General features: G+C 72.7%; 52 protein-coding genes (2 of these 52 running past the window's edge). 33 read left to right on the forward strand and 19 right to left on the reverse strand.

The features are described 5' to 3' along the window. Window positions 1–107 carry the start of a Uma2 family endonuclease gene (locus ACZ7LV_RS21060; protein ID WP_471941217.1) on the reverse strand. 481 nt of this gene lie to the left of the window's left edge, so only the first 107 of its 588 coding nucleotides appear in the window; it begins with the start codon at window positions 105–107; its stop codon lies beyond the left edge, outside the window. A 112-nt stretch (window positions 108–219) separates the two neighbouring features. Between ACZ7LV_RS21060 and thpR the strand changes: the two genes are divergently transcribed. After that, window positions 220–792, forward strand: coding sequence for an RNA 2',3'-cyclic phosphodiesterase (gene thpR, locus ACZ7LV_RS21065; RefSeq protein ID WP_471941218.1), 573 nt, complete (start codon window positions 220–222; stop codon window positions 790–792). 209 nt (window positions 793–1,001) lie between these two features. On the opposite strand, the gene ACZ7LV_RS21070 is transcribed toward thpR, so the two are convergent. Beyond that, window positions 1,002–1,997 (reverse strand): aldo/keto reductase, encoded by a 996-nt coding sequence (locus ACZ7LV_RS21070; protein ID WP_471941219.1) that lies wholly within the window; start codon window positions 1,995–1,997, stop codon window positions 1,002–1,004. Window positions 1,998–2,042: 45 nt separating this feature from the next. Next, entirely contained in the window at window positions 2,043–2,360 is a 318-nt protein-coding gene (locus ACZ7LV_RS21075) for a hypothetical protein (RefSeq protein WP_471941220.1), read from the reverse strand. A gap of 59 nt (window positions 2,361–2,419) precedes the next feature. Here ACZ7LV_RS21075 and ACZ7LV_RS21080 point away from each other — a divergent pair, with 59 nt between their 5' ends. Further along, window positions 2,420–3,175: an aminoglycoside adenylyltransferase family protein gene (locus tag ACZ7LV_RS21080; protein WP_471941221.1), complete on the forward strand. Its 756-nt coding sequence runs from the start codon at window positions 2,420–2,422 to the stop codon at window positions 3,173–3,175. Here ACZ7LV_RS21080 and ACZ7LV_RS21085 read toward each other — a convergent pair. Further along, window positions 3,163–3,837, reverse strand: a complete 675-nt coding sequence (locus tag ACZ7LV_RS21085) for an SGNH/GDSL hydrolase family protein (RefSeq protein WP_471941222.1) — start codon at window positions 3,835–3,837, stop codon at window positions 3,163–3,165. The genes ACZ7LV_RS21080 and ACZ7LV_RS21085 overlap by 13 nt on opposite strands. An 88-nt stretch (window positions 3,838–3,925) precedes the next feature. Here ACZ7LV_RS21085 and ACZ7LV_RS21090 point away from each other — a divergent pair, with 88 nt between their 5' ends. After that, window positions 3,926–4,909, forward strand: coding sequence for a WD40 repeat domain-containing protein (locus tag ACZ7LV_RS21090; protein ID WP_471941223.1), 984 nt, complete (start codon window positions 3,926–3,928; stop codon window positions 4,907–4,909). A 629-nt stretch (window positions 4,910–5,538) separates the two neighbouring features. Here ACZ7LV_RS21090 and ACZ7LV_RS21095 read toward each other — a convergent pair. After that, window positions 5,539–6,339 carry a TetR/AcrR family transcriptional regulator gene (locus ACZ7LV_RS21095; RefSeq protein WP_471941224.1) on the reverse strand — a complete coding sequence of 267 codons (801 nt, stop codon included), beginning with the start codon at window positions 6,337–6,339 and terminating at the stop codon, window positions 5,539–5,541. Window positions 6,340–6,429: 90 nt separating this feature from the next. On the opposite strand from ACZ7LV_RS21095, the gene ACZ7LV_RS21100 reads away from it, so the two are divergent. After that, window positions 6,430–7,395, forward strand: coding sequence for an ATP-binding cassette domain-containing protein (locus ACZ7LV_RS21100; RefSeq protein WP_471941225.1), 966 nt, complete (start codon window positions 6,430–6,432; stop codon window positions 7,393–7,395). Beyond that, window positions 7,392–8,213 carry an ABC transporter permease gene (locus ACZ7LV_RS21105; protein WP_471941226.1) on the forward strand — a complete coding sequence of 274 codons (822 nt, stop codon included), beginning with the start codon at window positions 7,392–7,394 and terminating at the stop codon, window positions 8,211–8,213. The genes ACZ7LV_RS21100 and ACZ7LV_RS21105 overlap by 4 nt, the downstream gene beginning before the upstream one ends. 73 nt (window positions 8,214–8,286) lie before the next feature. On the opposite strand, the gene serC is transcribed toward ACZ7LV_RS21105, so the two are convergent. Next, complete coding sequence (gene serC, locus ACZ7LV_RS21110; RefSeq protein WP_471941228.1) at window positions 8,287–9,405, reverse strand: phosphoserine transaminase; 1,119 nt, start codon at window positions 9,403–9,405, stop codon at window positions 8,287–8,289. A 202-nt stretch (window positions 9,406–9,607) separates the two neighbouring features. Here serC and ACZ7LV_RS21115 point away from each other — a divergent pair, with 202 nt between their 5' ends. Together ACZ7LV_RS21115 and ACZ7LV_RS21120 are read left to right on the forward strand one after the other, a co-directional pair. Continuing rightward, on the forward strand, window positions 9,608–10,579 hold the full coding sequence (locus tag ACZ7LV_RS21115; protein WP_471941229.1) for an EamA family transporter: 972 nt from the start codon (window positions 9,608–9,610) through the stop codon (window positions 10,577–10,579). A gap of 25 nt (window positions 10,580–10,604) precedes the next feature. Beyond that, on the forward strand, window positions 10,605–10,922 hold the full coding sequence (locus ACZ7LV_RS21120) for a hypothetical protein (protein WP_471941231.1): 318 nt from the start codon (window positions 10,605–10,607) through the stop codon (window positions 10,920–10,922). Here ACZ7LV_RS21120 and ACZ7LV_RS21125 read toward each other — a convergent pair. Both ACZ7LV_RS21125 and ACZ7LV_RS21130 read right to left on the reverse strand, forming a co-directional pair. Beyond that, window positions 10,903–11,193, reverse strand: a complete 291-nt coding sequence (locus ACZ7LV_RS21125; protein WP_471941233.1) for a DUF397 domain-containing protein — start codon at window positions 11,191–11,193, stop codon at window positions 10,903–10,905. The genes ACZ7LV_RS21120 and ACZ7LV_RS21125 overlap by 20 nt on opposite strands. Continuing rightward, window positions 11,135–11,962: a helix-turn-helix domain-containing protein gene (locus tag ACZ7LV_RS21130; protein ID WP_471941234.1), complete on the reverse strand. Its 828-nt coding sequence runs from the start codon at window positions 11,960–11,962 to the stop codon at window positions 11,135–11,137. The genes ACZ7LV_RS21125 and ACZ7LV_RS21130 overlap by 59 nt, the downstream gene beginning before the upstream one ends. A 156-nt stretch (window positions 11,963–12,118) precedes the next feature. Here ACZ7LV_RS21130 and ACZ7LV_RS21135 point away from each other — a divergent pair, with 156 nt between their 5' ends. The 8 genes from ACZ7LV_RS21135 to ACZ7LV_RS21170 all read left to right on the forward strand — a co-directional run bounded on the left by ACZ7LV_RS21135 (window position 12,119) and on the right by ACZ7LV_RS21170 (window position 22,245). Then, complete coding sequence (locus ACZ7LV_RS21135; protein ID WP_471941236.1) at window positions 12,119–12,913, forward strand: TIGR03084 family metal-binding protein; 795 nt, start codon at window positions 12,119–12,121, stop codon at window positions 12,911–12,913. Beyond that, window positions 12,910–14,589 (forward strand): acyclic terpene utilization AtuA family protein, encoded by a 1,680-nt coding sequence (locus tag ACZ7LV_RS21140; RefSeq protein WP_471941237.1) that lies wholly within the window; start codon window positions 12,910–12,912, stop codon window positions 14,587–14,589. Before ACZ7LV_RS21135 ends, ACZ7LV_RS21140 begins: the two co-directional genes overlap by 4 nt. Continuing rightward, window positions 14,586–16,184 carry an acyl-CoA carboxylase subunit beta gene (locus ACZ7LV_RS21145; protein ID WP_471941239.1) on the forward strand — a complete coding sequence of 533 codons (1,599 nt, stop codon included), beginning with the start codon at window positions 14,586–14,588 and terminating at the stop codon, window positions 16,182–16,184. Before ACZ7LV_RS21140 ends, ACZ7LV_RS21145 begins: the two co-directional genes overlap by 4 nt. Window positions 16,185–16,190: 6 nt before the next feature. Beyond that, window positions 16,191–18,032: an acetyl/propionyl/methylcrotonyl-CoA carboxylase subunit alpha gene (locus ACZ7LV_RS21150; RefSeq protein ID WP_471941240.1), complete on the forward strand. Its 1,842-nt coding sequence runs from the start codon at window positions 16,191–16,193 to the stop codon at window positions 18,030–18,032. A gap of 81 nt (window positions 18,033–18,113) precedes the next feature. Continuing rightward, window positions 18,114–19,274: an acyl-CoA dehydrogenase family protein gene (locus ACZ7LV_RS21155; RefSeq protein ID WP_471941242.1), complete on the forward strand. Its 1,161-nt coding sequence runs from the start codon at window positions 18,114–18,116 to the stop codon at window positions 19,272–19,274. A 36-nt stretch (window positions 19,275–19,310) separates the two neighbouring features. Continuing rightward, on the forward strand, window positions 19,311–20,879 hold the full coding sequence (locus tag ACZ7LV_RS21160; RefSeq protein ID WP_471941244.1) for a 4-coumarate--CoA ligase family protein: 1,569 nt from the start codon (window positions 19,311–19,313) through the stop codon (window positions 20,877–20,879). After that, window positions 20,876–21,610, forward strand: coding sequence for an enoyl-CoA hydratase family protein (locus ACZ7LV_RS21165; RefSeq protein WP_471941245.1), 735 nt, complete (start codon window positions 20,876–20,878; stop codon window positions 21,608–21,610). The genes ACZ7LV_RS21160 and ACZ7LV_RS21165 overlap by 4 nt, the downstream gene beginning before the upstream one ends. Continuing rightward, window positions 21,598–22,245, forward strand: coding sequence for a TetR/AcrR family transcriptional regulator (locus ACZ7LV_RS21170; protein ID WP_471941246.1), 648 nt, complete (start codon window positions 21,598–21,600; stop codon window positions 22,243–22,245). The genes ACZ7LV_RS21165 and ACZ7LV_RS21170 overlap by 13 nt, the downstream gene beginning before the upstream one ends. A gap of 30 nt (window positions 22,246–22,275) precedes the next feature. On the opposite strand, the gene pdxH is transcribed toward ACZ7LV_RS21170, so the two are convergent. After that, the gene (pdxH, locus tag ACZ7LV_RS21175; protein WP_471941247.1) at window positions 22,276–22,950 is read right to left on the reverse strand and encodes a pyridoxamine 5'-phosphate oxidase; all 675 of its coding nucleotides are present in this window, start codon (window positions 22,948–22,950) and stop codon (window positions 22,276–22,278) included. A gap of 417 nt (window positions 22,951–23,367) precedes the next feature. On the opposite strand from pdxH, the gene ACZ7LV_RS21180 reads away from it, so the two are divergent. The 3 genes from ACZ7LV_RS21180 to ACZ7LV_RS21190 all read left to right on the forward strand — a co-directional run bounded on the left by ACZ7LV_RS21180 (window position 23,368) and on the right by ACZ7LV_RS21190 (window position 27,225). Further along, window positions 23,368–24,468: a citrate synthase 2 gene (locus tag ACZ7LV_RS21180; protein WP_401682164.1), complete on the forward strand. Its 1,101-nt coding sequence runs from the start codon at window positions 23,368–23,370 to the stop codon at window positions 24,466–24,468. A 313-nt stretch (window positions 24,469–24,781) separates the two neighbouring features. Continuing rightward, window positions 24,782–25,618 (forward strand): GNAT family N-acetyltransferase, encoded by an 837-nt coding sequence (locus ACZ7LV_RS21185; RefSeq protein ID WP_471941248.1) that lies wholly within the window; start codon window positions 24,782–24,784, stop codon window positions 25,616–25,618. Window positions 25,619–25,776: 158 nt separating this feature from the next. Next, entirely contained in the window at window positions 25,777–27,225 is a 1,449-nt protein-coding gene (locus ACZ7LV_RS21190; RefSeq protein ID WP_471941249.1) for a PAS domain-containing protein, read from the forward strand. Between the two features lie 529 nt (window positions 27,226–27,754). Here the strand turns inward: ACZ7LV_RS21190 and ACZ7LV_RS21195 are convergent. Next, complete coding sequence (locus tag ACZ7LV_RS21195) at window positions 27,755–28,510, reverse strand: SIS domain-containing protein (RefSeq protein WP_471941251.1); 756 nt, start codon at window positions 28,508–28,510, stop codon at window positions 27,755–27,757. A gap of 255 nt (window positions 28,511–28,765) precedes the next feature. On the opposite strand from ACZ7LV_RS21195, the gene ACZ7LV_RS21200 reads away from it, so the two are divergent. After that, complete coding sequence (locus ACZ7LV_RS21200; RefSeq protein WP_129796318.1) at window positions 28,766–29,458, forward strand: metal-dependent transcriptional regulator; 693 nt, start codon at window positions 28,766–28,768, stop codon at window positions 29,456–29,458. Window positions 29,459–29,996: 538 nt separating this feature from the next. After that, window positions 29,997–30,908 (forward strand): alpha/beta fold hydrolase, encoded by a 912-nt coding sequence (locus ACZ7LV_RS21205; protein ID WP_471941253.1) that lies wholly within the window; start codon window positions 29,997–29,999, stop codon window positions 30,906–30,908. Window positions 30,909–31,495: 587 nt separating this feature from the next. Here ACZ7LV_RS21205 and ACZ7LV_RS21210 read toward each other — a convergent pair. Genes ACZ7LV_RS21210 through ACZ7LV_RS21220 form a run of 3 tightly spaced genes read right to left on the reverse strand, consistent with a single transcriptional unit; the run spans window position 31,496 to window position 34,575 of the window. Beyond that, window positions 31,496–33,085: a transporter gene (locus tag ACZ7LV_RS21210; protein ID WP_471941254.1), complete on the reverse strand. Its 1,590-nt coding sequence runs from the start codon at window positions 33,083–33,085 to the stop codon at window positions 31,496–31,498. After that, complete coding sequence (locus ACZ7LV_RS21215) at window positions 33,082–33,873, reverse strand: ABC transporter ATP-binding protein (protein ID WP_471941256.1); 792 nt, start codon at window positions 33,871–33,873, stop codon at window positions 33,082–33,084. The genes ACZ7LV_RS21210 and ACZ7LV_RS21215 overlap by 4 nt, the downstream gene beginning before the upstream one ends. 39 nt (window positions 33,874–33,912) lie before the next feature. Next, window positions 33,913–34,575 carry a bifunctional DNA primase/polymerase gene (locus ACZ7LV_RS21220; protein ID WP_401682145.1) on the reverse strand — a complete coding sequence of 221 codons (663 nt, stop codon included), beginning with the start codon at window positions 34,573–34,575 and terminating at the stop codon, window positions 33,913–33,915. 310 nt (window positions 34,576–34,885) lie between these two features. Between ACZ7LV_RS21220 and ACZ7LV_RS21225 the strand changes: the two genes are divergently transcribed. Next, window positions 34,886–36,271, forward strand: a complete 1,386-nt coding sequence (locus ACZ7LV_RS21225; protein ID WP_471941258.1) for a transcriptional regulator — start codon at window positions 34,886–34,888, stop codon at window positions 36,269–36,271. A gap of 200 nt (window positions 36,272–36,471) precedes the next feature. Continuing rightward, window positions 36,472–38,181: a hypothetical protein gene (locus tag ACZ7LV_RS21230; RefSeq protein ID WP_471941260.1), complete on the forward strand. Its 1,710-nt coding sequence runs from the start codon at window positions 36,472–36,474 to the stop codon at window positions 38,179–38,181. 28 nt (window positions 38,182–38,209) lie between these two features. Here the strand turns inward: ACZ7LV_RS21230 and ACZ7LV_RS21235 are convergent, their stop codons facing one another. Next, window positions 38,210–39,520 (reverse strand): ABC transporter substrate-binding protein, encoded by a 1,311-nt coding sequence (locus ACZ7LV_RS21235; protein ID WP_471941261.1) that lies wholly within the window; start codon window positions 39,518–39,520, stop codon window positions 38,210–38,212. A 189-nt stretch (window positions 39,521–39,709) separates the two neighbouring features. Between ACZ7LV_RS21235 and ACZ7LV_RS21240 the strand changes: the two genes are divergently transcribed. Then, a complete protein-coding gene (locus tag ACZ7LV_RS21240) occupies window positions 39,710–40,156 on the forward strand; it encodes an SCO4402 family protein (protein ID WP_471941262.1) in 447 nt (148 codons plus the stop codon). Between the two features lie 95 nt (window positions 40,157–40,251). Then, the gene (purU, locus tag ACZ7LV_RS21245; RefSeq protein WP_471941264.1) at window positions 40,252–41,127 is read left to right on the forward strand and encodes a formyltetrahydrofolate deformylase; all 876 of its coding nucleotides are present in this window, start codon (window positions 40,252–40,254) and stop codon (window positions 41,125–41,127) included. 634 nt (window positions 41,128–41,761) lie between these two features. Here purU and ACZ7LV_RS21250 read toward each other — a convergent pair. Next, window positions 41,762–42,973: an MDMPI N domain containing protein gene (locus ACZ7LV_RS21250; RefSeq protein ID WP_471941486.1), complete on the reverse strand. Its 1,212-nt coding sequence runs from the start codon at window positions 42,971–42,973 to the stop codon at window positions 41,762–41,764. A gap of 71 nt (window positions 42,974–43,044) precedes the next feature. Then, window positions 43,045–43,617 (reverse strand): sigma-70 family RNA polymerase sigma factor, encoded by a 573-nt coding sequence (locus ACZ7LV_RS21255; RefSeq protein ID WP_471941266.1) that lies wholly within the window; start codon window positions 43,615–43,617, stop codon window positions 43,045–43,047. A gap of 345 nt (window positions 43,618–43,962) precedes the next feature. Between ACZ7LV_RS21255 and ACZ7LV_RS21260 the strand changes: the two genes are divergently transcribed. Both ACZ7LV_RS21260 and ACZ7LV_RS21265 read left to right on the forward strand, forming a co-directional pair. Continuing rightward, window positions 43,963–44,343 (forward strand): STAS domain-containing protein, encoded by a 381-nt coding sequence (locus tag ACZ7LV_RS21260; protein WP_471941267.1) that lies wholly within the window; start codon window positions 43,963–43,965, stop codon window positions 44,341–44,343. Between the two features lie 136 nt (window positions 44,344–44,479). Beyond that, the gene (locus ACZ7LV_RS21265; protein WP_471941269.1) at window positions 44,480–44,998 is read left to right on the forward strand and encodes an EF-hand domain-containing protein; all 519 of its coding nucleotides are present in this window, start codon (window positions 44,480–44,482) and stop codon (window positions 44,996–44,998) included. Here ACZ7LV_RS21265 and ACZ7LV_RS21270 read toward each other — a convergent pair. Next, on the reverse strand, window positions 44,982–46,493 hold the full coding sequence (locus tag ACZ7LV_RS21270; RefSeq protein WP_471941487.1) for a class I adenylate-forming enzyme family protein: 1,512 nt from the start codon (window positions 46,491–46,493) through the stop codon (window positions 44,982–44,984). The genes ACZ7LV_RS21265 and ACZ7LV_RS21270 overlap by 17 nt on opposite strands. 151 nt (window positions 46,494–46,644) lie before the next feature. Here ACZ7LV_RS21270 and ACZ7LV_RS21275 point away from each other — a divergent pair, with 151 nt between their 5' ends. From ACZ7LV_RS21275 to ACZ7LV_RS21290, 4 genes are all read left to right on the forward strand, one after another. After that, window positions 46,645–47,838 carry an amidohydrolase family protein gene (locus ACZ7LV_RS21275; RefSeq protein ID WP_471941271.1) on the forward strand — a complete coding sequence of 398 codons (1,194 nt, stop codon included), beginning with the start codon at window positions 46,645–46,647 and terminating at the stop codon, window positions 47,836–47,838. Then, window positions 47,838–48,971 carry an acyl-CoA dehydrogenase family protein gene (locus ACZ7LV_RS21280; RefSeq protein ID WP_471941272.1) on the forward strand — a complete coding sequence of 378 codons (1,134 nt, stop codon included), beginning with the start codon at window positions 47,838–47,840 and terminating at the stop codon, window positions 48,969–48,971. Before ACZ7LV_RS21275 ends, ACZ7LV_RS21280 begins: the two co-directional genes overlap by 1 nt. 2 nt (window positions 48,972–48,973) lie before the next feature. Continuing rightward, window positions 48,974–49,858 (forward strand): acyl-CoA dehydrogenase family protein, encoded by an 885-nt coding sequence (locus ACZ7LV_RS21285; protein ID WP_471941274.1) that lies wholly within the window; start codon window positions 48,974–48,976, stop codon window positions 49,856–49,858. Window positions 49,859–50,314: 456 nt separating this feature from the next. Beyond that, entirely contained in the window at window positions 50,315–50,794 is a 480-nt protein-coding gene (locus ACZ7LV_RS21290) for an ATP-binding protein (protein ID WP_471941488.1), read from the forward strand. A gap of 379 nt (window positions 50,795–51,173) precedes the next feature. Here the strand turns inward: ACZ7LV_RS21290 and ACZ7LV_RS21295 are convergent, their stop codons facing one another. Beyond that, on the reverse strand, window positions 51,174–52,100 hold the full coding sequence (locus ACZ7LV_RS21295; protein WP_471941275.1) for a cyclase family protein: 927 nt from the start codon (window positions 52,098–52,100) through the stop codon (window positions 51,174–51,176). 84 nt (window positions 52,101–52,184) lie between these two features. Here ACZ7LV_RS21295 and ACZ7LV_RS21300 point away from each other — a divergent pair, with 84 nt between their 5' ends. From ACZ7LV_RS21300 to ACZ7LV_RS21310, 3 genes are read left to right on the forward strand one after another with little or no spacing between them, the layout of a single operon-like run. Further along, entirely contained in the window at window positions 52,185–53,096 is a 912-nt protein-coding gene (locus ACZ7LV_RS21300) for an SDR family NAD(P)-dependent oxidoreductase (protein ID WP_471941277.1), read from the forward strand. Window positions 53,097–53,142: 46 nt separating this feature from the next. After that, the gene (locus ACZ7LV_RS21305; protein ID WP_471941278.1) at window positions 53,143–54,297 is read left to right on the forward strand and encodes an acyl-CoA dehydrogenase family protein; all 1,155 of its coding nucleotides are present in this window, start codon (window positions 53,143–53,145) and stop codon (window positions 54,295–54,297) included. Then, window positions 54,297–55,346 (forward strand): Zn-dependent alcohol dehydrogenase, encoded by a 1,050-nt coding sequence (locus tag ACZ7LV_RS21310; protein WP_471941280.1) that lies wholly within the window; start codon window positions 54,297–54,299, stop codon window positions 55,344–55,346. The genes ACZ7LV_RS21305 and ACZ7LV_RS21310 overlap by 1 nt, the downstream gene beginning before the upstream one ends. A 24-nt stretch (window positions 55,347–55,370) precedes the next feature. Here the strand turns inward: ACZ7LV_RS21310 and ACZ7LV_RS21315 are convergent, their stop codons facing one another. Beyond that, a protein-coding gene (locus ACZ7LV_RS21315) for a GlxA family transcriptional regulator (protein WP_471941282.1) crosses the window boundary here: on the reverse strand, window positions 55,371–55,783 show its final stretch. It continues 598 nt past the right edge of the window; 413 of the gene's 1,011 nt are visible here — the last part of the coding sequence; its start codon lies off the right edge, out of view; the stop codon is at window positions 55,371–55,373.

The following is a 55,783-nucleotide window of genomic DNA, read 5'->3' on the forward strand; positions in this document are numbered from 1 at the left end:
TTGTATCCCTCGGGGACGGGCATCCTCTCCAGCCACTCGAACATCATGTCGAGCGTGAGTTCGCCGCTGCTTCGGGCCATCTCGATCCTGTCTTCAAGGACGGTCATCGTGGCGCTCCTCCCCGGCTGCCGCTCACCCGAGCGCAGCCGCGCGGTACAACGATACGCACGGTGACCGGGTCACGTCCGGACGTGGGAGGCGTACCCGCACACTGGCCTCATGAGACTCTTCGCCGCTCTGCTGCCGCCCGAGGACGTCGCCGAGGAACTGGCCTCGGAGGTGAGAACTCTGAAGGGGCTGCCCGGTGCGGACGGGCTGCGCTGGACCGAGCGGGCCGGGTGGCACTTCACGCTCGCGTTCTACGGAGAGGTCCACGAGGACCTGGTGCCGGAACTGACGGAGCGGCTGGGGCGGGCCGCGCGGCGGACGGCGGCGTTTCCGCTGGCCGTGCGGGGTGGTGGGCAGTTCGGGCAGGGGCGGGCGCTGTGGGCCGGGGCGGAGGGGGACCTCGCGACGCTGCGGCTGCTGGCGGAGCGGGCGGAGGCGGCGGCGCGCAAGGCGGGGGTGGAGATGGGGGAGCACCGGCGGTACAGGGCCCATCTGACGCTGGCCCGTAGCCGCGACGCGCGGGACGTACGGCCGTACGTCGACGCGCTGGCCGGGTTCACCGGCCGTACCTGGACCGTGGACGAGCTCGCGCTGGTGCGGAGCGATCTGCCGACGTCCGGGGTTCCGGGGGAGCAGCCGCGCTACGAGGCGGTCGCCCGCCGGCGGCTCGGCGGGGCCGGTTAGTCTCGGTACGTGGACCCGAAAACCCGGAACCGGATCATGGCCGGTGCGCTTGTACTCATGTTCGTGGTGGTTGCCCTGGCCTCGGCGGTCAGGTAGCCGTCGACTGAGGGCGCCCGGGGGCGGGGGCTGCGGGTGGTTCGGCGGGTGTGAGGCCGTCGGTGGCTGGTCGCGCAGTTCCCCGCGCCCCTTGGGCGTTGGCCGGGCGGTGGTTACCAGGCGAAGGACTCCGGGGACGGGCCCGGGCCCGGGAAGATGTCGTCCAGGGCGGTCAGGAGTTCGTCGGACAGGTCCAGCTCGACGGCCCGCAGTGCGGATTCCAGCTGCTCGGCGGTGCGCGGGCCGACGATCGGGCCGGTCACGCCGGGACGGGTGAGCAGCCAGGCCAGGGCGGCCTCGCCGGGCTCCAGGCCGTGCTTGTCGAGGAGGTCCTCGTAGGCCTGGATCTGTGCGCGTCCCGCCGGGTCGGCCAGGGTGTCGGCGGCCCGCCCGGTGGCGCGGCGGCGGCCCTCGACCTCCTTCTTGAGCACACCGCCGAGCAGCCCGCCGTGCAGCGGCGACCACGGGATGACGCCGAGGCCGTAGTCCTGCGCGGCCGGGATGACCTCCATCTCGGCACGGCGCTCGGCGAGGTTGTAGAGGCACTGCTCGCTGACGAGGCCGATGGTGCCGCCGCGACGGGCGGCGGTCTCGTTGGCCTGGGCGATCTTGTAGCCGGGGAAGTTGCTGGACCCGGCGTACAGGATCTTGCCCTGCTGCACCAGGACGTCGATCGCCTGCCAGATCTCGTCGAACGGCGTGTCCCGGTCGATGTGGTGGAACTGGTAGAGGTCGATGTGGTCGGTCTGGAGCCGCTGGAGGCTGGCGTCCACCGCGCGGCGGATGTTCAGCGCGGAGAGCTTGTCGTGGTTGGGCCAGGCGGGGGAGCCGTCGCCCGCCATGTTGCCGTACACCTTGGTGGCGAGGACGACCTTGTCCCGCCGGTCGCCCCCCTTGGCGAACCAGTCGCCGATGATGCGTTCGGTACGGCCCTTGTTCTCGCCCCAGCCGTAGACGTTGGCGGTGTCGAAGAAGTTGATTCCCGCGTCCAGCGCCGCGTCCATGATCGCGTGACTGTCGGCCTCGTCCGTCTGCGGGCCGAAGTTCATCGTGCCGAGGACGAGGCGGCTGACCTTGAGTCCGGTGCGTCCGAGCTGCGTGTACTTCATGGTGTCCAAGCCAACGGCTTGAAGTGCGCTCCAGGCAAGCACCGTTCAGCGCGAGACGAGCACCGCGAGGCCGAGTACGACGGTCGGTGTGAGCACCAGCGTGGCGAGATGGGTGAGCAGGGTGCGCCACAGGGCGAGCGCGGCGAACAGCAGCATGCCGCCCGCAAGCCAGTAGACGAAGAGCTGGAGGGCGAGCCCTTCGGCCGCGTTCTCCTGCTCGCCGGTGGTCACCTCGGCCCCCAGGACGCCGCCGATCACCATCAGGAGGAGCCCGCAGCACACCAGCGGGTTCACCACCCCGACGGTGACCGCGAGCGGTCCGTCCGCCCGGCGGACGCCTCTCCACAGTCGTATCGCGCTCATGAGGAGGGAAGCGTACCCGGGACGACCGGCCGCGAGGCCGTGGACGGAGGGACACCGACATGCCGACCGGCCAGATCGACACCCTGGTACTCCTGCTGCGCCGCACCCTCGGCGACCGTGTCCTCGGCGTCTACCTGCACGGTTCGGCCGTCCTCGCGGGCCTTCGTCCGCACAGCGACCTCGATGTGCTCGCCGTCGTGGACGGGCCGACGAGCTATGCCCAACGCGCGGAACTGGTGCGGGAGTTGCTCAAGGTGTCCGGCGGGGCGGCGGGCCGTCCGGTGGAGTTGACCGTCGTACGCCACGACACGGTCAGCCCGTGGCGGTACCCGCCGGACTGCGAGTTCCTGTACGGCGAATGGCTGCGGGCCGAGTACGAGCGCGGCGTGGTGCCCGGGCCCGCACCGATGCCCGACCTGGCGCCGCTGATCACCATGGTGCGGGAGGGCGACACGCCCCTTCACGGGCCCCCGCCCGCCGCCCTGCTGGCTCCCGTCCCGCACGCGGACCTGCGGCGGGCGATCGTCGAGGGCGTCCCGGAGCTGCTGGCCGACCTGGGCCCGGACACCCGTAACGTCCTGCTGACCCTCGCCCGGATCTGGGTCACGCTCGCGACCGGGGCCATCCGCTCGAAGGACGCGGCCGCCGACTGGGCCCTGGAACGCCTCGCGCCCGGACACCGCCCCTCCCTGGCGTGGGCGCGGGCCGGCTATCTGGGCCAGGAGACGGGCGCGGCCCCGTCGGGCGCCGCCGCGCGGGCGTGCGCCGACGCGCTCGTGCGCGGGCTGCGCGCCGTCGCCGATCAGCCCGGGTAGGCGGCGCCCAGCCCCCAGCCCTGATGCAGCGCCTCCGCGAACGCCTGGGCGATCTTGTGCTCGCCGCTCGCGTTCGGGTGGGTGCCGTCATAGGTGTCGGTGTGGATGTCGTACGACGCCGGCGGTGTGGCCAGCAGCAGCGGCGAGCGGGGCTCGTCCAGGTCGGCGACCGCCTTCGCGAGGAGTTCGTTGAAGGCGGCCACCTGCTCGGCGAAGGGGGCGTCCGACGTGCAGCGCACGTTCGGGATCACCGGGAGCGCGACGATGCGGACGTGCGGGGTGGCCTCGCGCGCGGCGGCGACGAAGGCGCGCACGTTCTCGGCCGTCTGCTCGGCGTTCGTGTAGAAGCCCAGGTCGATCAGGCCCAGCGAGACCAGCAGCACGTCCGCGCGGCACTCGCGCACCGCCGGGCCGATCAGCGGGGCCATGTGCAGCCAGCCCTCGCCCCAGCCGGCCAGGTGGGCGCGGGGGAAGTCGGGCTCCGCGTAGGCGTAGGAGCCGGGCGCCTCGGCCGTCTTGTCGTACAGGGTCTCGCGCGGGCCGACGAGCGTGAAGGGTCCGTCGTACGTCTCGCACAGGTGCCGCCACATCCGGTAGCGCCAGGTGTGTTCGCCCGCGCTGCCGATGGTCATGGAGTCGCCTACCGGCATGAACCTGAGCATCCGCTCATGATGGTCGATCGGCGCCGCGGGCGGGGTGTGAGGCCCACCACCCCGGTGAAAAGCCTGACGGGATGGCAGTCTTGGGGGCATGCGCCGCTCCCTCGCACTCCTCGCCGCTGCCCTCCTCGCGGGCGCGCTCACCGTGCCGACCGCCTCCGCAGCCGACGGCGACGAGGGGTTCACGATCAAGGACCCGCGCATCACCGAGTCCAGCGGCCTCGCCGCCTCCCGGCAGCACCCCGGGATCTACTGGACCCACAACGACAGCGACGACGGCGCCTATCTGTACGCCGTGGACAGCGCGACCGGCGAGACCGTCGCCACCCTCACCCTGACCGGCGTCGGCCGCCCCCGTGACGTCGAGGCCGTCTCCATCGGGCCCGACGACCAGATCTACGTGGGCGACATCGGCGACAACCTCGGCGGCACCTGGGACCACGTCTGGATCTACCGGCTCCCCGAGCCCGAGGAGCTGAAGGACCAGACCCTGCGGGCCACGCAGTACGTCGTCAAGTACGCCGACGGGGCGCGGGACGCCGAGTCGCTCGTGGTCCACCCGAAGACGGGGCGGGTCTACATCATCGACAAGAACGAGGCCGGCGGGCACCTGTACGAGGGCCCGGCGCGGCTGTCCTCGTCCGGCACGAACGTCTTCGAGCCCGTCGCCGCCGTCCCCGATCTGGAGGCCACCGACGCGGCGCTCTCCCCGGACGGCGAACGGCTCGTCGTGCGCAGCTACTTCGGCTCGCTCGCCTACGACTGGAACGACGGGCGCATCAAGCGCACCGGGCGGCTCGGCGTGCCGTCGCTGGGGCAGGGCGAGTCGGTGACGTACACGGCCGACGGGACGAAGGTGATGTTCGGCAACGAGGGCGCCGGCAGTTCGGTGGAGCCACTGGACGCCCCCGGCGGCTCCTCGGCGGACGGATCCGGCAAGTCCCCGTCCCAGGGCGGCGGTTCGGCCGCCGGCGACAGCGAGGACGGCGGCATCTCGGTCGGCGGCGGGGCCGTCGCCGTGGCCGTCGCCGGCGCCCTGATCCTCGCCCTGAGCCGCCTACGCCGCCGCCGCTAGCCCCGCCGGGGGCAGCTGAGGCGGGGCTGTCGAGCCCCATGCACTCGCCGAGCCCGTCGCGCGGCCGGGGCCGCTGAGTCTGTGCGCGCCGAGCCGGTGGTCCCCCCCGGAGGCCACCCAGCCCCCCGGCGCGACTCAGCTCGTCGAGGCCGCTGAGTCCGTCGTGCCCGACGGTGATGCCCGCCGATGCGACCTGGCCCGCCGAGGACGCTCAGCGCGTTCCGCCCGCTGTGTCCTGTAGCCCGCCGGCGGCTGCTGCGGCGGGGCTGTCCCGCGTAAGCGCCGGGGCTGCTGCGTCCGTCGTGCCCAGCGGGCCGGTGATGCCCGGCGAGGGCGCTGCGCGTGTCGCGCCCGCTGTGTCCTTGGCGTTCACCGAGGCCGTCGCGGTCGCCGCGCGTTGAGGCCTTAGCCGCCGAGCCGCCGAGCCGCCGAGCCGCCGAGCCGCCGAGCTGCCGAGCCGTCGGGTTTGTAGGGCCCGGCCGAGCCCCTACGGCCGTCGAGGGCGACGCGATGGCCGTGTCCGCTGCGCCTGTCGTGGTCGCCGCGTTCCGCCGAGGCGGCTCAGCCTGCCGAGGCTCATGAGCCCGTCGCGACGCGCCCTGTCGTGGTCGCCCGTCCGGCGAGGCGGTTCAGCTCCCCGGCGTTGCTGAGCCCGGCGGGGCCGGGGTGGTCCGGCGTGCGGTTACCAGGGTTTCCAGGCCGTCCAGGATGCGTTGGAGGCCGAACTCGAAGTGGTCGAAGTCGGGGCCCCAGGTGTTCTCGTCCAGGGAGGCCATGACCGGGTAGCGGCCGCTGGCCATGACCTTCTCCAGGACAGGCACCTGCGCCTCCCAGAACTCGGTGTCGGTCAGGCCCGTCCGGTGCTCCGCCTCCTCGTGGTGCACCTGGGTGCGGGCGGCGCCGACGACGTAGGAGTCGACGAGGACGATCGCCGAGACCAGCTCGCGGTCGGCGAGGCCCATCGGGCGGATCCGGGTGAGGACCTTCTCCATGCCCTCGATGGCGGCGGGGCCGAGGATCGGGCGGGACTGGTTGACCTGGAGCAGCCAGGGGTGGCGGCGGTAGAGGTCGAGCGTGGCGCGGCCCAGCGCCTCCAGGGCGCCGCGCCAGCCGCCGTCGCCGAGACCGGCCGGGTCGTCGGACGGGCGCTGTACGCGGTCCAGCATCAGGTCGAGCAGCTCCCCCTTGCCGGGGACGTAGCGGTACAGCGACATCGCGCCGGTGCCCAGCTCGGCGGCGACACGCCGCATCGACACCGCGTCCAGCCCCTCCGCGTCCGCGACCCGGACGGCGGCTTCCACGATCCGGTCGAGCGTCAGGCCCGGCTTGGGTCCGCGACTGGGCCGCCGGCCGGTGTCCCACAGCAGTTCCAGGGTCCGCTGGATGTCGCCGCTGCCGCTGGTCTCGGTGCCGCCCTTGCCGCTCGTCATACGGCTCAGTCTAGGCGCCGGAGAGAAAACTGAGTACGACGTACGCGTAATCGGGTACGCTGTACCCAGTTAAGAGGAGAAGGGGGACCCATGACCGACGGATACGCCGTACGGGCCGAGGGCCTGGAGAAGCGCTACGGCGAGAAACGCGCCCTGGACGGCTTCGACCTGACCGTGCGTGAGGGCAGCGTGCACGGCCTGCTCGGCCCGAACGGCGCCGGCAAGACCACCGCCGTCCGCATCCTGTCCACGCTGCTGCGGCTGGACGGCGGACGGGCCACGGTGGCCGGCCTGGACGTGGCCCGCCAGGCGCGCGAGGTGCGGGCCCGGATCGGGCTCACCGGGCAGTACGCGGCGGTGGACGAGGTGCTCACCGGCCGGCAGAACCTGGAGATGTTCGGCCGGCTGTTCCATCTGGGCGGCAAGCGGGCGAAACTGCGCGCCGCCGAGCTGCTGGAGCAGTTCGACCTGACCGACGCCGGCGACAAGGGCGTGGGCGACTACAGCGGCGGCATGCGGCGCCGCCTCGACCTCGCCGCGTCGATGATCCTGGCCCCCGCGGTCCTCTTCCTCGACGAGCCGACGACGGGCCTCGACCCGCGCAGCCGCGGCGAGGTCTGGGAGTCGGTCCGGGAGCTGGTCGCGGGCGGCACGACCGTGCTGCTCACCACCCAGTACCTGGAGGAGGCCGACAAGCTGGCCTCCCGCGTCACCGTCATCGACCAAGGGCGCGCCATCGCCGACGACACCCCGGACGGCCTGAAGAACCTGATCGGCGGCGACCGGATCGAGGTCGTGGTCGCCGAGCGGTCGGACATCGCGCGGGCGGTGAAGGTGGTCGCCCGGGTCTCCGAAGGCGAACCGGAGACGGACGAGGCCGAGTTGCGGGTGCACGCCGCCGTCACCGACCGGGTGACCGCGCTGACGGAGGTCGCCCGCACCCTCCAGGACGAGGGCGTCCGGGTCGAGGACATCGGGCTGCGCAGGCCGAGCCTCGACGACGTGTTCCTGCGCCTGACCGGACACCGCACGGAAGCGAAGGAGCCCGCCGCATGAGCGCCGTCGAACTGGCCGGCCCGGCCGCCCGCGGACGGACGTACTGGCTGCTCGCCGACTGCTGGAACATCGTCCGCCGCGGCCTGACGCACTACCGGCGCCAGCCCGTCAACATCGCCTGGCAGCTGGGCTTCCCGATCCTGTCGGTCCTGCTGTACGGCTATGTCTTCGGCAGCGCCATGAAGGTGCCCGGCGGCGGGGACTACAAGGACTTCCTGATGCCGGGCATGTTCGTGATGACGATGGCGTTCGGCTTCATCAACACCGCCACGGTCGTGGTGTACGACTCCACCAAGGGCGTCATCGACCGGTTCCGCTCCATGCCGATGGCCTCCTCCGCGGTGGTCGCCGGGCGCGGGGTGACCGATCTGCTGGTGGCCTGCGCGGAATTGGCCATCATGATGCTGACCGCGTTCGCCATGGGCTGGCGGCCGGACGGCGGCCTGGGCTTCCTCGCCGCGTTCGGGCTGCTGCTGTGGCTGCGGTTCGCACTGATCTGGATCGGCGTGTGGCTCGGCCTGATCGTGCCCAACCCGGAGGCGGCGGGCGGGCTGTTCGCGGTGGCCTTCCCGCTGACGATGATCTCCAGCATCTTCGTCGCCCCGCAGCTGATGCCGGACTGGCTGGGCTGGGTGGCCGCGTGGAACCCCATCTCCTCCACGGCCGCGGCGACCCGTGAGCTGTTCGGGACGCCGGTCGGCGGGGGCGGCTCCTGGGTCGAGCAGCACGCGCTGCTGATGGCGGGGGTGTGGCCGGCGGTGCTGACCCTGATCTTCCTGCCGCTCGCGGTGCACCGCTTCCAGAAGCTCAGCCGGTAGGCCGTCGGGCACGGGAAGGGCCCGGAGCGACCGACGCTCCGGGCCCTTCCTCCGTCTTGTTCTGATCGAGGGGCTACAGCCGGTCGATCACGTGGTCGACGCACTTCGTCAGCGCCTCGACGTCCGCCGGGTCGATCGCCGGGAACATCGCGACCCGGAGCTGGTTGCGGCCGAGCTTGCGGTACGGCTCGGTGTCGACGATGCCGTTGGCGCGCAGCACCTTGGCGACGGCCGCGGCGTCCACCTCGTCGGTGAAGTCGATCGTGCCGATGACCTGCGAGCGCTTGGCCGGGTCGGCGACGAACGGGTTGGCGTACTTGATGTCCTCGGCCCAGCCGTACAGCGTGCGCGCGGACGTCGCCGTACGCCGCACCGCCCAGTCCAGACCGCCCTGGCCGTTCAGCCACTCCAGCTGCTCCTTCAGCAGGAACAGGGTGGCCAGTGCCGGCGTGTTGTACGTCTGGTTCTTGCGGGAGTTGTCGATCGCCGTCGGCAGGCTGAAGAACTCCGGCACGTGCCGCCCGGACGCGTGGACGCGCTCGGCGCGCTCGATCGCGGCGGGGGAGAAGACGCCGATCCACAGGCCGCCGTCGGAGGCGAAGGACTTCTGCGGGGCGAAGTAGTAGACGTCCGTCTCGGAGATGTCGACCGGCAGACCGCCGGCGCCGCTCGTCGCGTCCACGAGGACCAGCGCGCCCTCGTCGGCGCCGGCCACCCGCCTGATGGGCATGGCGACACCGGTCGAGGTCTCGTTGTGGGTGAACGCGTAGACGTCCACGCCCGCGGCGGCCTCGGGCTCGGGGTGCGTGCCCGGGTCGGCGGTGATGACGTCGGGCTCGGCGAGCCACGGGGCGAGCTTGGCGGCCTTGGCGAACTTCGAGCTGAACTCGCCGAAGGACAGGTGCTGCGACTTGCTCTCGATCAGGCCGTGCGTCGCGATGTCCCAGAACGCGGTCGAGCCGCCGTTGCCGAGGATCACCTCGTAGCCGTCGGGGAGCTGGAACAGCTCTCGGATGCCCTCGCGTACCGCGCCGACCAGGTTCTTGACCGGGGCCTGTCGGTGGGAGGTGCCCAGGAGGGACGTGCCGGTCGCGGCGAGGGCGTCCAGCGCCTCCGTCCGCACCTTGGAGGGACCCGCGCCGAAACGACCGTCCGCGGGCTTGATGTCAGAGGGAATCCGGATCTCAGCCACGAGGGGAGACTAGCCGCTGGGGGAAAGCTGGTCGAAGCGTCGTCCGTCGGATGAGACGGCGTTTCGCCCGGGCGGCCGGGGAGGGCACAGTGGTCAGTGGCAAACCGAGTTCACACGCCTGACCGAGTCCATTACCCTGGACTGGTCAGTACAGCGAGGTGAACGTTCCCCGTCTTCGTCCCGCGTCCTTTGGAAGGCCCTCGTGAGCACGCCCAGCGCCGCCCCCTCGTCCCCGGCGACGACCCCGTCCGCGCCGACCGTGACGGGCGCGCCCTCGCCGGTCCAGGGACGTCAGGGCGGCCGCTTCGGCGGCTCCCTCGGCCCGGTCGGGCTGGTGCTGGCGGGCGGCCTGTCGGTGCAGTTCGGCGGCGCCCTCGCGGTCAGTCTGATGCCGCGGGCCGGCGCGCTGGGCATCGTGAGCCTGCGACTGGCGGTGGCCGCGATCGTGCTGATGCTGGTGTGCCGGCCACGGCTGCGCGGGCACTCCCGCACCGACTGGGGAACCGTCCTCGTCTTCGGCATCACCATGGGCGCGATGAACGGCCTCTTCTACCAGGCCGTGGACCGCATCCCGCTGGGCCCGGCGGTCACCCTGGAGGTGCTCGGCCCGCTCGCCCTGTCCGTCATCGCCTCCCGGCGCGCCGTCAATTTCGTCTGGGCGGGCCTCGCCCTGGCCGGCGTCTTCCTGCTGGGCGGCGGCACCTTCGACAGCCTCGACCCGGTCGGCGCGGCCTTCGCGCTCGGGGCCGGCGCGATGTGGGCGGCGTACATCCTCTTCAGCGCGCGTACCGGCCGCCGCTTCCCGCAGGCCGACGGGCTGGCGCTGGCCATGGTGGTGGCGGCGGTGCTGTTCCTGCCGCTGGGCGTCGCGGAGTCGGGCACGAAGCTGCTGGACCCGGAGATCCTCGCGCTCGGCGCGGCCGTCGCGCTGCTGTCCTCCGTCCTGCCCTACACCCTCGAACTCCTCGCACTGCGCCGCCTGCCCGCCCCCACGTTCGCCATCCTCATGAGCCTGGAGCCCGCCATCGCCGCGACGGCAGGCTTCCTGGTCCTGGACCAGGCCCTGACCGCCATGGAGGCCGCGGCCATCGCCCTGGTCATCGCGGCGAGCATGGGCGCGGTACGGACCCAGGTGGGCCGCCGCAAGCGTCCGGTCACGGCGACGCCTTCCTGAGGATCGGGGCGGCGCGCCGGGGAGCTTGGGGGCTGGAGTCGCGGAGCGGACGCCGGACGCCCTGCGCGCGGCGTGCGCCGTGGTGGCCCCGCAGCTCCTGCCCGCGTACGACCGTGGCCTCACGGAAGCGGTGCGGCACGGTACACGGGCCGCCGTGAACGCCTTCCTTCGCCACTGGGCGACGCTGATCGAGATCGAACGCCGACCCCGGACGGCCGAGGAGTACCACCGGGCCGAGTCCTTGGCGCGGCTCGCCGAGTCGTTGGACGGGGCCCGCGAGCACCTGGCCGTTGCGGCGGCGATCTACCGGGCCGCCGCCGCCGTTACCGCCGCCCGGCCGTGAGGTCCCCACGCGACGCCGCCGCCACGAAGGCGGTGAATGCGCCCGCGGTGAGGGTGAGGGTGCCGTGGGTGGGGTTCTTGGAGTCGCGGATGGCTATGTGAGCGGCCAGGTCGGCGACCTCGACACACTCGCCGCCGCTGCTGCCGCTGTGGGAGGACTTGCGCCAGGTGGCCTGAGCCAGAGAGGCGCACTCGATGCAGTCACCTCCGCTGCTACTGCTGTAGCTTGACTTCCGCCACGTGGCGCTGCTCAGCTGCTGGCTGGTCTCCATAGCGCTCCTCCATCACGTGGGCGATCAGATCTGCCGAGTCCCGTACCGAGAGCGCGGTAGCTCGCAGCTGATCGTAATGGAGCCAACCCTCGCTGACAGCGTCCGGATTGGCTGTCATGTGGCCTTGGATGAAGTCCTCGGTGTACACAATGTCCGGGTCGTCACCGAAGCGCAGAAGATTGAAGGCGCCCGGCAACCCGGGGTGTTCCCCCGCCGAGGAGGGCAGTACCTGCACCTTCAGGCGTCGTTGGGCACGAAAGCTCAGCAGGTGCGCGAGTTGGTTCCGCATCACCTTCCGGCCGCCCATGGGCCGGTTCAGCACCGCTTCGTCCAGGACGACCCACACCAGGGGCGACCTCTCCTTCCGGAGGACGCGTTGCCGTTCCATGCGAGCCGCGACCAACTCGTCCAGGTTCGCCGGCTGGGGCGCGCCCAGCACCGCTCGCGCGTACTCCTGCGTCTGCAGTAGCCCGTACACCACCTGGGATTGGTACGTCGAGATATATGTAGCCCTCCCCTCCAGCTCCGCATACGGCTGGAACCACCCCGGCAACTGGCTGCGCAGCACCAACCCCACCAGCCGTGAGAACAACCCGTCCGTCCCCAGCGCCGCGTCCACCCGTTCCGAGAAGTCCCGTTGGGGGACCCTCGCCGCCGTCTCGATCTGGCCGATCAGTGATCCCGTGCAGAACACGACCGACCCGAGCTGTGCCAGCGTCAGTCCCGCCGCCTCCCGGCAACGGCGCAGCTCGTAGCCGTAGTAGTCCAACGGCGACGCACCCGCGTCCAGTTCGCGACTCCGCAAGCCGACCACCTCCCATAGCTGAGAGTAGCCATGTCGACACGTACCGGCATCGGGGTTCGGTGAAACAAAATCATGCAAGCATGCTTGATTTGTTCCGGCGCCGCTGCCACGCTCCTGCCCATGGCCGACCCCACCCCCGTCTTCGACGACCTGCGTGCGGAGAGCGACGAACTCGACCGAGTCGTCGCCGACTTGGAACCCGAGCGCTGGACGCTCCCCACCCCCGCGCCCCGCTGGACCGTCGCCCACCAGATCGCGCACCTCGCCTGGACCGACCGCTCCGCCCTGCTCGCCGTCACCGACGAGGACGCGTTCCGGAACCTCGTCGAGAAGGCCCTCGCCGCGCCGGAGTCGTTCGTGGACGACGGCGCCGACGAAGGGGCGCGGCTGCCACCCGCCGAGCTGCTGGCGAGCTGGCGGCACGGGCGTGCCGCCCTCGACGCGGCGCTGCGCGCGGCCCCGCCCGGCGCGCGCTTCCCCTGGTACGGCCCGCCGATGTCCGCCGCCTCCATGGCCACCGGACGGATCATGGAGACCTGGGCCCACGGCCAGGACATCGCCGACGCCCTGGGCGTCGAGCGCACCCCCACGGACCGGCTGAGGCACGTCGTCCGTATCGGCGTCCGCGCCCGCGACTTCGCCTTCGCTGCGAACGGCCTGCCCGCGCCCGGCGAGGAGTTCCGGGTCGAGCTGGTCGCCCCCTCACGTGCGGTGTTGACGTTCGGCCCCGAGGGCGCCGCCCAGCGCGTCACCGGAACCGCGTACGACTTCGCGCTCCTGGTCACCCAGCGCGCCCACCGCGACGACCTGGACGTGCGCGCCGAGGGCGCGGACGCCGACCGCTGGCTGGACATCGCCCAGGCCTTCGCGGGCCCGCCCGGCGACGGCCGTCCGCCGAAGGGGGACGCCCGGTGACCTTGCGCATCGGCAACGCGTCCGGCTTCTACGGAGACCGCTTCGACGCCCTGCGCGAGATGCTCACCGGCGGCGAACTCGACGTCCTCACCGGCGACTACCTCGCCGAGCTGACCATGCTCATCCTGGCCCGCGACCGGCTGAAGGACCCCTCCGCCGGGTACGCCCGCACCTTTCTGCGCCAGCTGGAGGAGTGCCTCGGACTCGCCCACGACCGGGGCGTGCGGATCGTCACCAACGCCGGTGGCCTCAACCCGGCCGGGCTCGCGGACGCCGTGCGGCGCCTGGCCGACCGCCTCGGCATACCCGTGCGGGTCGCGCACGTCGAGGGCGACGACCTCACCGCCGCCCACCCGGGTGCGCTGGCCGCCCACGCCTACCTCGGCGGCTTCGGTATCGCCGCCTGTCTGAGGGAGGGCGCCGACGTCGTCGTCACCGGCCGGGTGACCGACGCGGCCCTGGTGACAGGCCCGGCTGCCGCGCACTTCGGCTGGGGGCCCGGCGACCACGACCGGCTCGCGGGCGCCGTCGTCGTCGGTCACGTCCTGGAGTGCGGCACCCAGGCAACCGGCGGCAACTACGCCTTCTTCGGTGAACGGCAGAGCGACCTGCGCCGCCCCGGCTTCCCCCTCGCCGAGATCCACGCCGACGGCACCGCCGTCATCACCAAGCACCCCGGCACCGGCGGCTTCGTCGACGTCGGCACGGTCACCGCGCAGCTCCTCTACGAGACCGGCGCCGCCCGCTACCCCGGCCCCGACGTCACCGCCCGCCTCGACACCGTCCGCCTCACCCAGGAGGCCCCCGACCGCGTCCGGATCGAGGGCGTCCGCGGTGAGGCGCCGCCTCCGACCCTCAAGGTCGGCCTCAACCGCCTCGGCGGCTTCCGCAACGAGGTCACCTTCGTGCTGACCGGCCTCGACATCGAGGCCAAGGCCGCCCTCGTGCGGCAGCAGATGACGGATGCCCTGACCAAGTCACCGCCGGAAGAGATCCGTTGGGACCTCGTGCGGACCGACCGGCCCGACGCCGGCACCGAGGAGACGGCCAGCGCCCTGCTCCGGCTCGTCGTGCGCGACCAGGACCAGACCGCCGTCGGCCGGGCCCTCGGCGCCGCCGCCGTCGAACTGGCCCTCGCCAGCTATCCCGGCTTCCATGTGCTCGCGCCCCCCGGAAAGGGCGCGCCCTACGGGGTCTTCGAGGACGTGTACGTCCCCCAGGGCGACGTCCCGCACACCGCGGTCCTGCACGACGGACGCCGTGTCCCCGTGGACCCGCCGCGGGACACCCTCGTACCGGAACCGGTCGAGGACCCTCCGCTGCCCGCGCCCCTCCCGGCCGGCCCCACCCGTCGCGCCCCCCTCGGTCTCGTCGCCGGCGCCCGCAGCGGCGACAAGGGCGGGAACGCCAACGTCGGCGTGTGGGCCCGTACCGACGAGGCCTGGCGGTGGCTGGCCCACGAGCTGACCGCCGGGCGCTTCCAGGAACTGCTCCCCGAGACCCGTCCGCTGCCCGTCGCCCGCCACGTCCTGCCCCACCTGCGCGCCCTCAACTTCGTCGTCGAGGGCATCCTCGGCGAGGGCGTCGCCGCGCAGGCACGTTTCGACCCGCAGGCCAAGGCCCTCGGCGAATGGCTGCGCTCCCGCCACCTGGACATCCCGGAGGCCCTCCTGTGACCGTCCTGTCCTCCGCCCTCGACACCACGAGCCCCGAGTACGGGGCGAACCGCGAGGCGATGCTCGCCAAGCTCGCCGACCTCGACGCCGAGCACGCCAAGGCCCTCGCGGGCGGCGGCGAGAAGTACGTCGCCCGGCACCGGGCGCGCGGCAAGCTCCTCGCCCGCGAGCGCATCGAACTGCTCCTCGACCCCGACACGCCGTTCCTGGAGCTGTCCCCGCTCGCCGCCTGGGGCAGCGACCACACCGTCGGCGCCTCGCTCGTCACCGGCATCGGCGTCGTCGAGGGCGTCGAGTGCCTGATCACCGCCAACGACCCGACAGTGCGGGGCGGCGCGAGCAACCCGTGGAGCCTGCGGAAGGCCCTGCGCGCCAACGACATCGCCCTCGCCAACCGCCTGCCCTGCATCAGCCTGGTGGAGTCGGGGGGCGCCGATCTGCCCTCCCAGAAGGAGATCTTCATCCCCGGCGGGGCCATCTTCCGGGACCTCACGCGGCTTTCGGCGGCCGGCATCCCGACCGTCGCCGTCGTCTTCGGCAACTCCACGGCCGGTGGCGCGTACATCCCCGGCATGTCCGACCACGTCATCATGGTCAAGGAGCGCGCCAAGGTGTTCCTCGGCGGCCCGCCCCTGGTGAAGATGGCGACCGGTGAGGAGAGCGACGACGAGTCCCTGGGCGGCGCGGACATGCACGCGCGTGTCTCCGGCCTCGCCGACTACTTCGCCGTGGACGAACCCGACGCGCTCCGGCAGGCACGGCGCGTCGTCGCCCGCCTCAACCACCGCAAGGCGTACGGGACTCCGGGCCCGGCCGAGCCGCCCAAGTACGACCAGGACGAGCTGCTCGGCATCGTCCCGGGCGACCTGAAGGTGCCCTTCGACCCGCGTGAGGTCGTCGCCCGGATCGTCGACGCCTCCGACTTCGACGAGTTCAAGCCGCTGTACGGGACCAGTCTGGCCACCGGCTGGGCGACCCTGCACGGCTACCTGGTCGGCATCCTCGCCAACGCGCAGGGGGTGCTGTTCAGCGAGGAGTCGCAGAAGGCCGCCCAGTTCATCCAGCTCGCCAACCAGCGCGACATCCCCCTGCTCTTCCTGCACAACACCACCGGCTACATGGTCGGCCGGGAGTACGAGCAGGGCGGCATCATCAAGCACGGCGCGATGATGATCAACGCGGTGAGCAACTCCAAGGTGCCCCACCTCTCCGTCCTGATGGGCGCCTCCTACGGCGCCGGGCACTACGGCATGTGCGGGCGCGCCTACGACCCGCGCTTCCTGTTCGCCTGGCCCAGCGCCAAGTCCGCCGTCATGGGCCCGCAGCAGCTCGCGGGCGTGCTGTCCATCGTCGCCCGCCAGTCCGCCGCCGCGAAGGGCCAGCCCTACGACGACGAGGCGGACGCCGCCCTGCGCGCCATGGTCGAGCAGCAGATCGAGTCCGAGTCCCTGCCGAAGTTCCTCTCCGGGCGCCTGTACGACGACGGCGTCATCGACCCGCGCGACACCCGAACCGTCCTCGGCCTGTGCCTGTCCGCGATCCACACCGCCCCCTACGAGGGCGTGCGCGGCGGCTTCGGCGTCTTCCGGATGTGAGGCCCAGTGATCACCACCGTTCTAGTCGCCAACCGGGGCGAGATCGCCTGCCGGATCTTCCGCACCTGCCGTGAGCTGGGCATCCGCACTGTCGCCGTGCACTCGGACGCCGACGCGAACGCCCTGCACACCCGGGTGGCCGACGCCGCCGTACGGCTGCCGGGAGCGACGCCCGCCGAGACGTATCTGCGCGCCGACCTGATCGTCACGGCCGCCCTCGCGTCCGGCGCCGACGCGGTCCACCCCGGCTACGGCTTCCTCTCCGAGAACGCCGGCTTCGCGCGCGCCGTCCTCGACGCGGGCCTGCTGTGGATCGGCCCGCCCCCGGCGGCCATCGAGGCGATGGCGTCCAAGACCCGAGCCAAGGAACTGCTGGGGCTCGCCCCCCTGGAGACGGTCACGGAGGCCGACCTCCCCGTGCTCGTCAAGGCGGCGGCGGGCGGCGGCGGACGGGGGATGCGCGTCGTACGGCGCCTGGCGGACCTGGACGCCGAGCTGACCGCCGCCCGCGCGGAGGCCCTGGGAGCCTTCGGTGACGACGAGGTCTTCGTCGAGCCGTACGTCGAGGACGGCCGGCATGTCGAGGTGCAGATCCTCGCCGACACCCACGGCACGGTCTGGGCGCTGGGCACCCGCGACTGCTCCCTCCAGCGCCGCCACCAGAAGGTCGTCGAGGAGGCACCCGCCCCCGGCTTGACCCGCGAACTCACCGAGTCCCTCCACGAGACGGCCGTACGCGCCGCCCGCTCCGTCGGCTACACGGGCGCCGGGACGGTCGAGTTCCTGGTCGCCGACGACACCGCGCACTTCCTGGAGATGAACACCCGCCTCCAGGTCGAACACCCCGTCACCGAGGCCGTCTTCGGCATCGATCTGGTGGCCCTCCAGCTCCGGATCGCGGAGGGGCACCCCCTGGAGGCAGAAGCCCCGCAGCGCAGCGGCCACGCCGTCGAGGCCCGCCTCTACGCCGAGGACCCGGCGCGGGACTGGGCCCCGCAGACCGGCACCCTGCACCGCCTGGACGTGCCCGACGGTATCCGCCTGGACAGCGGATACACGGGCGGCGACGAGATCGGCGTCCACTACGACCCCATGCTCGCCAAGGCCGTCGCCCACGCCCCCACGCGCGAGGAGGCCCTCCGTAAGCTCGCCGGCGCCCTGGAACGCGCCACGATCCACGGCCCGGCCACCAACCGCGACCTCCTGGTCCGCTCCCTGCGGCACAAGGAGTTCACGACCGGGCGCATGGACACGGGTTTCTACGCCCGCCACCTGAAGGAACTCAGCGAACCCGCCCCCGACCCCCTCGCCCCGCTCGCCGCCGCCCTGGCCGACGCAGCCGGTCGCGGCCGCCCCGGCGCCTGGCGCAACGTCCCCTCCCAGCCCCAGACCAAGCGCTACACCATGGCGGGCGAGGAGCACGAGGCCCGCTACCGGCACACCCGCGAGGGCCTCACCGCGGACGGCGTCCTCGTCGTCCGCGCCGCCGCCGACGAGGTCGTCCTCGAAGTGGACGGGGTACGGCGGAAGTTCGCCGTCGCACGCTACGGCGACGAGGTCCACGTCAACGCCACCCGCCTCACCGCCCTGCCCCGCTTCCCCGACCCCACCGCCCAGCACGCCCCGGGCTCGCTCCTCGCCCCCATGCCGGGAACCGTCGTACGCGTCGCCGAGGGACTCACCGAAGGCGCCGCCGTGACGGCAGGACAGCCCCTGATCTGGCTGGAGGCGATGAAGATGCAGCACCAGATCTCGGCACCGGCCGACGGCACACTCACCGCACTGCACGCCACGCCGGGACAGCAGGTGGAGCCGGGCTTGCTGCTGGCGGTGGTGCAGCCGAACTGAGGGGCGCGGGGCCGCAGAGAACATGCGGCTCCGCCGCGCGAGCGCGACCAGCCACCCACCACCCGCACCCGGAGGAATCGCATGACCACCCTCATCGAACCCGCGGAGCACAAGGCCCTGCGCGCCGCCGTCGCCGCCCTCGGCAAGCGCTACGGCCGCGACTACCTCACCCGCACCGTCGCCGAGGGCAAACCCCTCGCCGAACTCTGGGCCGACGCCGGGAAACTCGGCTACCTCGGCGTCAACCTCCCCGAGGAGTACGGCGGCGGAGGCGGCGGCATCTCCGAACTCGCCATCGTCCTCGAGGAACTCGGCGCCGCCGGCAGCCCCCTGCTCATGCTCGTCGTCTCCCCGGCGATCTGCGGCACCGTGATCGCCCGCTTCGGCACCGAGGAGCAGAAGCGCGACTGGCTCCCGGGACTCGCCGACGGCACCCGCCTCATGGCCTTCGGCATCACCGAACCCGACGCCGGCTCCAACAGCCACCGCATCACCACCACCGCCCGCCGGGACGGCGCCGACTGGCTCCTGACCGGCCGCAAGGTGTTCATCTCCGGCGTCGACATCGCCGACGCCGTCCTGATCGTCGGCCGCACCGAGGACGCCCGCACCGGCAACCTCAAGCCCTGCCTGTTCATCGTCCCCACCGACGCCGAGGGCTTCCACAAGCGCCCCATCGACATGGAGCTCAACGCCGCCGAGAAGCAGTTCGAGCTGACCCTGGACGACGTACGCCTGCCCGCCGACGCGCTTGTAGGCGACGAGGACGCGGGCCTGCTGCAACTCTTCGCCGGGCTCAACCCCGAACGCGTCATGACCGCCGCCTTCGCGATCGGCATGGGCCGCTACGCCCTCGCCAAGGCCCTCGACTACGCCCGCGAGCGCACCGTGTGGAAGACGCCCATCGGCGCCCACCAGGCCATCGCCCACCCCCTCGCGCAGGCCCACATCGACCTGGAACTCGCCCGCCTGATGACGCAGAAGGCGGCACACCTCTACGACGCCGGCGACGACATCGGCGCCGGTGAGGCCGCCAACATGGCCAAGTACGCGGCGGGCGAGGCCTGTGTGAAAGCCGTCGACCAAGCCGTGCACACCCTCGGCGGCAACGGCCTCACCCGCGAGTTCGGCCTCGCCTCACTGATAACGGCCGCGCGCGTGGCTCGTATCGCACCGGTGAGCCGGGAGATGATTCTCAACTACGTGTCCCACCAGACCCTCGGTCTGCCCAAGTCGTACTGAGCCGCACCGTACTGAGCCGCACCGCTTGGAGGAACCGTGTTCCGCAGCGCGTACGCCGACGTCCCGCCCGTAGAACTCCCCATCCACGACGCCGTCCTGGGGCACGCCGCCGACTTCGGCGACCTGCCGGCCCTCGTCGACGGCACCGACGGCACCACCCTGACCTACGAGCAGGTGGACCGCTTCCACCGGCGGATCGCCGCCGCGCTCGCCGAGGCCGGCGTCCGCAAGGGCGACGTCCTCGCGCTGCACAGCCCGAACACGATCGCGTTCCCCACCGCGTTCTACGCCGCCACGCGCGCGGGTGCCGCCGTCACCACCGTCCACCCGCTCGCCACCGCCGACGAGTTCGCCAAACAGCTGCGCGACTCCGCCGCCCGCTGGATCGTCACCGTCTCCCCCCTGCTGGAGACCGCCCGCAGAGCCGCCGAACTCGCGGGCGGCGTCCGCGAGATCTTCGTCTGCGACAGCGCTCCCGGCCACCGCTCCCTGATCGACATGCTCGCCTCCACGGCCCCCGAGCCGAACGTCGCCGTCGACCCCACCGAGGACGTGGCGGCCCTCCCCTACTCCTCCGGCACCACCGGCGTCCCCAAAGGCGTGATGCTCACCCACCGCCAGATCGCCACCAACCTCGCCCAGCTCCACCCGGCGATCTCCGCGGGCCCCGGCGACCGCATCCTCGCCGTTCTGCCCTTCTTCCACATCTACGGCCTCACCGCCCTCATGAACGCGCCCCTGAGAGTCGGCGCCACCGTCGTCGTACTGCCCCGCTTCGACCTGGAGCAGTTCCTCGCCGCCATTCAGAACCACCGCATCACCGGCCTCTACGTCGCCCCGCCCATCGTGCTCGCCCTCGCCAAGCACCCCGCGGTCGCGCGGTACGACCTGTCGTCCCTCAAGTACGTGATCAGCGCCGCCGCCCCCCTCGACGCGCACCTCGCCGCCGCCTGCTCCCAGCGGCTGAACCTGCCGCCCGTCGGCCAGGCCTACGGCATGACCGAACTCTCCCCGGGCACCCACGTCGTCCCCCTGGACGCCATGGCCGACGCCCCGCCCGGCACCGTCGGCCGGCTCATCGCCGGCACCGAGATGCGCATCGTCTCCCTCGACGACCCCGGCAAGGACCTCGGCACCGGCGAACCCGGCGAGATCCTCATCCGCGGCCCCCAGGTCATGAAGGGCTACCTGGGCCGCCCCGACGACACCGCCGCGATGATCGACAGCGACGGCTGGCTGCACACCGGGGACGTCGGACATGTCGACGCCGACGGCTGGCTCTTCGTCGTGGACCGCGTCAAGGAACTCATCAAGTACAAGGGGTTCCAGGTCGCCCCCGCCGAACTGGAGGCCCTGCTCCTGACCCACCCCGGCATCGCCGACGCCGCCGTCATCGGCGTGTACGACGACGACGGCAACGAGATACCGCGCGCCTACGTCGTCCGCCAGCCCACCGCGCCCGACCTCACCGAGAACGAGGTCATGCTGCACGTCGCCGAACGCGTCGCCCCCTACAAGCGCGTCCGCCAGGTCAGCTTCATCGTCGGCGTCCCCCGCGCCGCCTCCGGCAAGATACTGCGCCGCCAACTCCGGGAGAACGCGTGACCCTGATCGGCCGTACCCGCACCCGGGGAGTCGAGACCCTCACCCTCGACTCCCCGGCCAACCGCAACGCCCTCTCGGCCGCCCTGGTCGGCGAACTCGCCGCCGCGCTCGCCGACAGCGGCAAGGACGACGACGTCCGCGCCGTCCTGCTGACCCACACCGGCAACACCTTCTGCGCCGGCGCCGACCTGCGCGACCCGCCCGACCCGGACGCCCTCGTGCACCTGCTCCGGCAGATCACCGAGCTGCCCCGCCCCGTCGTCGCCCGCGTCACCGGCCACGTCCGTGCCGGCGGCCTCGGTCTGCTCGGCGCCTGCGACATCGCCGCCGCGTCCACCACCGCCACCTTCGCCTTCACCGAGGTACGCATCGGCGTCGCCCCCGCCGTCATCTCCCTGCCGCTGCTGCCCCGCACCGACCCGCGCGCACTCGCCCGCTACTGCCTCACCGGCGAACGCTTCGACGCCGCCGAGGCCGCCCGCATCGGACTGCTGACCGTGGCCGGCGACGACGCCGACGCCGTACTCGCACCGATCCTCGACGGCCTGCGGCGCTCCTCGCCCCAGGCCCTGGCCGAGACGAAACGGCTGCTCACGGCTAAGGTGCTGCACACATTCGACCGGGACGCGGCCCAGCTGACCGCCCTCTCGGCCCGGATGTTCGCCTCCGCCGACGCCCGCGAGGGCATGACGGCCTTCCTCGAACGACGGGATCCCCCATGGGTGCTGTGAACCCGGCCGGCGCCGCCGGCACGGTCACGACCGTGACCGCCGGGGACCGCGCCGACCGCGTGCCCAAGCAGGATCGCAGCCGGGCCACCCGGCAGCGGCTCCTGGAAGCCGCCTTGGCCTGCCTCGCCGAACACGGCTGGGCGGGCTCCACCGTCACCGTCGTCGCCGAACGCGCCGGCGTCTCCCGGGGCGCCGCCCAGCACCACTTCCCCACCCGCGAGGACCTCTTCACCGCCGCCGTCGAGTACGTCGCCGAGGAGCGCTCCGGCGCCCTGCGCGCCCTCTTCCCGCAGGGCGCCGCGGGCGACCGCCGGGCAGTGGTCTCCGCCCTCGTCGACCTCTACACCGGCCCGCTCTTCCGCGCCGCCCTCCATCTCTGGGTCGCCGCCTCCAACGAGGAGCAGCTGCGGCCCCGCGTCACCGAACTGGAGGCCCGCGTCGGACGCGAGACCCACCGGATAGCCGTCGACCTCCTCGCCGCCGACGAGACCCGCCCCGGCGTCCGCGAGACCGTCCAGGGACTCCTCGACATGGCCCGCGGCCTCGGCCTCGCCAACCTGCTCACCGACGACGCCGGACGCCGCGAGCGGGTCGTGGCCCAGTGGGCCGCGTTGCTGGACGAGGCGCTCGGCTGACCCGGGAGCGGATCCCCGTAACCGGCGCACTCAGGGGCTGAGCCGCTCCACCCGCCAGCCGCCGTCGGCCACCGCCGTGTACCGGAGACGGTCGTGCAGACGGTTCTCGCGGCCCTGCCAGAACTCCACCGTCCGCGGCACCACCCGGAAACCGCCCCAGTGCGGAGGCACGGGGACCTGCTCGCCCTCCGGATAGCGGGCCGCGAGGTCCGCGTAGGACGCGTCCAGCTCGGCACGTGACGCGATCACCGACGACTGGGCGCTCGCCCACGCACCGAGCTGCGAACCGTGCGGACGGGTACGGAAGTACGCGGCGGTCTCGTCGCGGCCGGTACGCCGCGCCCGGCCCGTCACGATCACCTGGCGGGCCATCGTGTACCAGGGGAACAGCAGCGAGACGTGCGGATTCTCGGCGAGGTCGCCGGCCTTGCGGGAGTCGTAGTTCGTGTAGAAGACGAACCCGGCCTCGTCGAAGTGCTTCAGCAGCACCGTCCGGGAACTCGGCCGGCCCTCCGCGTCCGCCGTCGAGACCACCATCGCGTTCGGCTCGAACAGCCGCCCCTCCGTGGCGGCCTGCTGGAACCACCGCGCGAACTGCTCCACCGGCGTCGCGGCCAGCTCGACCTCGGCCAGCCCCGACGCCCGGTAGTGCTTGCGCATCGCGGCGGGATCCGGCTGGGCGGGGACGGCGTGTTCGTCGGTCACCCGGTCATCTTGCCGTATGCGGGGCGGGCCGTCGGCGGGGTGGCGCTCCGCATGCCCTGGCACCGGGTGCCGCCACCCCTCCCCAAGGCCGGCACCCGGGGATATCGTGCAGATGCCGATCCCGTTGGGTGACCGCGCGCCCCACGGGGCATGACCCTCATGACCGCCCAGGACCGCGAGTCCGTAGCCGACCGTGGATCCCCCGGGCGATCACCGTTTCCCCACCGAAACACGCTCACCACCAACCGCACCACCGGTCACCGGTCACCACCGGCCCTCCGGTCACCACCGGCCCTCCGGTCACAGCCGGCGAGCCGGTCACCACCGGTCACCCCGCCACACCCGCACACACACGGGGGTGCCGCACCACACCCGTGGCCCACAACCGCCTGCCGTACACATCCGAGGAGCCGCCTGATGTCCGACTTCGTACCCGGACTTGAGGGAGTCGTCGCGTTCGAGACGGAGATCGCCGAACCGGACAAGGAGGGCGGCGCCCTCCGGTACCGCGGCGTCGACATCGAGGACCTGGTCGGTCACGTCTCGTTCGGCAACGTCTGGGGCCTGCTCGTCGACGGCGCCTTCAACCCCGGCCTGCCGCCCGCCGAGCCCTTCCCCATCCCCGTGCACTCCGGCGACATCCGCGTGGACGTCCAGTCCGCCCTCGCCATGCTCGCCCCGGTATGGGGCCTCAAACCGCTGCTGGACATCGACGCCGAACAGGCCCGCGAGGACCTCGCCCGCGCCGCCGTCATGGCCCTCTCCTACGTCGCCCAGTCCGCCCGTGGCCAGGGCCGCCCCATGGTCCCGCAGAGTGAGATCGACAAGGCCGGCACCGTCGTCGAACGCTTCATGATCCGCTGGCGCGGCGAGCCCGACCCCAAGCACGTCGCCGCCGTCGACGCCTACTGGACCAGCGCCGCCGAACACGGCATGAACGCGTCCACCTTCACCGCCCGGGTGATCGCCTCCACCGGCGCCGACGTCGCGGCGGCCCTCTCCGGTGCCGTGGGAGCCATGAGCGGCCCCCTGCACGGCGGCGCCCCCTCCCGCGTCCTCGGCATGATCGAGGAGATCGAACGCACCGGCGACGCCGAGGCCTACGTCAAGCAGGCCCTCGACAAGGGCGAACGCCTCATGGGCTTCGGCCACCGCGTCTACCGCGCCGAGGACCCGCGGGCCCGCGTCCTGCGCCGCACCGCCCGCGAACTCGGTGCCCCCCGCTTCGAGATCGCCGAGGCCCTGGAGAAGGCGGCCCTGGAGGAACTCCACAACCGCCGCCCGGACCGGATCCTGGCCACGAACGTCGAGTTCTGGGCGGCCATCATGCTCGACTTCGCCGAGGTCCCCGCCCATATGTTCACGTCGATGTTCACCTGTGCCCGCACGGCCGGCTGGTCCGCCCACATCCTCGAACAGAAGCGCACCGGCCGCCTGGTCCGCCCCTCGGCCCGTTACATGGGCCCGGGCCCGCGCGACCCCCGCTCCGTCGAGGGCTTCGACGACACCGCCCGCTGACCCCGCGAACGCAGACGACCCGCGAGTCTGGTTCCTCCAAGGAGGAGCCGGCCGGACGTACCGGCGACTCGCGGGTCGGGTGACTGCTCGGGATTGGGCCGGCTGCACGCGCCTTTCACGTGCGGGTCCGGCACCGCACAGAGTGTGGTGACGGGCCGCTAGCCCGCAGCCACCTCACGCGTCCGGTTTGCATACATCTGCCGAACCACCTCCCTTCTCGTGTACGCGCCACCTTAAGAAGCGTTCGGCGACCCATCAAGTGCTTTTTTCGAGTGCTTCTACGAGAACCGCGCCGGGCGTTAGCGTTCTGCGCATGACAAAGCGGGGGGCTGGGTTCGGAGGGTCGGGGTTCGAGGAGCCGATCGGCTGTACGCGGGCGGTGGTCGACGGCGACCGGGTGCACGTGCCGGGGACGACCGGGTTCGACTACGCGACCATGGCGATCTCCGACGACGTCGTGGAGCAGGCCGAGCAGTGTCTGCGGAACATCGGCGCGGCGCTGGCGGCGGCCGGCTGCACGTTCGCCGACGTGGTGCGGGTGCGCTGCCTGCTGCCGGAGCGGGCGGACTTCCCACCGTGCCGGCCGGTGCTGCGTCGGGTGTTCGGGCAGGTGCGGCCGGCCGCGACGATGATGGTGTGCGGGCCGGTGGACACCCGGATACGGATCGAGATCGAGGTGGACGCGCGGCGCGGGCCCGTGGACGGGGTGCGGATCGAGGTCGCCGAGGGGGAGCGGATGCTGGAGCAGTGGCGCGACGTGCACAACACCGTGGTGCCGCCCGGCGCGCTGTCCCTGGACGAGGTGCGGGAGCGCGGCGGGCGGTACCGGCTGGAGAACGCCTACGTCGGTGACGTGCTCGTGGGGTGCTCGACCGTGCGGCCCGCGCAGCGGGAGGGCGGCGCGGTGACGGTGATCGCCCGGGTGCTGCCGCAGTGGCGGGGGCGGGGGGTCGGGCGGGTGCTCCACGACCATGTGCTCGGGCAGGCGCGTGACATGGGGGCCGGGGTGGTGGAGACCTGTGTGCTGGCCGCCAACGGCGACGGTCTGCGGTTCGCCGAGTCGCGGGGGTTCGTCGAGGTTGACCGGTATGTGCTCCCGGGGAACCGGGACGAGTGGGTTGACCTGCGGCTTTCGGTCATCGAGAGTTAGCGGGCGGTTGTCCCTCGGTTGTGGTGCGGTTTCCGCCGCGCAACGATTCCCGCAATCTTGCGGGAACCATATGTGGGCTGCGTCACGTTCGAGTTGAATGATGGCAAGTGCACGAACCGACGCGCCGCTCGTGCTGACGCAGCCTGCAGGGGGTCCAGGTGAGTGCTTCCCGGCGTAGTGGGACCACGGACGAGCTCGGACCGGACGAGCCCGGTCCGGAGGGACCCGACGGTCCGCAGGGACCTGAAGGTTCGGACGGGCCTGAGGGCTCGGGTGGTTCGGATCTGCTTGCCGCCCTGTTGGACGGCATGGACGCGGCGCTGTGCGCCTTCGACGCCGACGGTGTCGTGACGCACTGGAACCGCGAGGCCGAGCGCATCCTCGGCTGGTCGGCGGAGGAGGCGGTGGGCCGGCGCGGCTTCGCCGGGTGGGCGGTGCGCAGCGCCGACGCCGAGGAGGTCGAGGGGCGGCTGCTGTCCGTCATGAACGCGCCGGGCCGTCAGGTGCATGAGTTCGCGCTGCTGACGAAGGACGGCGGACGGGTGCTCGTGCGGACGCAGTCGGCGGCGGTGCGGGGGCCGGACGGCAAGCCCGCGGGGGTGTACTGCGCGTTCAGCGAGGTGCACGCGCAGATCGATCTGGAGCGGTCGATCGCGCTGAGCGAGGCGTTGTTCGAGGACGCGAGCTGGGGTGTCGTCCTGGTGGACGCGGATCTGCGGCCCGCCGTGGTGAACGCGCACGCGGCGCGCGCGCTGGGCATCGGGCGTACGTCCGTGCTGGGGCGGCCGCTGGGCGAACTGCTGGCGCAGGGCGTGGAGGAGCTGGAGAGCGCGCTCACGCATGTGCTCGGTGAGGGGGCGCCGCCGGCGCCGGCCGAGATCTGGGTGAGTGTGCGCACACCGGAGGGCGAGAAGCGGCGCTGCTGGCGCAGTGGTTTTCTGCGGCTGGCCTCGCCGCTGGCGGAGGAGCCGGTTCCGCTCGGGGTGGGCTGGCTGTTCCAGGACGTGACGGAGGCCAAGCAGGGCGAGCAGGAGGCGGCGCTGCTGCGGTTCCGCAGCAATCAGCTGCACCGTGCGGCCCGTACGGCCGCCGACTGCGAGGATCCGGCCGAGGCGGCGACCGTCCACCTCGACTTCGCGCTGGCCGGTTTCGCGGACCACGCGCTGATCGACCGGGTCGCGGGCGGCGCGCTGTCCGACGGGGAGTCGGCGGGGCCGGTCCGGCTGGTCCGGGTGGCGGGCACGCCCTCGGGTGCGCCGGGCCCGAGTCTGCTCTCGGGGCAGGCGGGGCTGCCGACGCGGTACGGCGAGGGGCATCCGGCGTTGCAGTGCGTGGAGCGGATCGGCACGGTCCGGGCGAGCGTCGGCAGTGTGTCGGCCGAGCAGGCGCGCGCCTGGGCGGAGTCCCGCCAGTGGCCGGCGGACTCGGTGCACGCGCTGTGCGCGGTGCTGCGCAGCCGGGGGCGGACGCTCGGGGTGGTGACCTTCCTGCGGGGCAGCGGGCGAAGCGCCTTCGAGCGCTCGGACACGGTGTACGCCGAGGACGTGGCGGTCCGCATCGCCACGGCACTGGACATGGCGGCCCTCCTACGAGACCACCAGGCCTGACAGGGCCCGGCTGCACCGCCCCGCCGGGACCGGGCGCGCTCTGGGCCGCGCGGCGCCGCCCGAGGGTGCAGGGTCTGGTCCGGGCGGGTCCGTCGGGGTGAGCGGTGGCAGGTGGTTCCGACCGAGGGCGAGCAGGGCCCGGTGTCGAGCACGGCCCGCGGGGATCGAGCGCGGGTCTCGGGCGCGCCTGGCCCGCCGGGGCGCGTGGGGCCCGGGTGACTCCGCCCGGGGGGCGGGGCCGTATGCGACTACGGACCGCTCACCCCGACGGGCCTGCGCGAACCGCCGGGCCCATACGGACCGGTCCCCGCACCTCCGGGCGAGCCCCACGCGAACGAGACCCCGCTCAGCCTCGGCGGACCGTGCTCGAATACGGCCCATCTGACCGCGGGCGGCATCACCCGGCCCCGCGCGGTCGGCGGGCCGGCGCGGATCAGACCCCTCACCCCTGGGCGGGCCGTGCAAATCAGCCCCCGCAGCCCCTCGCGCGAACCCCGGACGGGAGTGCCGGTGTGAGCGGGCGGCGGGGTCAGTGGCGGTAGAAGATGCGGTCGCCGTACTGCTCCAGGATGCGGCCGTTCCAGTCGTGGCCGCCGTCCACGTTGCCCGAGCGCAGCAGCGGGGGCTCGATGCCACGGTCGGCGAGGTCGACGGCCGCCGTGGCCATGACGGCCTGGAGGAGGGCGGAGGTCACCACCGTGGAGGCGGGGGCGAAGGGGGCGGGGACGGAGTCGTGGGTGAGTTCCGCGTCGCCGACGGCGATCTTCGAGTCGAGGACGACGTCGCAGTGGTCCTTCAGGTACGTCCCGGAGGAGTGCCGTGACGACGTCTCCGTGGCGTAGGCGACGGAGGTCACGCCGATCACCCGGACGCCCAGCGCGCGGGCGCCGAGCGCCATCTCCACGGGGAGGGCGTTGCGCCCGGACAGGGAGATGATCACCAGGGCATCGCCCGCGCGCAGCGGCGAGGAGTCCAGCACGGCGGCGGCGAGGCCGTCGACGCGTTCCAGTGCGGAGCCGAGGGTGGCGGGCATGACGTCGACGCCGACGACGCCCGGCACGACGAGCAGATTCATGAGTGCGAGCCCGCCCGCGCGGTAGACCACGTCCTGCGCGGCGAGCGAGGAGTGACCGGCGCCGAAGGCGAAGAGTCGCCCCCCGGAGGCGACGGTGTCGGCGAGGAGCGAGCCGGCGGCGGCGACGCTCTCGGCCTCCTCCGCACGGACGCGCTGCAGCAGACCGATCGCGGCGTCGAGGTACTGGTCGGCCGGCGTGCTGTCGCCCATGTGAGCTCCTTCGCTCCGCTGCTCGCGCTCTCGCACTGTGTCGCGGATCACGGTGCGGTCTGGACCAGTGGGATGTCAATACGGCCGTGCGGGCGGCGTCCGCACGGTGTGTCCGAGGTCACGTATCAGCATGTAACCCCCTGGGTTTCGGCGGCGCGGCACGGTTGTCGGTGGTATCCGGCAGAATTGAAGCCAGGGCCAGCGCACGCGCCGGAGAGCGGTCGAGCCTCCGGCAGAGCTAATCGAGGGGCACGTATGTCCGGACTGATCGACACCACGGAGATGTATCTCCGCACCATCCTCGAGCTGGAGGAGGAAGGTGTGGTCCCCATGCGTGCCCGCATCGCCGAGCGGCTGGACCAGAGCGGGCCGACGGTGAGCCAGACGGTGGCGCGCATGGAGCGCGACGGTCTGGTGTCCGTGGCCAGCGACCGGCACCTGGAGCTGACGGACGAGGGCCGCCGGCTGGCGACGCGCGTGATGCGCAAGCACCGCCTCGCCGAGTGTCTGCTCGTCGACGTGATCGGGCTGGAGTGGGAGCAGGTGCACGCCGAGGCCTGCCGCTGGGAGCACGTGATGAGCGAGGCGGTGGAGCGCCGGGTGCTGGAGCTGCTGCGCCACCCCACCGAGTCGCCGTACGGCAACCCGATCCCGGGCCTGGAGGAGCTGGGCGAGAAGGACGGCGCCGATCCGTTCCTGGACGAGGGCATGGTCTCGCTGGCCGACCTCGACCCGGGCGTGGAGGGCAAGACCGTCGTGGTGCGCCGTATCGGTGAGCCGATCCAGACGGACGCCCAGCTGATGTACACGCTGCGCCGGGCGGGTGTGCAGCCGGGTTCGGTGGTGAGCGTGACCGAGTCGGCGGGCGGTGTCCTGGTGGGCAGCGGCGGCGAGGCGGCCGAACTGGAGTCGGACGTGGCCTCCCACGTCTTCGTGGCCAAGCGCTGAACCCCCGGCCGTCCGCCACCCTTCGATCGCGTCGAATCCTGGACTCGGTGTGCCGAATCGCAGCGCCGGGCCGTCCGGCATGCCAGGCTGTCGCCTGAGCGGAGGGTCCTAGGGGGCGGGGTGAGGATGTGCCGGAGTCGTGTGGAGGGCCCCGGCGCCGTGTGGCGCCGGGGCCTGTCCTCCCCTGTCATGACCCGGAGCCCCGAGCTCCCAGGGTCATCCCCCTCGGACCGTTTTTCCCCGAGCGGTCCGCCTCCCGCTGAAGATCTCCCCTGGCCCGCCGGGATCATTCCTGCAGTGGCGTCACTCAAACGAGGGGTGTTGCCCGCAGAAAGCCCATTCTCGAATGCCCATTCGATAGCCTGCAGGGGCAGAACCGCTCCCGAGGGGCGTGCGGTATGACCAGTACGACAAGTTGAGCCGACAGGGCAAGCAGGGGTAGTAGAGCCGTAGGGCGAACAGCGCCGGTCACCGGCGAACAGCACGGCTAGCACAGGTACGAGCGGGTCCGAGCGGAGCTTGGGGGGTGCCGGCACCAATGGCGCGACGCATCGACGTGACCGGGGCGGGCGGTGTACGACTCGCGGCCTGGGAGTTCGGCGACCCGCTCAAATCCGGCCCCGGCCCGGCGCAGCTCGACCCCGACCCGGCGCCCGGACCCGTGGGCGGCGGCACCGATCCGTCCCCCGGCGTGCTGTTACTGCACGGCCTGATGGGCCGCGCCTCGCACTGGGCCTCCACCGCCCGCTGGCTGTCCGGACGCCACCGCGCCGTCGCGCTGGACCAGCGCGGCCACGGCCAGAGCGAGAAGCCCCCGCAGGCCGCGTACACCCGTGAGGCGTATGTCGACGACGCCGAGGCCGCCCTGGAGCAGCTCGGCCTCGCCCCCGCCGTCCTGATCGGCCACGCCATGGGAGCGCTCACCGCCTGGCAGCTCGCCGCCAAGCGCCCCGACCTGGTCAGCGGTGTGATCATCTGCGACATGCGGGCCTCCGCCCTCGGCGCCGCCTCGCAGCGCGAGTGGGCCGACTGGTTCGCGTCCTGGCCCGTTCCATTCGCCACCCTGGCCGACGTCCGCGGGTGGTTCGGCGAGAACGACCCGTGGGTGGAGCGGCCGAATCCGGCCCGTGGCACGTTCTACGCCGAGGTGATGCACGAGTCGCCGGACGGCTGGCGCCCCGTCTTCGACATCGAGCAGATGCTCAAGTCCCGTGAGACCTGGGTGTACGACGCCCACTGGGACGAGCTGGCGCAGGTGCGCTGCCCCGCCCTGGTCGTCCGCGGCCTCGACGGCGAGCTCGGCCGGGCCGAGGCCCAGGAGATGGTGCGCGTCCTGCCCCGCGGGGAGTACGCCGAGGTCGCCGACGCCGGCCACCTCGTCCACTACGACCAGCCGGAGGCGTGGCGCGCGGCGATCGAGCCGTTCCTGGACTCGACCCTCGGCACCTGACAGGTGCCGGGCGGGCAGTTCGCGTCGGTACGGGGCGGGTCTGCCGACGGCGACGGCGACGGCCGGCGCGGCAGTGGTGGGGCAGGCAGTCCTGCGCGCCTGACGGGTGTCCGGGCTCCCGACGGTGCGCGGGCCACGCGCGCGTGTGCCGTGGCCGGCGGCCGCCGCACGTACGGGTCGGGTTTCGGTGCTCGCCGTGCTGCGCGTCGGTCGGCCGGGGAGCCCGCGCGGCGGTGGTGGGGCAGGCGGTCCTGTGCGCTTGACGGGTGCTCGGGGCTACCGGCGGTGTGCCGGGGCCGGCGGCCGCCGCACGTACGAGGCGGGTTTCCGCCCACGCCGTGCAGCGCGTCGGTCGGTCTGCCGACGGTGACGGTCGGGGAGTCGGCGCGGCGGTGGTAGGGCAGGCGGTCCTGGGCGCCTGACGGTGTGCGGGCGGCGCGCATGTGTCGTGGCGAGCGGCCGGCGCACGTGCGGGGCGGGTTTCCGCCCACGCCGTGCTGCGCGTCGGTCGGTCTGCCGACGGTGACGGTCGGGTGAGCCCGCGCGGCAGGTTGGTGGAAGGGCAGGAGGTGCTGCTCGTGTGGGGCTCAGCCTCTGCTGACCGCCGCCAGGATCTCCGGCAGGCGCCGGGCGGTGCGGGGCGCGGCCAGGCGGAGGCCGAGGCCGGTGAGCCCCGCCCCGTACGCCGCTCCGACGGGCAGCAGCAGCCAGGTCCAGGCGTCGCCGTCCGCGCTGGTGTTGATGAGGACGGTCAGCACGATGACGGGAGCGCACAGCAGGGCCGCGGCCACCATCCCGCCGAAGATCGAGATCCAGGCGAGCCCGACCTGACCCGGGGCGACGTTCTTGTAGCCCTCCTGCGGGATGGAGTACGGGAACCGCGCCGAGGTCCACGCCCCGGTGGCCAGCATCGCGCCGAGCAGCGCGCACGACAGCCCCAGCACCTCCGGCAGCTTGGCCCAGTCACCCAGCAGCGCCGTGGTCAGCACGGTGACGAGAAGGGTGTACGGCAGGGTGATCAGCAGCAGCGCGTAGGCACGCGCGCGGAGTTCGACGAAGGCGTCGCGGGTCGAGGAGATGGTCATCGCGACCATCCAGAACGCCGACGTGTCCTGCCCGAACTGGTTGTACATCTGGATGCCGAGCATGCCCGCCGCGAAGCAGGCGAAGTAGATCGACCCGGTGCCCTGCAAGGCGTTGAACACGGGCACGATCAGTCCGATGGCCAGCGAGGTCACCCAGGCCGCCTTGGTCTTCGGGTCGCGCCACACGTAGCGCAGGCTGCGCTCCATGACCGTCCCGGTCCGCCCGCCCGGCAGCAGCCGCGCCGGCCCGCTCGAGGACCGGTCGCGTACGGCGGTGTCGGACATGGCCTGGATCGTCGAGCCGTCCGGTGAGGTCATCAGCCGGTCGAGATGCCGTGCCCACACCGCGATCAGCGCGACCAGGGCCAGCGCGGTCAGGGCCAGTTGGGCGGCGGCCACCGCGTACGCACCGTCGCCCGCCGCGTCCACGGCGCCGAACGCCGAGGCGGGCGGTACCCAGCGCAGCACGTCCGCGACCGGTTCGAGCTGCCCGAGGCCCGCCGAACCGAGGCGCTGGGCACCGAAGTTGACGACCTGCGCGCCGACCGCGATGACCAGTCCGCTCAGCACGGCCAGATCGCGTCCCCTGCGGCTGGTCAGCAGCCGGATGTTGGCGGCGGCGACGGCGCGGGCGAGGGCCACGCAGACCAGCAGCGCCAGCACGATGGCGACGACTGCGACGACGTACGCCGCCGTGCCGCGCGCGACGGCGATCACCGAGCCGACCAGCATGCACACCGTGAACAGCGGGCCGATGCCGACCAGGGAGGCCGCGAGCAGCGCCCGCACCAGCGGCCGGGCGCGCAGCGGCAGCATCACCAGGCGCGTGGGGTCGAGGGTCTCGTCGCCGCCGGGGAAGAACAGCGGCATCACCGCCCAGCCCAGCGCCAGTACGGCGATCAGCAGCACGATCACGGCGTCGGCGTGCTCGTTGCCGCGCAGCAGGACCAGGCCGAGCAGTTGCAGCGCGGCGAAGAGCAGCGTGAGGACCATGGAGGCGACGTAGGCGGCGCGCCGCCCGGCGGACTGCCGCAGGCCGCCCCGCAGCAGCGACAGTTTCAGCTGGACGAGGGTCGCCGTCGTGCCGGTCATCGGGCGCCGCCGCCCAGCCAGTCCAGGTCGGAGACGGCGTCACGGTCGTGGGCGCCGACGAGTTCGAGGAAGGCCTGCTGCAGCGTGGGGGCGTCGCCGCGGACCTCGGCGAGCGTGCCGTGGGCGCGGATGCGACCGGCGGCCATCACGGCCACCCAGTCGCACAGCGACTCGACCAGCTCCATCACATGGGAGGAGAAGACGACGGTGGCGCCGGAGGCGGTGTACCGCTCCAGCACGCGCCGGATGGTCTGGGCGGAGACCGGGTCGACGCCCTCGAACGGCTCGTCGAGGAAGAGCACTTCGGGGTTGTGCAGGAGCGCCGCGGCGAGTCCGATCTTCTTGCGCATGCCGGTCGAGTAGTCGACGACCAGCTTGTGCTGCGCGCCGGCGAGGTCCAGGACGTCGAGGAGCTGGGTGGCCCGCTTGTCGACCTCGGCGCCGGGCAGGCCGCGCAGCCGGCCCGTGTACGCCAGCAGCTCACGGCCCGACAGGCGCTCGAACAGCCGCAGTCCCTCGGGCAGCACCCCGATGCGGGCCTTGACCTCCACCGGGTCCCGCCACACGTCGTGCCCGACGACCTCGACGGAACCCTGATCGGGTCGCAGCAGCCCGGTCACCATCGACAACGTGGTCGTCTTCCCGGCGCCGTTCGGCCCGACCAGCCCGATGAACCGCCCGGCGGGCAGCTCCAGATCGATCCCGGAGACGGCGACCTGCTCCCCGAACCGCTTCCAGAGCCCCCGTACGCGTACGGCGACCGTCCCCACCTCTGCTCCCTGGTCCATGTCAGAACCCTAAGGGGAGCCGGTCTCCTTGGGACCGGGTCAGCGGTCCCGTCCGCAGGCGTAGGCGAGCGGGGAGATCAACTCCTCGGCGTCCGGCAGCCAGCGGTTGGCGGGGGTGGGACGGCAGGCCCACTGGACGGCGCCGCGCGAGCCGTACCGGGTGGGCGGCGCGGCGACGAAGCCGCCCTCGCCCAGGACCGCCAGATCCAGCGACCCGAGCGACCAGCCCAGCTTGCGGACCAGGTCGGGGACCTTCACCGACGCGCCCGGCAGCACGAAGAACTGCATCCGCCGGTCCGGGGTCAGCGTCACCGGTCCGAGCGTCAGCTCCATGCGCTCCATCCGCGCCAGGGCCAGGAACCCGGCGGTCTCCGGCACGGAGAGCGCGTCGAAGGTACGGCCCGTCGGCAGCAGGATCGACGCGCTCGGCTGCTTCTGCCACATCCGCCGCGCGACCGTCGCGCTGCCGGTCGCCTGCGTCTCCCAGTCCGGCCGAGCCGGGTGCGCCCCCGGCGCACCGCACGCGGCGTCACCGCAGGAGCAGCGCTGCACTCCGCCGACGGCTTCCAGCCAGGTGCCCGGGAACACGTCCCAGTGACGCTCCTCGGCGTAGCGAACGGCGGTCTCCAGCAGCGATTCCCCGCGCTGCTTCGGAATCTGTGCGGCTTCGGTGGCCGGGATCGTCTCTTCCACGCTGAACACAACTCCCAGCCCCACCTCGGGTTACGGCCGGACCGCGCGCGGGGGAGGAGCATCGATTGCGCATTTGGGGCGCATGGGTGCATGTCCGGGGGCGCGCGGGAGGAACCGCGGCGGGAGCTGGGTAGCCAGGTGTGGGGTCGGCAACCGGCCGCACTCCGGCAATCCTCGCATGCCTCGCATTTTCGTCATGTTCGCGGGGCATTGATCTTCACGGCCGGAATTCCCCGCTCCCGCGAGGGCGGGGGGCTCGGGCCCTGGAGACACGACAACTCGGTGTGCGGGCAGGGACCGCAGCCTCAGGGGGTACGCCATGGCCGCAAGGCCTCTCGTCGCACGGCAGCCGAACGAACGGCTGCAAGCGCTCATCCAGGAAGCGGGTTGCTCGAACGCCGGGCTGGCCCGGCGGGTCAACATGTGCGGCGCCGAGCACGGTCTCGACCTGCGCTACGACAAGACGTCCGTGGCCCGCTGGCTGCGCGGACAGCAGCCGCGGGGCCGTGCGCCGGCGATCATCGCGGAGGCGCTCGGCCGCAAGCTCGGCCGTACGGTCACGATCGACGAGATCGGCATGGCCAACGGCAAGAACCTCGCCTCGGGGGTCGGCCTCCAGTTCTCGCCGACGGTACTGGGCGCCATCGAGCAGGTCTGCGAGCTGTGGCGCAGCGACGTGGGGCGCCGGGACTTCCTGTCCGGTTCGTCCGTCGCGGCCTCCGCGCTGGTCGAGCCGAGCCGCGACTGGCTGATCTCCGCGCCCGACGCACAGGTGGCGCGCTCGGCGGGCCCGCGCGTGGGCCAGTCGGACGTCGAGGCCGTGCGGGCGATGACGCAGGCGCTGGTCGACCTGGACCACCAGTTCGGCAGCGGACATGTGCGCCCGGTCGTCGTGCACTACCTCAACAGCGTCGTCTCGGGGCTGCTCGCCGGCTCGTACCGGGAGTCCGTGGGGCGGGAACTCTTCGCGTCCGTCGCGCGGTTGACCGAACTCGCCGGGTACATGGCGGTCGACACCGGGCAGCCGGGCCTCGCCCAGCGCTACTACATCCAGGCGCTGCGGCTCGCGCAGGCCGCCGGTGACCGTGGCTACGGCGGTTACGTGCTCGCCGCCTCGATGAGCCACCTGGCCGCGCAGCTCGGGAACCCGCGGGAGATCGCCCAGTTGGCACGGGCCGCGCAGGAGGGGGCACGGGGGCGCGTGACCCCGCGTGCGGAGGCCATGTTCCTCGCCGCCGAGGCGCGCGGGCACGCCCTGCTGGGCGACGCCCGCGCCGCCCAGACCGCGGGCGGGCGGGCGGTCACCGCGATGGAGCAGGCGGACGACGCCTCCGGCGACGACCCGGTGTGGATCGCGCACTTCGACGAGGCGTACCTGGCCGACGAACTGGCCCACTGCCACCGCGATCTCGGTCAGGCCGAGGCGGCGGCGCGCTGCGCGCGGGAGTCCCTGGAGGGCCACCCCGAGTCACGGGCGCGCAGGCGGGCGATCGGCTATGTGCTGCTCGCCACGGCCCAGGTGCAGCAACGCGAGATCGAGCAGGCCTGCCACACGGGGCTGAAGGCGGTCGAACTGCTGGGGACCCTGCGCTCCAACCGCGGGGCCGAGTACCTGGAGGACTTCCAGCAGCGGCTGGAGCCGTTCCAGGAGGAGTCCGTGGTAAGGGAGTTCGGGGCCCGGCTGGATCTCCAGGCGGCCGCGTGAAAAATGCCTCGTACGGGCGTGAACGCGCGGAGAACGGGGGCACCGGGAGCCGGAGGTGACATAAGCAGCGTGCCGCGGGCCGGTTTTGTTACGGCGGTCACAGGGCAGGAGGTCAGGTCCCGTGCTGCGTGGCAACCGGCTCGGGGGACCCGGTAGCGTGAGCCGACGATTCCGATGGTCCCCCATTCGTAGGAGTCCCGGTGACGCAGAGTGGACAGGGCGAGGAGCCCTCGGCGCGACCCGCGCGCGAAGGCATCGTGCTGCCCTCCGACGGTGGCGAACCGCTGCTGCCGGGTATGACGGGCGGGCCCGCCGACCGGCCCGCGGGGCCGCGGCACGGCGCCCCTCAGGGCGGCGGGCCCGCGCCCGCCTCGGCGCCACCCGGCGGCCAGGCCTGGGGCCGGCCGTGGGGTCCCGAACAGCACCAGGCCCCGGCCCCGCCGCCGGGTCAGGACTGGCAGAACCCGCCCGCCGACCCGTGGCAGGCGCAACAGGCCGCCCCATGGGCCGCGCAGGACCAGCCGGGCGCGCTCCCGCAGGAGGCGCCGGGCCGGCCGTACGGGAACGAGGCACAGGCGTCCTACGGGGCGTACGGGGCGCCGGGCGGGGCGCAGCTGCCGTCCGGCGGTCACGGCATGCCGCTGCCGCCGGCCGACGACGGGGCGACCCAGTACATCCCGCCGGTCGCGGCCGGGCCCGCCGACGAGGGGGCCACGCAGTACATACCGCCGGTGGGCGGCGCTCACCACCCCCTCCCGGGCGGCCCCGGGAACGAGGGCGCGACCCAGTACCTCCCGCCCGTCGCCGGGGGCGCCGACCCGTACCCGCCGCCCATGGCCTCCGGCCGGCCCTCCGCCGACGAGGGGGCCACGCAGTACATCCCGCCGGTCGGGCCCGGAGCCCTGCCGCCCGAGATGCCGTCCGGCGGACCGGCGGACCGGCCCGCGGAGACGACGACGTACCTCGGGCGGGCCCAGGACGGCGGCGCGGGAGCCGGACCGATGCCGTCCGGATCCGACGCCGACGCCACGCAGTACATCCCGCCCGTGCCCGGACAGGGGGCCTACGGCGACCGGCAGCCGCCCGCCGAGTTCGACAACCTCTTCCGCAGCGGTCCCGGCGGCGACGGCGGCCACGCCGGCGCCACCCAGCACATGCCCCGCTACCAGGAGCCGCCGGGCACCGGACACGCCGCCCCGCAGCCCTCCTACGACGCATCCGGTCCGGCGCAGGGCCGGCGGGCCGCCCGGGACTCCCGTTCCGGCGGTGGCCGCACCGGCTCGAAGGTGCCGCTGATCGCGGCCTGCGGCGTCGCCATCGCCGTGGTCGGTATCGGGGCGGGCGCGTTGCTCGCGGGGGGCGGCGGCGACGAGCCGGACGAGAAGCCCGAACCCGTCTCCGCCTCGGCCCCGGCCAGCACCGAGGCCTCCGGACAGCCGGCCGCCGACCCGGCGAAGGAGCAGGCCGTCGCCCTGGACAAGCTGCTCGCCGACAGCGGTGACAGCCGCGCCACGGTGATCAACGCCGTCGGTCAGGTGAAGACCTGCGGCAACCTCGCCCAGGCCGCCCAGGACCTGCGCGGCGCCGCCGAGCAGCGCAAGAGCCTGGTCACGCAGCTGTCCGGACTCTCCGTCGACAAGCTGCCCGAGCACGCCGCGCTGACCGCCGCGCTCAACAAGGCGTGGAAGGCGTCCGAGTCGGCCGACAACCACTACGCCGCCTGGGCCGACCAGGTCGCCGCGCAGAAGGGCAAGCTCTGCAAGAAGGGGCAGGCCCGCAGCACCGGTCAGACCGCCGCCGGCAACCGGGAGAGCGGCATCGCCACCACGCAGAAGGCCGAGGCGGCCACGTTGTGGAACGCGATCGCCCGGACCTACGGCCTGACCGAGCGCCAGCCCACCCAGCTGTGAGGTGAGCGGGGCGCCGGGAGCCGGGCGGTCAGTTCTGGTTCTCGGTGCCCTGCAGGGTCTTCGTCACGTCGATGGCGCCCTGGCGGTCGTCGGCCACCAGCTGGCCCTTCTTGACGACCTGGAGGGTCACGTCGGTGTTGACCAGCCGCGGCAGGCCCACGGAGGCCAGTACGTCCTGGAACTGCCAGCGCAGGGTCGGCGTGAGCCCGCCCGTGGTCACCTTGAAACCGTCGTCCAGGGTGCGCCGTACGGTGTCGGCGGAGACCTCGCCCTCGCCGATCGACTTCACGACGGCCTCCAGGACGGTGTACGCGATCCACGTGGTCTGCACGCCCGCGTCCGCGGGGTCGATCCGGGTGTCGGTGAAGGCCTGTTCGCGGATGACCTTCTTCATCCCGTTCCAGCGCTTGTCGGTCTCCGCCGGGTACCAGCCGGTGATGTACGCCCCCTCGTAGGGGCTCGACGCCCCACCGGTGGCGTCGATGACCGTCTGGTCCACGCTGCCGAGCACGGTGCCCGTGCGCACCTCCGGGTAGGCCTCGCGGTCGCGCCGGAAGGAGTCCATGAAGGTGTTGGTGCGGTCGCCGAGCGCCGGCACCACACAGCCGCGCCTGCTCGGGTCCTCGGTGGCCCGGGTCAGGGCCTGCTGGGACTGCGCGGCGAACTCGGTGGCGTCCTCGGCGGCCCGAAGGTCGGTCACGTCCGAGTGACCGCCCGCCGCGAGGCCCGAGTTGATCAGGTTGGGGAGTTCGTCACCCGCGATGGTGTCGGGCCGTACCAGCGTGACCGGGCCGCAGTTGCTCGCGAGGTGCCTGCCGAGGCCGGCCAGCAGCGCCGGCTGGCCGCCGTTGACCGGGTAGGACAGCGGGCTGGTGAACTCGGCGTTCGTGATGCCGTAGCCACCTATGTACGGTATGCCCGCTCCCTCCAGGATCGGGAAGAACGTGTCGGCGAACTGGCTGTAGGAGCCGACGACCGCGGCGACCTTCTGCTTGACCGCGCGGCGCGCGCACTTCGCGGCGTGCACGCTGTCGTTGCGGTCGTTGCAGATCACGACCTTGAGCTTGCGGCCGTCGATGCCGCCGTTGGCGTTGACGTGGCGGGCGTAGGCCAGCGCCAGGGCGGGCATGCCGGGCTTGTTCGTGGTGTTGGTGTCCTGCGGTGCCCAGGTCATGACGGTGATCTGGTCGTCGCCGGCACCCCCCGGGAGGCCGGGGACGACGCCGCAGCCGGCGGCGAGCGAGGCGCACGCGACCAGGGCGCCCGCCGCGCGCAGGGCTTTGAGGGGCCTGGTGAGGGCGAGGAGGAATGTGCTGCGGGTGCGTCGCCTGCCGGTCATGGTCCCGCACGATTCCGCCACATCACTAACCTCTGAGTGACCCTTGCTCAACGCGAGGTGACGGCCAGGTGAATTGCGGGGTCCGGTGAACGGCGTGTGGCGGGGAACGTACGATCGATGACCGTGCAAGGTGTGCAAGGAGTACAAGGTTCGGTGAACCCTTCCCGTCGCGGGCATCGCTCATCCACGATGGGTGGCATGCCACTGAACGACATGCCGTGGTGGCGCTGGCGCAGCAATGTGCGCTCCGCGCTGCACATGCTTTCCGATCCGGGGTTCCAGCGGGACGTCTGGCTCGCGGGCGTCGAGGGATACGGGGACGTCACCGACGCCGTGTACCGGCTGGTCGAGGACACCTGGCTCGATCACTGGTCCGCGGAGAAGTACGTCGGGACCATATTCCGCGACTCGCAGGAGGCCGCGCTGGTCGACACCGCGGTGCTGCGGGTGCTGCGGATCATGCACCAGGTGGGGCCGGACGCGCCGGTGTCCTCGTACATGGAGCATCCGGCGTGGCCGGAGGCGGTGCGGGCGGCTCGGGACGCGCATGTGCGGATGGCGGTGAGCGACGGGGAGGATCCCGAGGGGGTGCCGCGGACGCTCGAGGTGCTGCGGATTCTGACGCGGTCGGCCTAGGGTTGGTCTGAGGTCGGCCTGGGATCGGCCTGAGGTCGGTCTGGGGTCGGTTTGGGGTTTCTGGCTGCTCAGGTCGGTGTGGGACCCTGTGGTGCATGAACGAGCAGCCCCAAGCCGCCGCGGCCGATCAGTACGTCCTCACTCTGTCGTGCCCGGACAAGAAGGGCATCGTGCATGCCGTGTCGAGCTACCTGTTCATGACCGGATGCAACATCGAGGACAGCCAGCAGTTCGGTGACCATGACACGGGGCTGTTCTTCATGCGGGTCCACTTCTCGGCGGAGGCGCCGGTGACGGTGGAGAAGCTGCGGGCGAGCTTCGCGGCGATCGGTGACTCGTTCCACATGGAGTGGCAGATCAACCGGGCCGACGAGAAGATGCGCATCCTGCTGATGGTCAGCAAGTTCGGGCACTGCCTGAACGATCTGCTGTTCCGGGCGCGGACCGGGGCGCTGCCGGTGGAGATCGCCGGGGTGGTGTCGAACCACACCGACTTCGCCGAGCTGGTGGGTACGTACGGGATTCCCTTCCACCACATTCCGGTGACGAAGGACAGCAAGGCGCAGGCGGAGGCGCGGCTGGTGGAGGTCGTGCGGGAGGCGGGTGTGGAGCTGGTCGTTCTGGCCCGCTACATGCAGGTGCTCTCCGACGATCTGTGCAAGGAGCTGAGCGGGCGGATCATCAACATCCACCACTCGTTCCTGCCGAGCTTCAAGGGCGCCAAGCCGTATCACCAGGCGCATGCGCGGGGTGTGAAACTGATCGGGGCGACGGCGCACTACGTGACGGCGGATCTGGACGAGGGGCCGATCATCGAGCAGGAGGTCGAGCGGGTGGGGCACGATGTCACCCCGGATCAGCTGGTCGGGATCGGGCGGGACGTGGAGTGCCAGGCGCTGGCGCGGGCCGTGAAGTGGCACGCGGAGCGGCGGATCCTGCTGAACGGGCGTCGGACGGTCGTCTTCGCGTAGGGCTGCCTGTGGGGTCTGTGGTGCGCGCCGGGTGCTCTTGTCGTCGGGGGCGGGTCGGGGGGTGTCCGTCCTCGGAACGGCGCGGAATCGGTCTCTCACCAACTCACCCGTGTTGACGCGCCAACCGCTGCGGGCGGACACCCCCCGACCCACCCCCTTCCCGCCGCGGGCGGCTGCGGCGCCGTGTGACTGACGCCGAGCGGGCCGGTTCGCGGGGCGGGTGCCGGTCCGTGCGACTGACGCCGAGCGGGCCGGTTCCTTCGCGCCGCGGGCGGGTGCGGCGCCGTACGACTGACGCCGAGGGGTCTCCTTGTTTCGGGGGCGGGTGCCGGTCCGTGTGACTGACGCCGGGCGGGCCGATCCCCCCGCGCTGTGCGCGGGTGCGGCGCCATACGACTGATGCCAGTGCGGGCCGCTCTCCTTGTGCCGTGGGCGGGTGCGGCGCCATACGACTGAGGCCGACGGGGCCGTCTCCTTGTGTCGGGGGCGGGTGCCGGTCCGTGCGTCTGACGCCGAGCGGGCCGATCCCCCCGCGCTGTGCGCGGGTGCGGCGCCATACGACTGACGTGGAGGGTGCCGGTCCGTGTGACTGGCGTCGTGTGGGGCGGTCTCCTTGTGCTGTGGGTGGGGTGGGTTACATGCGGCTGAGGGAGGCTGCTGCGAGGAGGACGTCCTTGATGGCTTCCCGGTCGCCCAGTTGGCCTGCTGCTGCTTCGTCGGGGGAGACGTGGCCCGCGGCGAGGCGGCAGAATTCGACGCCGTCCAGGGCCACGTGGGCCACCTCGTGCTCGGCGGAGCCCACCTCCGCGGGGGAGTCCAGGGGGATCAGCCACTCGCCGCCACCGGAGCCCTCGATCTCCAGGCGGAGGGTGCGGCCGGGGGTGCCGGCGGGGACCAGGTGGCGGGGTGCGCGGGCGGGGCTCGCCAGGCCCGCGCGGCGGCGTTCCGCGAGGGACGTGGGGAGCAGGCGGGCCGCGAGGTCGATCATGCGGTTGAGGTGGCGGGCCGACGGCGGGTCGTAGGGGTAGTCCACCGCCTCCGCGATGTCCTCCGCGTGCACCCAGCACTCGAAGGCGCGCTCGATCATCGCGTCGTGCAGCGGCAGCTCGCCCACGCCGTAGGGCACGCCCAGACCGCCCGCGCTGCCGCCCGTGAAGGAGGCCGTGCGCACGATGCCGTGGCCCTGTTCGCGCCAGGGCGCCCGGACGGTGCGGCTGGGCGGGAAGTGCGAGGCCCGCCAGTACGCCTCCGTGCGTGCCGTCGGCGTCGGCGGGTCGGCGTCGGTGTCGCCGAGGGGGTCGTCCAGGCCGAGGGCGACGGCGATGAGGCCGTCGACCGCCAGGAGGTGGGCGATGACACCGGCGACGGTCGTGCGGCGGCTGGCCGGTTCCGTGCCGTCGAACCAGCGCAGCCGCACCGGCGCGTGCCACTCCGCGTCGCCGAAATCCTGGAGCAGGGCGTCGAGGCGCGCGATCTCGGCGTCGTAGGGCCGGGCCCATTCGGGGACCGGGATGCGCGGTGGGCGCCGGTCCAGGCAGGTCGCCAGGACGCGGGTGCGCAGGCCGGGGTCGAGGTCGAGGCTGTCGGGTCGTTGCAACAGGCCGACCGCCTCGCGAAGCCGCCGGGCCTCGTCGGCGCAGTTGCCGCACAGGCCCAGGTGGTCCTCGACGGCCAGCGCCTCCTCGGGGGAGCAGGCGGCCAGTGCCCACGCGCCCAGCAGGGACTTCAGCACATGGTGTTCGAGGGGCGGGTGGAGGGCGTCCAGGGCGGGCAGGGGCAGGCCGGTGTCCTCCACCGACGCCCGCGGCATCGGTATGCGGGGCGGCTGGGCGGGGGTGGGCGTGATCTCCCGGTCGGCCTCGTCCTTCTTGTCGTCGAACTCGTCGTACTCGTCGTGCTCGTGGTGTTCCGGGTCCGTCACACCGCACCTCCGTATCCGGGCGGCGTGCCGGCGTCGTGGGCCGTGGACAGGAGCTGCAGGCCCAGGCGGAGGCGGCGGCGTGCCTCGTCCTCGGTGATGCCGAGGTCGGTGGCGGTCTGGCGGTAGTCGCGGCGCTGGAAGTAGGCGCGCTCCAGGGCGGCGCGCAGCGGGGCCGGCATGGACTGGACGATGTAGTCGGCGCGGGCGGCGACGGAGGCGTGGCGGACCTTGAGCTCCAGGTCCTCGCTGGAGCCGTGGCCGCCCTCGGCGAGTGCCGCGATCTCGGTGGCGCGCAGGCGCTGGACGGCGAGGCGGTGGGTCAGGGTCGCCACCCAGGAGCGCAGGGGACCCTGCTTGGGGTCGTAGGCCTCGGGGTGCTCCCACAGGTGTATGAAGACCTCGCGGGTGATGCCGTCCGCGGCCCGCTCGTCGTCGAGCACGCGGTGTGCCAGACCGTGGACGAGGGAGGCGAAACGGTCGTAGAGCTCGCCGAGGGCGGCCGCCTCACCGCGTGCGAGTCGCTGCTGCATCTTGCGGTCCCAGCGGGGCGGTGCGTCCTTCTTCGCCATGCGGCCCCCTCGCCGTGGTGCGTCCTGGTGTCCAGCCTGCGTCCATCGCCACCTCGAATGTAGTCGGCACGTCTGACGACGCACGCCCCTTTGTGCCAATGCGCGCCCCTGGACCCGTCGCAGGTGGTAGTGCGCTTCCGGCGGCGCCTACCCACCGCGTACAAGACCAGACCTGATCGAACAGGATCGAATGCGACAGAATCAAGCCTTTTCCGTTGGGATTTCGTTTCCGGCAGTGTGTTTCAGGGAACGGCCGCTGGGCAGCCGCGCCGCATGGAAGCGTAGGGACTGGCTCCGTTTCCGGCTGGTTCCGGCCGTTTCCCGCACGTTCCGGCGACGAAGGGCATGGTGGTGGCGTTCAAGGTGACCGGCGACGAGCAGGGCGACTGGGCCGTGCTCCAGGTGTCGGGCGAGCTGGACCTGGTGACCTCGCCGGTGCTCCGCGGGCGGGTGCACGACGCGGTCGCCGAGGGCCGCCACAGTCTCGTCCTCGACCTCTCCGAGGTCTGGTTCTGCGATTCCAGCGGTGTGGGCGTGCTGATCGCGGCCCGTCGGCTGCTGCGCTCCTGTCAGGGGCGGCTGCGGCTGATACTCCCGGCCCAGGGCGCGGCCGACGGCTCGCACGTCAACCGTGTGCTGGGCGCACTGGGGGTGCGGCGGCTGTTCGACGTGCATCCCGACCTGGCCTCCGCGACCTCGGACGACGCCAGTCCTCTCTCCGCGTGAACTCTCTGCCACACCGTTGTCGCAAAATTCCCCCGGTCTTGGCACAACCGTCGTTTTCCTGCTCCGGAACCGTCCGCGGCGTCGTACGCTCCCTGGCGAGAAGCACCCCGAGATGACGTGAGGCGGCCTGAAAGACATGGTCAGCAGCGAGTACGAGCGCAGGATCGCGGCCCGGTTCGCCACCTTCGACCAGGACGGCAACGGCTATATCGACCGCGAGGACTTCAGCGGCGCGGCCAAGGCACTGCTCGTGGAGTTCGGCACGGCGTCCCGCTCCGACAAGGGCCAGGCGCTGTACGGCGGAGCCGAGGCCTTCTGGCAGGGCATGGCCGGGATAGCGGACCGGGACGGTGACCAGCGCATCACCCGCGAGGAGTTCGTCAACGGCGCGGTCAAGCGGCTGCGCGACAACCCCGACCGCTTCGCCGAGATCGCCCGCCCCTTCCTGCACGCGGCGCTCGCCGTCGCCGACCCGGACGGCGACGGCGCGGCCACCGTCGAGGACCTCGCCCGCGTGCTGCGGGTGCTCGGCGTCCCCGAGGACGTCGCGAGGGCGGCGGCCGGCTCGCTCGACGACGACGGCGACGGCGACGGCACCGTGAGCGAGACGGAGATCGTCTCCGCGTTCGCCCGCTTCTTCACCGTTCCCGAGTAACCGAGAAGCGCTCCCTGAGCCGGTACTTGAGCACCTTGCGCAGGGTGTCGTTGCGCGGCAGGGCGTCGACCACCTCCAGCCGCTCCGGCAGCTTGTGCACCGACAGCCCTTCCGCGCGCAGGTACGCGGTCAGCTCCTCCAGGGTCACGGGGGCGGCCTGAGCGGGCTGCTCGACCACCGCGCAGACCCGCTCCCCGCGCTCGGCGTCCGGCAGGCCGATCACCGCCACGTCCGCGACCGCCGGGTGCCGGTGGAGCAGTTCCTCGATCTCCTTGGCGGAGATGTTCTCCCCCTTGCGGATGATGACGTCCTTGAGGCGGCCGGTGAGCACCAGGTGCCCGCCGTCGGTGAGCCGCCCGAGGTCGCCGGTGCGCAGGAAGCCGTGCTCGTCGAACGCCTCCGCCGTCTGCGCCGGGTCGAGGTAGCCCCGGCAGACGGCCTCGCCGCGCAGCCGCACCTCGCCGTCGACGATCCGTATCTCCATGCCCCGGGGCGGACGCCCCTCGGTCGTCGCGAGGTTCTCGGGGGTGTCGTCCGGCGCGCCCATGGTGATCATCGGGACCTCGGTCATGCCGTACCCGTGGGTGAGCTGGACGCCCATCTCGCGCACGACGGCGTGGTAGACGTCGGGCGGCTTCGGCGCCCCGCCGCCCGCGAGCAGCCGCAGGGTCGGCACCACGGGGGTCCCGGGCTGTGTGCGCTGCGCGGCCAGGAACATCGAGTAGAACGCCGTGGAGCCGCCGGCGATCGTCACCCCGTGGGCGCGGTACGCGGGCAGCGCGTCCGGCAGCGCGAACTGCTCCAGGAGCAGCGCCGGGAAGCCGTACAGCAGCAGCATCACCGTGTAGTCGGGGCCGCCGATGTGGGCGTAGGGGAAGGCGATCGAGCCCACGTCGTCGGCGGTGGGCCGCAGGGCGTGCGCCAGGCAGGTGCCGCCCGCGATCAGGGAGCGGTCCGTGTGCAGGACGCCCTTGGGTGCGGAGGTCGTGCCGGAGGTCCAGTAGATCCAGCGGACGTCGGCGCCCCCCTCGGGCGGCGCGGGCAGGACGGACGGATCGCCGTCGGGCAGGTCCTCGTACGCCTCGAAGACCCCCTTCGCGCCGAGGCGCCGGGCCATCGCCGTGTGGTCGAAGCCGCGCCAGGTGCCCGGCACGGCGAAGTACTCGGCGCCCGACTCGCGCAGCGCGTGGCCCACCTCGCGCTCGCGCAGGAACGGGATGAGCGGGGTCTGCACGGCGCCGAGGCGGGCCAGCGCGAAGGTGAGCACCGCCGTCTCGACCCGGGTGGGCAGCTGCCAGGCGACGACCGTGCCGGGGCGTACCCCCATGCCGTACAGCCCGGCCGCGGCCCGTTCGGCGCGCTCGCGCAGGGCGCCGAAGGTCAGGGTGCGCTCGTCCTGGAGCAGGACGGGGCGGCCGGGGGTGCGGTCCGCCCGGCGGATGAGCAGGTCCCAGAGGGTGGGCGCGGTGCTGAGCTCGTGCGCGGTGGTGTGCAGGGTCACGGTGGCCCCCGGTGAGCTGACGGATAGTCAGATAGTGGCCCGAGCGTAGGGCCCGGCGCCTTGTCGGTCCAGGGGCGCGGGACTAGCCTTCCGGTACGGCGTCATCTGACGGGTCATCAGATCTGTAGCTCCGCGGAGGGGACCCATGACCGAACTGCCCCGCATCATCAGCGTCGACGACCATGTGATCGAGCCCGCGCACCTCTTCGAGACCTGGCTGCCCGCCCGCTACCGCGACCGCGGGCCGCAGCCGCTGACGGCGGGCATCGGCGAACTCGCCTACGTCGGCGGCAAGTACCAGATCACCATGGACCCGGAGGGCCAGCCCACCGACTGGTGGATCTACGAGGACCTCAAGTTCCCGTACAAGCGCAACATCGCCGCCGTCGGCTTCGACCGGGACGAGATGACCCTGGAGGGCATCACCCGGGAGGAGATGCGACGCGGCTGCTGGGACCCCAAGGCGCGGCTCGCGGACATGGACCTCAACCACGTCGAGGGCAGCCTGTGCTTCCCGACCTTCCCGCGCTTCTGCGGGCAGACCTTCGCCGAGGCGCACGACAAGGAGGTCGCCCTCGCCTGCGTGCGCGCCTACAACGACTGGATGGTCGAGGAGTGGTGCGGCGACAGCGGCGGACGGCTCATCCCGCTGTGCCTGATCCCGCTGTGGGACATCGACCTCGCCGTCGCGGAGATCCGGCGCAACGCCGCACGCGGCGTGAAGGCGGTGACGTTCTCCGAGATCCCCACCTACCTCGGGCTGCCTTCGATCCACTCCGGCTACTGGGACCCGTTCTTCGCGGTCTGCCAGGAGACCGGGACGGTGATCAACATGCACATCGGGTCGTCGTCCCAGATGCCGGCCGCCTCCCCGGACGCGCCCCCCGCCGTGCAGGCCTCGCTCTCCTTCAACAACGCGATGGCCTCGATGACGGACTTCCTCTTCAGCGGGGTCCTGGTGCGCTTCCCGCGGCTCAAACTGGCCTACTCCGAGGGCCAGATGGGCTGGATCCCGTACGCCCTGGAGCGCGCCGACGACGTCTGGGAGGAGCACCGCGCGTGGGGCGGTGTCCGGGACCTCGTCCCGGAGCCGCCGTCGACGTACTACTACCGGCAGATCTTCTGCTGCTTCTTCCGGGACAAGCACGGGGTGGCGTCCCTGGATGTCGTCGGGCGCGACAACGCCACCTTCGAGACCGACTACCCGCACGTCGACTCCACCTTCCCGCACACCAAGGAGGTGGCCCTCGACCACGTCAAGGGCCTCGACGACGAGACGGTCCACAAGCTGATGCGGGGCAACGCCATCCGCATGCTGGACCTCGACCTGGACCGGTAGTGGACCTGACGTACACGCCCGAGGAGGAGGAGTTCCGGGCCAACCTGCGCCGGTGGCTGAAGGGCGTGCTGCCCTCCCTGCCGGCCAAGCCGTCCCCGGACGACTGGCCGGGGCGGCGCGCCTACGACCTCGGCTGGCAGCGGACGCTGTACGACGCCGGGTACGGCGACGTCCACTGGGACGCCTCCCCGACCGTGCGGCTGATCTTCCTGGAGGAGACCGAGCGGGCGGGCGCCCCGTACGTGGGCGCCAACTTCGTCGGGCTGCTGCACGCAGGGCCGACCGTCGCCGCGGAGGGCACCGAGGAGCAGCGCGCCCGCTGGCTGCCGCCCGTCCTGCGCGGCGAGCAGGTCTGGTGCCAGGGCTTCAGCGAACCGGACGCCGGGTCCGACCTCGCGGCACTGCGCACCCGTGCGAGGCGGGACGGCGACGACTACGTGGTGTCCGGATCCAAGATCTGGACCTCGCACGCCGAAGTCGCCGACTGGTGCGAACTGTTGGTGCGCACGGACCCCGCCGCCCCCCGGCACCGGGGCATCAGCTGGCTGGCCATGCCGATGGACGCGCCGGGCATCACCGTGCGGCCACTGCGCACCCTGGCCGGGTCGGCCGAGTTCGCCGAGGTCTTCCTGGACGAGGTGCGGGTGCCGGTCGCCAACCGGGTCGGCGACGAGAACGACGGCTGGCGGGTCAGCATGGTCACGCTGTCGTTCGAACGCGGGACGGCCTTCGTGGGCGAGGTGGTGGCCTGCCGCCGGGTGCTCGCGGAACTCGCGCGCGAGGCCCGGAAGAACGGGCGGTGGGACGATCCGGTGCTGCGCCGGCGGCTCGGCAGGCTGAACGCCGAGTTCCGGGCGCTGTGGCGGCTCATCCAGTGGAACGTGAGCGAGGCGCAGGCCTCGGGCGGCGTTCCCGGCGTGGGCGGTTCGGTCTTCAAGCTGCGGTACTCGCACGCCCGCCAGGACCTCTACGACGCCGCCGCCGACGTCTCCGGCCCCGAGGCGCTCGACCTGGACCGGCCGTGGACGCTCGACCGGCTGTCCGCCCTGTCGTACACCATCGCGGCCGGCACCTCGCAGATCCAGCACACCATCGTGGCCGAACGGATCCTCGGCCTGCCGAAGGGGCGGTAGCCGTGCGCTTCCAACTGAGCGAGGAACAGCGCGCGTTGCGGGCCGCGCTCCGGCAGCTGCTCGACCGGCACTTCGACGACGGGGCCCGCCGGACCGCCGCGCGGCACACGGCGCCCGTGCTGGACCGGGCGCTGTGGCGGGAGCTGGGCGCGGCGGGGTTCTTCGCGCTGCGCCTGCCGGAGGACCGGGGCGGGGTGGGACTCGGGCTGCCGGAGGCCGTCCTGGCGTTCGAGGAGGCCGGGCGGGCGCTGGTGCCCGGCCCGCTGGTGGCCACGCACCTCGCCGCGGGAGAAGTGCCCGGAGCCGCGGACGGGACGGCCGTCGTGGCCGCCGTCGACGCGGGCGGGCTGGTGGAGTGGCTGACGCAGGCCGACGCCGTGCGCGGGGACGCTTCCGGCGCCGTACCCCTGCGGTCGGTGGATCCGCTGACGCCGCTGCACCGGGTGCCGGGGGGTCCGGGGGCGGCGGATCCGGTGGCCGTGCTGCTCACGGCGGCCGAGCAGCTCGGCACGGCCGCGCGTACGTGCGAGCTGGCGGCGCAACACGCCCGGACCCGTGAGCAGTTCGGACGGCCGATCGGAGCCTTCCAGGCCGTGCAGCAGCTGTGCGCGCGATCCCTGGTCCGGGTGGAGGTGGCGCGCGCCGCCGTGTACGCGGCCGCCGTCACCGCGGACCCCGTGGACGTCGCCGCGGCCCGGCTGCTCGCCGACGAGGCGGCCCTGCGCGGCGCCCGCGACTGCCTCCAGGTGCACGGCGGCATGGGCTTCACCTGGGAGGCAGAGGTGCATCTGCATCTGAAGCGGTCCTGGGTGCGGACCCACCGTACGGGCGACATCACGGAGAGTGAGGAGAGTCTCGCGCGCGATCTGCTGGCCGAATCGGTCTGACGTGGCCCCTGCCTGCGACGTCGGTGAACCCGGGAATCCGGGATGTCGCGGATTGTGGCATGCCGGAATTACGGAGCGTTGATACCGGCTTGTGTCCTAGGTGTGACTCGTCACGTCCTGGAGTCGAAGGTCCGCTCCGGTACCTTGTGTGAGATGCGAGAGGTTCCGAGCTCGAGTCACGCCGGTGACGAGCCTTGTTCCACCGCCTGTTCGACTCCCTGCGGCGAGCGTCGCACAGTATGCCGCACGGGTACTCCTTCGCGCTGGAATATGCCCGAAGCGCTTGTTGGGGTGACTGTACGTCAACCATGCTGGTGCGTAAGGGATTCACGGTCCGTGATCCCTGCTCTGGCCGTTGTTCTGGTCATGCAGAAAATGGCTACGATCGTGGCCCTCCTGAGGCGCGAGCCTCTGTGTCCACCGGTTCGGATGGTGTGAGCGGTGCAGGTGCTTCAAGTGCAGCTGGAGATCCGGCCCGACCCCGCAGAGGTGGGGCGCGCGCGGCGGTGGACCCGCTCGCGGCTTGCCGGGTGCGGCATAGCGGCCGACGAACCGCTCGCCGAGACGCTGATCCTGCTGGTCTCCGAACTTGTCACCAACGCCGTCGTGCACACCGGCTGCCCCGCCGTGCTGCGCCTCTCCCTGCCCGGGCCCGCAACCGTCCGCGTGGAGGTCGCCGACGGCAGCACCCGTGCCCCCGTCCCCCGGTGGGTGGACGGTGACGAGACCGGCGGCCGGGGCCTCGCGCTCGTCGACGGGCTCGCCGACCGCTGGGGCTGGAGCCCCGACGGCGTCGGCAAGCAGATCTGGTGCGAACTGGACCGCTGTGCCGAACCCCGCACGGCGACCAGGGCGTACGGGGGCGGCGCGGTGACCGCCTGCGAAGGGCTCGACGGCTACGAAGGGTACGAGGGGCTGGCGTACGAGGCCGTCTGAGGCGACCGGCGCCGCGTCCGGGGGCACGCGCGCAAGGCCGACGGGTGCGCCAGGCCCGGCGGAGGGATGTGCGCCCGTGCATGCTTCCGTGCGCGCCCGCGCCATACCGGATGTAACCGGCAAATTCCCCCGTCCCTGTTGACGCGACGTGTCCGGCTGATCACGCTGGGGGCAGCGAATCGCCGCGAGGGGACGACGAGGGTCTCGGTGACGGAGGCCCTCGTCGAGTGCGAGTCGTGTTTCGGCGTGGGTCCGCCCATCGGGGCACGAGGAGGGCGGGTACGCCGGAGCCGGATGGCGGCGTGCGGCGCCGTGCTCGGGGCGGGCGTGTACGCGCCGCCATCCGGACTCACCGCACGGCGCACCCGTCCCGTACCCGCTACAGCACGGCGACCGGCGCCACCGGGGCCCCGGTCGCGCCGGTGAACGGCTCGGGTGTGGCCGCCAGCAGGAACGCGTACCGGCCGGTTTCTCCACAGGCTGTGGACAACTCTTCGAGATTCCAGTTCTGGCCCTGCGGCATCCCCATCTCCACCAGGTGCAGCGCGTGCACGGGCAGCCACAGGTCCTCCGTCTCCGGCGGGAAGATCTCGAAGGTGAGGGTGTCGTTCGCGACGGCGGCGACGTCGCGCGCGTGGAACCACGCCGGGGTGCGCACGGACAGCCCCGGCGAGGGATGGGCGTACCCGTGCCTGTCCCCGGCGAGACAGGCCCGGACCTGCCCGGTCCGTACGAGCACGACGTCGCCGGCGCGCACGCGGGTGCCGGCCAGGTCCTCCGCCGCGTCCAGGTCCTCGGGGGTGACCGCGTGGCCCCCGTCCAGGCGGTCCGTGCCCCGCGCGCGGGCGACGTCCAGCAGCACGCCGCGCGAGACGAGGTGCCGCACCGTGCCGATGCCGCCGAACTCGGCGCCGCCGTGCGCGGTGACCGTGCCCGCCGGGCGGCCGTTGTACAGCCGGCCCGAGTGCGAGACGTGGGTGAGGGCGTCCCAGTGGGTGCCCGCCTGAAGTCCCATGGTCACCGCGTCGTCGCTGCACGCGACCGTGCCGGGGCCGAACAGTTCCTGGTTGATCTGCACCATGACGTGCAGCGGGTTGACCCGTCCGGGGATCATCCCCGTCTGCACGCCGTCCTGGCGCAGCGGCAGCGCGAGCGGGACCCGCCGTCCGGTGCGGATCTCCGCGGCGGCCCCGCGGACCACCTCGTCGGTGATCAGGTTGAGCGTCCCGATCTCGTCGTCCGCCCCCCAACGGCCCCAGTTGTTCACGCGCTTGGCGATCTCGTGGAACTCGGCCGGCAACGACATGGGCCCTCCCCGGGGCTTGTGTCCGGGCATCTGACGGGTCATAGAATCTAACGGACCGTCAGAAAACGCGGGAAGGGACCGGACGTGGGGAACTTCTTGGCCGGCGAGGTCGTCGTCGTGACCGGCGCGGGACGCGGCATCGGCCGTGCGGTCGCGCTCGCGGCGGCCGCCGAGGGGGCACGGGTCGTCGTCAACGACTACGGGGTGGCCGTCGACGGGGCCGCACCCACCAGCGAGATCGCGGACGCCGTCGTCAAGGAGATCGAGGCCGCGGGCGGCGAGGCGGTCGCGGTGGCCGACGACATCTCCACGATGGCCGGCGGCCGACGCGTGGTCGAGGTGGCGCTGGCGTCGTACGGGAGGCTGGACGGGGTCGTCTGCGTCGCCGGGATCCTGCGGGAGCGGATGCTGTTCAACATGACCGAGGAGGAGTGGGACCCGGTGGTCGCCACCCATCTCAAGGGCACCTTCACGGTGTTCCGGGCCGCCTCGGAGGTGATGCGCCGCCGGCGCGGCGGCACCCTGATCGGGTTCACCAGCGGCAACCACCAGGGGTCCGTGTCGCAGGCCAACTACAGCGCGGCGAAGGGCGGGATCATCTCACTCGTGCGCAGCGCCGCGCTCGGACTGCACAAGTACGGGGTGACCGCGAACGCGGTGGCGCCGGTGGCCCGTACGCGGATGTCGGCGAACGTGCCGACGGAGCTGGCGGAGATCGGGGAGCCCGAGGACGTGGCCGCGCTGGTGGTCTACCTGTTGTCCTCGCGGGCCCGGCAGGCCGGGATCACCGGGCAGGTCTACACGATCGCCGGGCCGAAGATCGCGGTGTGGGCGCAGCCGCGCGAGCTGCGCGCCGCGTACGCCGAGGGGGCGTGGACACCGCAGCGGATCGCCGACTTCCTGCCGGGATCGGTGGGGGTGGACCCGATGCCGATGCTGGAGCGGGTGGCGGGGATGGAGCGGGCGGCGAGATCCGGGGAGCGGCCGAACGCCTGAGGGCTCGGGGAAGCGTTGGTTTCGGCCGGAATCTTGGGAGGGCGCCGTGGACTTCGGGTTCACCGTCGAGGACGAGGTGTTTCGCAGCGAGGCACGGGACTGGCTGGCCGCACACGCCGGGGACGGGCAGGACCGGCGGAGCTGGGAGCGGACGCTGGGCAAGGCGGGGTGGATCGGGATCGGGTGGGCGGCCGACGGGTGGGGCAACCGGACTGCCTCGCTCACCCAGCAGGTCGTCTGGGCCGAGGAGTACGCCAGGTCGGCGGCGCCGCCGCGCTCCGGGCACATCGGCGAGAACCTGCTCGCCCCGACCCTCATCGCCCACGGCAGCCAGGAGCAGAAAGCCCGCTTCCTGCCGCCGGTGGCCGCCGGGGACGAGCTGTGGTGCCAGGGGTACAGCGAGCCGGGCGCCGGCTCGGACCTCGCGGGCCTGCGCACCACGGCGGTGCGGGAGCCGGGCGGTGCGCACTACCGGATCACCGGGCAGAAGATCTGGACCTCGCTGGCGCACGAGGCGGACTGGTGCTTCGTGCTGGCCCGCACGGAGGCGGGCTCGCGGCGGCACCACGGGCTGAGCTTCCTGCTGGTGCCGATGGACCAGCCGGGGCGGATCGAGGTCCGGCCCATCCGGCAGCTGACCGGCACGAGCGACTTCAACGAGGTCTTCTTCGACGGGGCACGCGCCCGCGGGGAGCACGTCGTGGGCGGGGAGGGCGCGGGCTGGCGGGTCGCGATGAGCCTGCTCGGGTTCGAGCGGGGGGTGTCGACGCTCGCCCAGCAGGTGGGGTTCGCCGAGGAGCTGGGGCGGGTGGTGCGCTCGGCTCTCGACTCGGGGGCCGTGGACGATCCGGTCCTGCGGGAGCGGCTGGTGCGGCAGTGGGCCGAGCTGCGGGTGATGCGGTGGAACGCGCTGCGGACACTGGGCGGTTCGGGGGACGCGGGCGCGTCGAGCGTGGCCAAGCTGCTGTGGGGCGGCTGGCATCAGCGGCTGGGGGAGCTGGCGGTGCAGGTGCGGGGGGCCGCGGCCGGGGTCGGGCCGGTGCGGTGGTCGGCGGCGGCGCCCTACGAACTCGACGGAGTCCAGCGGATGTTCCTGTTCAGCCGGGCCGACACCATCTACGGCGGCTCGGACCAGATCCAGCGCACGATCATCGCCGAGCGGGTGCTCGGTCTGCCGAGGGAACCCAAGGGAGCGTCGTGATGAGGGGCGTCGTCTTCGACGGAAAGCAGGTCCAGGTCGTGGACGACCTGGAGGTACGGGACCCCGGGGCCGGCGAGGTGCGGGTGGCGGTCGCGGCGGCCGGGCTGTGTCACAGCGATCTGTCCGTGGTGGACGGGACCATACCCTTCCCCGTTCCCGTGGTCCTGGGCCATGAGGGCGCGGGTGTGGTGGAGGCGGTGGGGGAGGGCGTCCGGCATGTGGCGCCCGGCGACCATGTGGCGCTGTCCACCCTCGCCAACTGCGGGACCTGCGCCGACTGCGACCGGGGGCGGCCGACGATGTGCCGGCGGGCGATCGGGCGGCCCGGGCGGCCCTTCACGCGGGACGGCCTGCCGGTGCACCAGTTCGCCTCCAACTCGGCGTTCGCGGAGCGCACGGTGGTCAAGGCCGTGCAGGCCGTGCGGATCCCCGAGGACATCCCGCTGACGTCCGCCGCGCTCATCGGCTGCGGGGTGCTGACCGGGGTCGGCGCCGTGCTGAACCGGGCCCGGGTGGACCGCGGCGACAGCGTCCTCGTGATCGGTACCGGCGGGGTCGGGCTGAACGTCCTGCAGGGCGCGCGGCTCGCGGGCGCCCCGCGGATCGTCGCCGTGGACAGCAACCCCGCGAAGGAGTCGGTGGCCCGGCGGTTCGGGGCGACCCACTTCCTCACGTCGGCCGAGGGCGTGCGGGAGATCCTGCCGACCGGCGCGGACCACGCCTTCGAGTGCGTCGGGCGGGTGGAGCTGATCCGGCAGGCGATCGACCTGCTCGACCGCCGTGGCCAGGCCGTCCTGCTGGGGGTGCCGCCTGCGGGGGCCGAGGCCTCCTTCGTGGTCTCCTCGATGTACCTGGACAAGTCGGTCCTCGGCTGCCGCTACGGCTCCTCGCGCCCCCAGCGGGACATCGCCCTGTACGCCGAGCTGTACCGGCAGGGCCGCCTGCTGCTCGACGAACTCGTCAGCGAGACCTACCCCGTCGAGGACTTCGACACGGCACGGGCGGACGCGGAGGCGGGGCGGGTGGCGCGGGCCGTCCTCACGTTCTGACGGCGGCGGGCGGCGTGGGGACGTTCACGTCCTTCCGGCCGTGCTCCCGTCCGTCCGGAACGTGCGCCGGTACGCCGTCGGCGTCACGCCGAGGGCCGCCTGGAGGTGCTGGCGCATCGACTGGGCCGTGCCGAAGCCCGCGTCGTGGGCGACCTGGTCGACGGAGAGTCCGGTGGACTCCAGCAGGTGCCGGGCGCGCTCGACGCGCTGCTGGGTGAGCCACTGACCAGGACTGACGCCGACCTCCTCGCGGAACCGCCGGGTGAAGGTGCGTACCGACATGGCCACCTGCTCGGCCATGTCGCGCAGCTGGATCGGCTCGTGCAGCCGGCCGAGCGCCCAGGCGCGGGCGGTGGTCGTGGAGGACCGCCGCGGCTCGGGCAGCGGCCGCTGGATGTACTGCGCCTGACCGCCGTCGCGATGCGGGGGTACGACGG

The organism is Streptomyces sp. NPDC107562 (assembly GCF_055657325.1).

Excerpts from the sequence above, each read along its gene's own strand:
- thpR (WP_471941218.1), top strand. The coding sequence starts at position 220 with ATGAGACTCTTCGCCGCTCTGCTGCCGCCCGAGGACGTCGCCGAGGAA.
- ACZ7LV_RS21070 (WP_471941219.1), bottom strand. The coding sequence starts at position 1,997 with ATGAAGTACACGCAGCTCGGACGCACCGGACTCAAGGTCAGCCGCCTC.
- ACZ7LV_RS21075 (WP_471941220.1), bottom strand. The coding sequence starts at position 2,360 with ATGAGCGCGATACGACTGTGGAGAGGCGTCCGCCGGGCGGACGGACCG.
- ACZ7LV_RS21080 (WP_471941221.1), top strand. The coding sequence starts at position 2,420 with ATGCCGACCGGCCAGATCGACACCCTGGTACTCCTGCTGCGCCGCACC.
- ACZ7LV_RS21085 (WP_471941222.1), bottom strand. The coding sequence starts at position 3,837 with ATGCTCAGGTTCATGCCGGTAGGCGACTCCATGACCATCGGCAGCGCG.
- ACZ7LV_RS21090 (WP_471941223.1), top strand. The coding sequence starts at position 3,926 with ATGCGCCGCTCCCTCGCACTCCTCGCCGCTGCCCTCCTCGCGGGCGCG.
- ACZ7LV_RS21095 (WP_471941224.1), bottom strand. The coding sequence starts at position 6,339 with ATGACGAGCGGCAAGGGCGGCACCGAGACCAGCGGCAGCGGCGACATC.
- ACZ7LV_RS21100 (WP_471941225.1), top strand. The coding sequence starts at position 6,430 with ATGACCGACGGATACGCCGTACGGGCCGAGGGCCTGGAGAAGCGCTAC.
- ACZ7LV_RS21105 (WP_471941226.1), top strand. The coding sequence starts at position 7,392 with ATGAGCGCCGTCGAACTGGCCGGCCCGGCCGCCCGCGGACGGACGTAC.
- ACZ7LV_RS21125 (WP_471941233.1), bottom strand. The coding sequence starts at position 11,193 with ATGGAGACCAGCCAGCAGCTGAGCAGCGCCACGTGGCGGAAGTCAAGC.
- ACZ7LV_RS21135 (WP_471941236.1), top strand. The coding sequence starts at position 12,119 with ATGGCCGACCCCACCCCCGTCTTCGACGACCTGCGTGCGGAGAGCGAC.
- ACZ7LV_RS21155 (WP_471941242.1), top strand. The coding sequence starts at position 18,114 with ATGACCACCCTCATCGAACCCGCGGAGCACAAGGCCCTGCGCGCCGCC.
- ACZ7LV_RS21170 (WP_471941246.1), top strand. The coding sequence starts at position 21,598 with ATGGGTGCTGTGAACCCGGCCGGCGCCGCCGGCACGGTCACGACCGTG.
- ACZ7LV_RS21180 (WP_401682164.1), top strand. The coding sequence starts at position 23,368 with ATGTCCGACTTCGTACCCGGACTTGAGGGAGTCGTCGCGTTCGAGACG.
- ACZ7LV_RS21185 (WP_471941248.1), top strand. The coding sequence starts at position 24,782 with ATGACAAAGCGGGGGGCTGGGTTCGGAGGGTCGGGGTTCGAGGAGCCG.
- ACZ7LV_RS21195 (WP_471941251.1), bottom strand. The coding sequence starts at position 28,510 with ATGGGCGACAGCACGCCGGCCGACCAGTACCTCGACGCCGCGATCGGT.
- ACZ7LV_RS21200 (WP_129796318.1), top strand. The coding sequence starts at position 28,766 with ATGTCCGGACTGATCGACACCACGGAGATGTATCTCCGCACCATCCTC.
- ACZ7LV_RS21205 (WP_471941253.1), top strand. The coding sequence starts at position 29,997 with ATGGCGCGACGCATCGACGTGACCGGGGCGGGCGGTGTACGACTCGCG.
- ACZ7LV_RS21210 (WP_471941254.1), bottom strand. The coding sequence starts at position 33,085 with ATGACCGGCACGACGGCGACCCTCGTCCAGCTGAAACTGTCGCTGCTG.
- ACZ7LV_RS21215 (WP_471941256.1), bottom strand. The coding sequence starts at position 33,873 with ATGGACCAGGGAGCAGAGGTGGGGACGGTCGCCGTACGCGTACGGGGG.
- ACZ7LV_RS21225 (WP_471941258.1), top strand. The coding sequence starts at position 34,886 with ATGGCCGCAAGGCCTCTCGTCGCACGGCAGCCGAACGAACGGCTGCAA.
- ACZ7LV_RS21235 (WP_471941261.1), bottom strand. The coding sequence starts at position 39,520 with ATGACCGGCAGGCGACGCACCCGCAGCACATTCCTCCTCGCCCTCACC.
- ACZ7LV_RS21240 (WP_471941262.1), top strand. The coding sequence starts at position 39,710 with ATGGGTGGCATGCCACTGAACGACATGCCGTGGTGGCGCTGGCGCAGC.
- purU (WP_471941264.1), top strand. The coding sequence starts at position 40,252 with ATGAACGAGCAGCCCCAAGCCGCCGCGGCCGATCAGTACGTCCTCACT.
- ACZ7LV_RS21255 (WP_471941266.1), bottom strand. The coding sequence starts at position 43,617 with ATGGCGAAGAAGGACGCACCGCCCCGCTGGGACCGCAAGATGCAGCAG.
- ACZ7LV_RS21260 (WP_471941267.1), top strand. The coding sequence starts at position 43,963 with ATGGTGGTGGCGTTCAAGGTGACCGGCGACGAGCAGGGCGACTGGGCC.
- ACZ7LV_RS21265 (WP_471941269.1), top strand. The coding sequence starts at position 44,480 with ATGGTCAGCAGCGAGTACGAGCGCAGGATCGCGGCCCGGTTCGCCACC.
- ACZ7LV_RS21275 (WP_471941271.1), top strand. The coding sequence starts at position 46,645 with ATGACCGAACTGCCCCGCATCATCAGCGTCGACGACCATGTGATCGAG.
- ACZ7LV_RS21295 (WP_471941275.1), bottom strand. The coding sequence starts at position 52,100 with ATGTCGTTGCCGGCCGAGTTCCACGAGATCGCCAAGCGCGTGAACAAC.
- ACZ7LV_RS21310 (WP_471941280.1), top strand. The coding sequence starts at position 54,297 with ATGAGGGGCGTCGTCTTCGACGGAAAGCAGGTCCAGGTCGTGGACGAC.